This window comes from Gordonia oleivorans (genome assembly GCF_040044975.1).
GTDB lineage: Bacteria > Actinomycetota > Actinomycetes > Mycobacteriales > Mycobacteriaceae > Gordonia > Gordonia oleivorans.
This window is the reverse complement of record NZ_JBDZDI010000003.1, coordinates 230,687-288,357: the sequence shown is the minus strand read 5'-3', so window position 1 is coordinate 288,357 and position 57,671 is coordinate 230,687. Positions and strand designations below refer to the sequence as shown.

Annotated in this window: 47 protein-coding genes, 1 tRNA gene, 1 other RNA gene and 1 pseudogene (1 of these 50 cut by a window edge); 20 read left to right on the top strand and 30 right to left on the bottom strand. The window is 68.1% G+C overall.

Translation table 11 applies throughout. From position 1 onward, the window contains the following. Positions 1-57: 57 nt before the first annotated feature. Both ABLE92_RS07845 and ABLE92_RS07840 read right to left on the bottom strand, forming a co-directional pair. Positions 58-795 (bottom strand): GntR family transcriptional regulator, encoded by a 738-nt coding sequence (locus ABLE92_RS07845; protein WP_348804203.1) that lies wholly within the window; start codon positions 793-795, stop codon positions 58-60. Continuing rightward, on the bottom strand, positions 752-1,891 hold the full coding sequence (locus ABLE92_RS07840) for an acyl-CoA dehydrogenase family protein (RefSeq protein WP_348804202.1): 1,140 nt from the start codon (positions 1,889-1,891) through the stop codon (positions 752-754). Before ABLE92_RS07840 ends, ABLE92_RS07845 begins: the two co-directional genes overlap by 44 nt. Positions 1,892-2,020: 129 nt before the next feature. Between ABLE92_RS07840 and ABLE92_RS07835 the strand changes: the two genes are divergently transcribed. Further along, on the top strand, positions 2,021-2,977 hold the full coding sequence (locus tag ABLE92_RS07835; protein ID WP_348804201.1) for an Rv1363c family protein: 957 nt from the start codon (positions 2,021-2,023) through the stop codon (positions 2,975-2,977). Positions 2,978-2,990: 13 nt separating this feature from the next. Here the strand turns inward: ABLE92_RS07835 and ABLE92_RS07830 are convergent, their stop codons facing one another. Beyond that, on the bottom strand, positions 2,991-4,214 hold the full coding sequence (locus tag ABLE92_RS07830) for a TetR/AcrR family transcriptional regulator (RefSeq protein WP_348804200.1): 1,224 nt from the start codon (positions 4,212-4,214) through the stop codon (positions 2,991-2,993). A gap of 187 nt (positions 4,215-4,401) precedes the next feature. Between ABLE92_RS07830 and ABLE92_RS07825 the strand changes: the two genes are divergently transcribed. From ABLE92_RS07825 to ABLE92_RS07805, 5 genes and pseudogenes are all read left to right on the top strand, one after another. Then, on the top strand, positions 4,402-5,211 hold the full coding sequence (locus ABLE92_RS07825) for an enoyl-CoA hydratase-related protein (RefSeq protein ID WP_449743885.1): 810 nt from the start codon (positions 4,402-4,404) through the stop codon (positions 5,209-5,211). A 96-nt stretch (positions 5,212-5,307) separates the two neighbouring features. Then, positions 5,308-6,911, top strand: a pseudogene (fadD5, locus tag ABLE92_RS07820) (fatty-acid--CoA ligase FadD5). A gap of 208 nt (positions 6,912-7,119) precedes the next feature. Next, entirely contained in the window at positions 7,120-8,250 is a 1,131-nt protein-coding gene (locus ABLE92_RS07815) for an NDMA-dependent alcohol dehydrogenase (protein ID WP_348804198.1), read from the top strand. Positions 8,251-8,274: 24 nt separating this feature from the next. Continuing rightward, positions 8,275-9,093: a serine hydrolase domain-containing protein gene (locus ABLE92_RS07810; protein ID WP_348804197.1), complete on the top strand. Its 819-nt coding sequence runs from the start codon at positions 8,275-8,277 to the stop codon at positions 9,091-9,093. Positions 9,094-9,234: 141 nt separating this feature from the next. After that, positions 9,235-9,753: a DUF3145 domain-containing protein gene (locus ABLE92_RS07805; protein ID WP_348804196.1), complete on the top strand. Its 519-nt coding sequence runs from the start codon at positions 9,235-9,237 to the stop codon at positions 9,751-9,753. Positions 9,754-9,835: 82 nt separating this feature from the next. Here the strand turns inward: ABLE92_RS07805 and ABLE92_RS07800 are convergent, their stop codons facing one another. From ABLE92_RS07800 to aceE, 7 genes are all read right to left on the bottom strand, one after another. Beyond that, positions 9,836-10,582 (bottom strand): chymotrypsin family serine protease, encoded by a 747-nt coding sequence (locus tag ABLE92_RS07800; protein ID WP_348804195.1) that lies wholly within the window; start codon positions 10,580-10,582, stop codon positions 9,836-9,838. Between the two features lie 108 nt (positions 10,583-10,690). Further along, positions 10,691-12,142 carry an acyl-CoA carboxylase subunit beta gene (locus tag ABLE92_RS07795; RefSeq protein WP_348804194.1) on the bottom strand — a complete coding sequence of 484 codons (1,452 nt, stop codon included), beginning with the start codon at positions 12,140-12,142 and terminating at the stop codon, positions 10,691-10,693. Between the two features lie 31 nt (positions 12,143-12,173). Then, on the bottom strand, positions 12,174-13,445 hold the full coding sequence (locus tag ABLE92_RS07790) for a KasA/KasB family beta-ketoacyl-ACP synthase (protein ID WP_348804193.1): 1,272 nt from the start codon (positions 13,443-13,445) through the stop codon (positions 12,174-12,176). Then, a complete protein-coding gene (acpM, locus tag ABLE92_RS07785; RefSeq protein ID WP_348804192.1) occupies positions 13,442-13,747 on the bottom strand; it encodes a meromycolate extension acyl carrier protein AcpM in 306 nt (101 codons plus the stop codon). The genes ABLE92_RS07790 and acpM overlap by 4 nt, the downstream gene beginning before the upstream one ends. A gap of 131 nt (positions 13,748-13,878) precedes the next feature. Beyond that, a complete protein-coding gene (locus tag ABLE92_RS07780; protein ID WP_348804191.1) occupies positions 13,879-14,787 on the bottom strand; it encodes an ACP S-malonyltransferase in 909 nt (302 codons plus the stop codon). Positions 14,788-14,982: 195 nt separating this feature from the next. Continuing rightward, on the bottom strand, positions 14,983-16,254 hold the full coding sequence (locus tag ABLE92_RS07775) for a PucR family transcriptional regulator (protein WP_348804190.1): 1,272 nt from the start codon (positions 16,252-16,254) through the stop codon (positions 14,983-14,985). Positions 16,255-16,580: 326 nt separating this feature from the next. Beyond that, positions 16,581-19,343, bottom strand: coding sequence for a pyruvate dehydrogenase (acetyl-transferring), homodimeric type (aceE, locus tag ABLE92_RS07770; protein WP_496560779.1), 2,763 nt, complete (start codon positions 19,341-19,343; stop codon positions 16,581-16,583). 294 nt (positions 19,344-19,637) lie between these two features. On the opposite strand from aceE, the gene ABLE92_RS07765 reads away from it, so the two are divergent. From ABLE92_RS07765 to ABLE92_RS07750, 4 genes are all read left to right on the top strand, one after another. Beyond that, a complete protein-coding gene (locus tag ABLE92_RS07765) occupies positions 19,638-20,234 on the top strand; it encodes an Rv2240c family protein (RefSeq protein WP_348804188.1) in 597 nt (198 codons plus the stop codon). A gap of 130 nt (positions 20,235-20,364) precedes the next feature. Continuing rightward, positions 20,365-20,802 (top strand): DUF3052 domain-containing protein, encoded by a 438-nt coding sequence (locus ABLE92_RS07760; protein ID WP_348804187.1) that lies wholly within the window; start codon positions 20,365-20,367, stop codon positions 20,800-20,802. Next, a complete protein-coding gene (locus tag ABLE92_RS07755) occupies positions 20,799-21,329 on the top strand; it encodes a peroxiredoxin (RefSeq protein WP_348804186.1) in 531 nt (176 codons plus the stop codon). Before ABLE92_RS07760 ends, ABLE92_RS07755 begins: the two co-directional genes overlap by 4 nt. Positions 21,330-21,446: 117 nt before the next feature. Continuing rightward, positions 21,447-22,337, top strand: a complete 891-nt coding sequence (locus tag ABLE92_RS07750; RefSeq protein WP_348804185.1) for an SGNH/GDSL hydrolase family protein — start codon at positions 21,447-21,449, stop codon at positions 22,335-22,337. A 30-nt stretch (positions 22,338-22,367) separates the two neighbouring features. Here the strand turns inward: ABLE92_RS07750 and ABLE92_RS07745 are convergent, their stop codons facing one another. The 6 genes from ABLE92_RS07745 to ABLE92_RS07720 all read right to left on the bottom strand — a co-directional run bounded on the left by ABLE92_RS07745 (position 22,368) and on the right by ABLE92_RS07720 (position 35,370). After that, entirely contained in the window at positions 22,368-25,277 is a 2,910-nt protein-coding gene (locus ABLE92_RS07745; RefSeq protein WP_348804184.1) for an acyltransferase family protein, read from the bottom strand. 182 nt (positions 25,278-25,459) lie between these two features. Further along, positions 25,460-28,435, bottom strand: coding sequence for an acyltransferase family protein (locus ABLE92_RS07740; RefSeq protein ID WP_348804183.1), 2,976 nt, complete (start codon positions 28,433-28,435; stop codon positions 25,460-25,462). 230 nt (positions 28,436-28,665) lie between these two features. Next, on the bottom strand, positions 28,666-29,484 hold the full coding sequence (locus tag ABLE92_RS07735; protein ID WP_348804182.1) for an SGNH/GDSL hydrolase family protein: 819 nt from the start codon (positions 29,482-29,484) through the stop codon (positions 28,666-28,668). Between the two features lie 154 nt (positions 29,485-29,638). Further along, on the bottom strand, positions 29,639-31,735 hold the full coding sequence (locus ABLE92_RS07730) for a protein kinase domain-containing protein (protein ID WP_348804181.1): 2,097 nt from the start codon (positions 31,733-31,735) through the stop codon (positions 29,639-29,641). 70 nt (positions 31,736-31,805) lie between these two features. Then, positions 31,806-34,313, bottom strand: coding sequence for a protein kinase domain-containing protein (locus ABLE92_RS07725; RefSeq protein ID WP_348804180.1), 2,508 nt, complete (start codon positions 34,311-34,313; stop codon positions 31,806-31,808). 142 nt (positions 34,314-34,455) lie between these two features. Then, complete coding sequence (locus ABLE92_RS07720) at positions 34,456-35,370, bottom strand: YfaP family protein (protein WP_348804179.1); 915 nt, start codon at positions 35,368-35,370, stop codon at positions 34,456-34,458. 814 nt (positions 35,371-36,184) lie between these two features. On the opposite strand from ABLE92_RS07720, the gene ABLE92_RS07715 reads away from it, so the two are divergent. Both ABLE92_RS07715 and ABLE92_RS07710 read left to right on the top strand, forming a co-directional pair. Beyond that, positions 36,185-36,571 carry a helix-turn-helix domain-containing protein gene (locus ABLE92_RS07715; protein WP_348804178.1) on the top strand — a complete coding sequence of 129 codons (387 nt, stop codon included), beginning with the start codon at positions 36,185-36,187 and terminating at the stop codon, positions 36,569-36,571. Continuing rightward, complete coding sequence (locus ABLE92_RS07710) at positions 36,571-37,089, top strand: hypothetical protein (protein WP_348804177.1); 519 nt, start codon at positions 36,571-36,573, stop codon at positions 37,087-37,089. Before ABLE92_RS07715 ends, ABLE92_RS07710 begins: the two co-directional genes overlap by 1 nt. Positions 37,090-37,304: 215 nt before the next feature. Here ABLE92_RS07710 and ABLE92_RS07705 read toward each other — a convergent pair whose 3' ends face one another. The 9 genes from ABLE92_RS07705 to ABLE92_RS07665 all read right to left on the bottom strand — a co-directional run bounded on the left by ABLE92_RS07705 (position 37,305) and on the right by ABLE92_RS07665 (position 46,680). Further along, the gene (locus ABLE92_RS07705; RefSeq protein ID WP_348804176.1) at positions 37,305-38,387 is read right to left on the bottom strand and encodes a zinc-binding dehydrogenase; all 1,083 of its coding nucleotides are present in this window, start codon (positions 38,385-38,387) and stop codon (positions 37,305-37,307) included. After that, positions 38,387-38,956: a 2,4'-dihydroxyacetophenone dioxygenase family protein gene (locus tag ABLE92_RS07700; RefSeq protein ID WP_348804175.1), complete on the bottom strand. Its 570-nt coding sequence runs from the start codon at positions 38,954-38,956 to the stop codon at positions 38,387-38,389. The genes ABLE92_RS07705 and ABLE92_RS07700 overlap by 1 nt, the downstream gene beginning before the upstream one ends. A gap of 72 nt (positions 38,957-39,028) precedes the next feature. Then, positions 39,029-40,099 carry an AraC family transcriptional regulator gene (locus tag ABLE92_RS07695; protein WP_348804174.1) on the bottom strand — a complete coding sequence of 357 codons (1,071 nt, stop codon included), beginning with the start codon at positions 40,097-40,099 and terminating at the stop codon, positions 39,029-39,031. Positions 40,100-40,747: 648 nt separating this feature from the next. After that, a tRNA-Val gene (locus tag ABLE92_RS07690) sits at positions 40,748-40,822 on the bottom strand. A 90-nt stretch (positions 40,823-40,912) separates the two neighbouring features. Beyond that, on the bottom strand, positions 40,913-41,614 hold the full coding sequence (locus ABLE92_RS07685) for a CPBP family intramembrane glutamic endopeptidase (protein ID WP_348804173.1): 702 nt from the start codon (positions 41,612-41,614) through the stop codon (positions 40,913-40,915). A 4-nt stretch (positions 41,615-41,618) separates the two neighbouring features. Further along, a complete protein-coding gene (locus ABLE92_RS07680; protein WP_348804172.1) occupies positions 41,619-42,689 on the bottom strand; it encodes an NAD(P)H-binding protein in 1,071 nt (356 codons plus the stop codon). Between the two features lie 95 nt (positions 42,690-42,784). Next, complete coding sequence (locus ABLE92_RS07675) at positions 42,785-43,768, bottom strand: helix-turn-helix transcriptional regulator (RefSeq protein WP_348804171.1); 984 nt, start codon at positions 43,766-43,768, stop codon at positions 42,785-42,787. 76 nt (positions 43,769-43,844) lie between these two features. Then, the gene (locus ABLE92_RS07670; RefSeq protein WP_348804170.1) at positions 43,845-45,698 is read right to left on the bottom strand and encodes a serine/threonine-protein kinase; all 1,854 of its coding nucleotides are present in this window, start codon (positions 45,696-45,698) and stop codon (positions 43,845-43,847) included. Between the two features lie 4 nt (positions 45,699-45,702). Next, positions 45,703-46,680: a CE1 family esterase gene (locus tag ABLE92_RS07665; RefSeq protein WP_348804169.1), complete on the bottom strand. Its 978-nt coding sequence runs from the start codon at positions 46,678-46,680 to the stop codon at positions 45,703-45,705. A gap of 177 nt (positions 46,681-46,857) precedes the next feature. On the opposite strand from ABLE92_RS07665, the gene ABLE92_RS07660 reads away from it, so the two are divergent. Continuing rightward, complete coding sequence (locus ABLE92_RS07660; protein WP_348804263.1) at positions 46,858-47,679, top strand: maleylpyruvate isomerase family mycothiol-dependent enzyme; 822 nt, start codon at positions 46,858-46,860, stop codon at positions 47,677-47,679. Positions 47,680-47,839: 160 nt separating this feature from the next. Here ABLE92_RS07660 and ABLE92_RS07655 read toward each other — a convergent pair whose 3' ends face one another. After that, positions 47,840-48,643, bottom strand: coding sequence for a spermidine synthase (locus tag ABLE92_RS07655; RefSeq protein ID WP_348804168.1), 804 nt, complete (start codon positions 48,641-48,643; stop codon positions 47,840-47,842). Between the two features lie 33 nt (positions 48,644-48,676). Between ABLE92_RS07655 and ABLE92_RS07650 the strand changes: the two genes are divergently transcribed. Beyond that, positions 48,677-49,318 carry a Type 1 glutamine amidotransferase-like domain-containing protein gene (locus ABLE92_RS07650; RefSeq protein ID WP_348804167.1) on the top strand — a complete coding sequence of 214 codons (642 nt, stop codon included), beginning with the start codon at positions 48,677-48,679 and terminating at the stop codon, positions 49,316-49,318. Continuing rightward, positions 49,318-50,280: a cobalamin biosynthesis protein gene (locus ABLE92_RS07645; RefSeq protein WP_348804166.1), complete on the top strand. Its 963-nt coding sequence runs from the start codon at positions 49,318-49,320 to the stop codon at positions 50,278-50,280. The genes ABLE92_RS07650 and ABLE92_RS07645 overlap by 1 nt, the downstream gene beginning before the upstream one ends. Here ABLE92_RS07645 and ABLE92_RS07640 read toward each other — a convergent pair. Continuing rightward, positions 50,258-51,295, bottom strand: coding sequence for an SURF1 family cytochrome oxidase biogenesis protein (locus tag ABLE92_RS07640; RefSeq protein WP_348804165.1), 1,038 nt, complete (start codon positions 51,293-51,295; stop codon positions 50,258-50,260). The two genes, ABLE92_RS07645 and ABLE92_RS07640, sit on opposite strands and share 23 nt — an antisense overlap. Before the next feature lie 72 nt (positions 51,296-51,367). Between ABLE92_RS07640 and ABLE92_RS07635 the strand changes: the two genes are divergently transcribed. Next, entirely contained in the window at positions 51,368-52,408 is a 1,041-nt protein-coding gene (locus tag ABLE92_RS07635) for a zinc-binding metallopeptidase family protein (RefSeq protein WP_348804164.1), read from the top strand. 12 nt (positions 52,409-52,420) lie between these two features. On the opposite strand, the gene ABLE92_RS07630 is transcribed toward ABLE92_RS07635, so the two are convergent. Beyond that, positions 52,421-52,897 carry a low molecular weight protein-tyrosine-phosphatase gene (locus tag ABLE92_RS07630; protein ID WP_348804163.1) on the bottom strand — a complete coding sequence of 159 codons (477 nt, stop codon included), beginning with the start codon at positions 52,895-52,897 and terminating at the stop codon, positions 52,421-52,423. After that, positions 52,890-53,675 carry an HAD hydrolase-like protein gene (locus ABLE92_RS07625; protein WP_348804162.1) on the bottom strand — a complete coding sequence of 262 codons (786 nt, stop codon included), beginning with the start codon at positions 53,673-53,675 and terminating at the stop codon, positions 52,890-52,892. The genes ABLE92_RS07630 and ABLE92_RS07625 overlap by 8 nt, the downstream gene beginning before the upstream one ends. A gap of 33 nt (positions 53,676-53,708) precedes the next feature. Here ABLE92_RS07625 and cobC point away from each other — a divergent pair, with 33 nt between their 5' ends. The 4 genes from cobC to ABLE92_RS07605 all read left to right on the top strand — a co-directional run bounded on the left by cobC (position 53,709) and on the right by ABLE92_RS07605 (position 57,459). Beyond that, positions 53,709-54,782 carry an Rv2231c family histidinol phosphate aminotransferase CobC gene (gene cobC, locus ABLE92_RS07620; RefSeq protein WP_484494644.1) on the top strand — a complete coding sequence of 358 codons (1,074 nt, stop codon included), beginning with the start codon at positions 53,709-53,711 and terminating at the stop codon, positions 54,780-54,782. Then, complete coding sequence (locus ABLE92_RS07615; RefSeq protein WP_348804160.1) at positions 54,769-55,902, top strand: Nif3-like dinuclear metal center hexameric protein; 1,134 nt, start codon at positions 54,769-54,771, stop codon at positions 55,900-55,902. Before cobC ends, ABLE92_RS07615 begins: the two co-directional genes overlap by 14 nt. Positions 55,903-56,065: 163 nt before the next feature. After that, the gene (locus ABLE92_RS07610) at positions 56,066-56,803 is read left to right on the top strand and encodes a zinc ribbon domain-containing protein (protein ID WP_348804159.1); all 738 of its coding nucleotides are present in this window, start codon (positions 56,066-56,068) and stop codon (positions 56,801-56,803) included. Between the two features lie 38 nt (positions 56,804-56,841). Next, a complete protein-coding gene (locus ABLE92_RS07605) occupies positions 56,842-57,459 on the top strand; it encodes a histidine phosphatase family protein (protein ID WP_348804262.1) in 618 nt (205 codons plus the stop codon). A 123-nt stretch (positions 57,460-57,582) separates the two neighbouring features. Here ABLE92_RS07605 and rnpB read toward each other — a convergent pair. Further along, positions 57,583-57,671: RNase P RNA component class A (gene rnpB / locus ABLE92_RS07600), an RNA gene on the bottom strand; it runs 315 nt beyond the window's last position.

Genomic DNA, 57,671 nt, shown 5'->3' with positions numbered 1-57,671 from the left:
CCATGCAGGTGGGAGTTCAGCGTGTATCTGCGCCAAGTTGGGTCGGCCGACTCGGCGTCAGTCCCAAATCCCCGTCTGCTCAAGGTGTTTGACGAGTCGCGCGGCGCCGTCGGTGAACTGGCGGCGGGTCTGGGTGATGATCTCGTCGTGGTCGCCGGAACGGTAGGCGGTCAGGAGTCGGTCGTGGCTGTCGACGGCGACCTCACCCCATTCGCGATCGGAGGCGTAGAGCTGGGTGGGGGTGTAGCGCGTCGCCGAGAGCAGGAACCAGGCGAGCTTCTTGCCGGCCGCGATCAGGTTGTGGGTGCGGTGGAACTCGAACTCGGCGTCGGTGACGGCGGCGGTGTCACCGGCGTCGACCGCCTCGCGGAGTGTGCGATTGCACCATTCGAGTTCGGCGAGTTGATCTTCGGTGATCACCTCGGCGGTGCGCAGGGCGAGTTTGACGGCGATCTCGCCCTGCAACCAGAACAGGTCGTCGACGTCGATGCGGTCGAGATCGGACACCCGGTAGCCGCGGTGCGGTTCGAGGCTGACCATCCCTTCACCCCGGAGGGTGAGCAGCGCCTCGCGGACCGGGGTGACGCTGACGCCGAGCCGTTCGGCGGTCTCGTCCAGGCGGATGAACTCGCCGGGCCGGAAGTCGGCGGTCATGATCAGATGCCGGAGATGGGCGGCCACCTCCTCCGACAACTGCGGTCGGCGCCGCAGACGGGACCGGTCGGCCCCGCCCGCGGCTGCCTTCGGGCCCTCAGAGCCCGTAGGTCTTGCCGATGATGTCGCGCTGGATTTCATTGGTGCCACCGTAGACCGTCGAGATGATTGCGCCACGCATGAGGCGTTCCGCGTCGAACTCTGTTGCGTAGCCGTAACCGCCCATCATCTGCATGGCGTCGATGGTCATCCGCTTGGACGTCTCGGTCGCCTTGAGCTTGGCCATCGATGCCTCGCGGGGCAGCAGCTTCTTCGGGTTGGCGTCGGCCTGCTCGGCCACCGAGTACACCAGGAGTTTGGTGCATTCGATCTCGGTGGCCAGATCGGCCATCCGGTGCCGCAACGCCTGGAACGTGCCGATCGGGCGGCCGAACTGCTTGCGCTCGGTGATGAAGGACAGGGTGTCGGCGAAGGACCGTTGGGCGACGCCGAGCTGCATCGCGGCCAGGATGAGGCGTTCGGTGTTGAGCCCGGCCATCAGCTGGTTCCAGCCGTTGCCGACCTGACCGACGACGGCCGAGTCCGGCACGCGGACGTTGGTGAAGTAGAGGTCGTTGACCTCGCGGCCGCCGAGGGTGTCGATGCCCTGGATCTCCAGGCCCTCGGTGCCTGCCGGGATGTGGAATTGGGTGAGGCCCTCGTGCTTCTTGCCGGTCTTGTCGGTGCGGGCGATCAACAGGATCGACTTCGCGAAGTGCGCGTTGGAGCACCAGGTCTTCTGGCCGTTGATGACCCAGCCGCCGTCGACCTTCTCGGCGCGGCACGACAGGTTGGCGACGTCGGAGCCGGCCTCGGGTTCCGACATCGAGATCGACAACGAGTCGCCGTCGGCGACGCCGCTGAGCACCTCTTTCTTCAGCTGTTCGTCGGCGAACTTCTGGTAGGCGGCCGCGGTGATCAGGGTGGGGCCGATGCCGCCGATCGGGGCGTTGCCGCGCATCGCCTCCTCGAGCAGGATGCACATCTCGACGTTGCCGGCGTCGGCGCCGCCGTACTCCTCGGGAACGAGCAGTCCGGTCCAGCCGAGCTCGGCCATCTTCTTGTACAGCTCCTGCGAATGCAGCTCGGCACCGTTATCGGTCAAGGCGTCGCGCTGCTCGCGGGTGCCGGCCTCGCGGCGGCAGAAGTCGGCGACGGCCTGTGCGAAGGCCGTCTGTTCGTCGGTGAAGGAGACCATGGCGGTCGGGACCTTTCTGGCGGGGAGTCGGGTGGCAACGGCATGGCGCCGGATGACCCATTAAATCACATATATTTGATATGAGAAGCGGTGATCGGCGCCACAGCCGAGGTCGCTACATTGGTGGCCATGCCCAAGTCCGCGCCCGCGCCCCGACGGCCGAGCCTCGCCGGTGACCCTGACGCACCGAATGACGCGATCGACCCCGGCGCCGTCGACCCCGACACGATCGACCCCGACGCGCATCCGTCGGAAATGGAGTCCCGCGACACCGAAGATCGAGCGCCGGCCACCGATACCGCCGGCGACGATGTGACCCCGCTGGACGGTCAGAGTTTTCTCGACGCCAATCGGCGCAACCGGGAGCAGATCCGTGCCGATGCCGAGCGCAAGGCCGACAAGCGACGCGGACGCACCGTCGACCTGAACAAGACCGACGCGGCGGACGAGACCGTCGGGGACGCATCCGCCGAGGCGTCCCGGGCCGCCGATCCCGATCGGATTCCCCGCAAGATGGACGGCTCGTTGTCATCCGGCCCGCGGCGTCGCCGACGGAAGCTGCAGGTCGCGGGCAGCCGGCGGCTGTTCGCGCTGGTGGCAGCTCTGGTTGCGGTGGTGATCGCGTTGGCCGTGGCCACGGGTGTCCTGGCCTATCAACTCGCCGACGCGAAACAGGCGGCCGCCGCGGGACCGTCGAACGCCGACCGCGTCGCCGTCATCGACGCGGCCAAGCGGTACGCGGCGTCGCTGAGTACCTACGACGCTGCCGATTACAACGATCTCGATCGCCGGATCCGGGAGGTGTCGACGCCCGCATTCGCCAAGAATTTCATCGCGTCGTCACAGGATGCCCGTGCCGGCAATGCCAACGCCAAGGCCGCGTCGACGGGCACCGTCGACCATGCCGGGATCGAGTCGATGAGCGATACGCATGCGGTGGTGCTGGTCTCGATCGATCAGAAGGTGACCTCACCCGAGGTGGCCAGTCAGGTGCCCGACGGGATCACCTATCAGTCACGGGCATTGGTCACCCTCACCCGTGAGGACGGTCGTTGGCTGCTCGACGGCTTCGAGGTCGACAACTAGCATCGCCACCAGTTCAGTTCTTCCCCAACAGGATTCGTACTCCGACCGCGGTGATCCGGTCGGCATCGGGCGCGGCGTTGTCGCGCACCAGGTCGGCGATGGCGGCCAGTTCCGCATGCACCAGGAAACGGGCGGCGGTGGCCGAGATGTCCGGACGCTCGCGGGTCACCCACGTCGCCCATTCCTCGACATTGAGGCGCTGGTGATGGCGCAGCGTGGTGCGGGTCGCGGTGCCGAGATGACCCACCTCCGTCTCGTATACGGCGATGAGTTGTGGATTGTTGCAACACAAATCGACGTATCGGCGCACCAGTTCGGTGATCGCCTCGCGGGGGGTGCGCGAGGCGGCGAGGGCGTCGGCGATGATGGCGGCCGTCCGGTCCTGTGCCCGTACGAACGTTGCCTCGAGGATCGCGACCTTGCTCGGGAAGTAGCGATACACACCGGACGCGCCGACACCGGACGCCTGGCCGATGTCCTCGATGGTCACATCGTGAAAACCGTTCGCCGCGAACAGGTTGATCGATTGGGAGAGGATCGTCTCGCGGCGGGCGCTCGGCGCGAGGCCGGTCGGTTGACCGGCGCTCTTCGCCGGGCGGGGCAGATCCAGATCGACCAGACTCATCGCCGCGTCGCGCAGGAGCGACGCAACCTCGCGGGCCGGCAGCGACGCGCGGTGGGTGGCGGGGCTCGCCACCACACTGGTCATCGCCGCGGTCAACAGGTCGGCATCGTGGCGGTCGAGGTCGGCGCGCACGCCGACGAGGGCGCAGCGCAGGCGGCGGTGCTGGTTGATGACCACGCTGCGGACGTACTCGCGGTCCGCGCCGAGGAGATATCGCGACTCCCAGCGGTAGAGGCCACCGGTTCGGCGATTGTCGACGGCGGTCGCCGCGATGGCGGCGAGCAACCGTGCCAGTTCGGTCGGCGGATCGTCGGTGTTCACGTCGATGCCGTCAATCGCATCGGCCAGACGCTGCGCCAACGTCGACGTCGCCTCGGCGAACAGGGCGTACTTGTTCGGGAAGTGTCGATAGAGTGCGGGCGCCGAGACGCCCGCGGCCTCGGCGATGTCGTCGAGGCGTACCGCGTGATAGCCCCCCTCGCTGAATCGGCGCGCGGCGACCTCGATCAGGTGACGTCGACGATCGGCGGGTCGGCGTACCCGCTCCCGGCGCTGCGCCGACTCGGCCCGGCGCGGGTCGTCGGGGGAGTCAACAGAGCTGCGAACGGTCACACGGGTCAGCGTAGCCGGAGACCCGCTTCACCATCGTAATGACGGGCAAAGTTGCAAAAACTGCAGGCAAACGGGCCCTAGCAATCATATATGTTAACCAATATTCTCGTGATTCAGATCTCACCATGGTGTACGGTGAGCGCTGTGTGACCCGTGTTGACGCGGGTTGGGAAACGACGTCAGGGGAGTGGTGGGCGACAACATCAACGATGGTGAGGCGACCGGTGTCGTGGTCACGCTGGACGACGACGGCGTCGGCAGACTGACGATCTCGCGCCCCGAGCGGATGAATGCACTCGACACCGCGGCGAGCACCACGATCATCGACACGTTGCACCGCTGGGCCACCGACGACGCGGTGCGCGTCGTCGTGCTCGACGGTGCCGGCGGCAGTTTCTCCACCGGTGCCGACGTGACGTCGATGGCCGAGGGCGGGGCGATCGACGGATTCAGCAAGGCTCAGGCGCGCGGCATCATCTCCAACGGTTCTGACCTGGCCCGCGCCGTGCGAGCGGTTCCGGTGCCGGTGGTGGCCGCGGTGGACGGTGCGGCCGCCGGTATCGGTGCCTCGTTGGCGCTCTCGGCCGACCTGATCTATGCCACCGCGCGCTCGTATTTCCTGCTCGCCTTCATCAACATCGGACTCATGCCCGATGGCGGGGCGTCGATGCTGGTATCCGCCGCGGTGGGGCGGGCACGGGCCAATGCCATGGCCTTGCTCGGCGAAAAGCTGCGTGCGCCTGCGGCATTCGACGCGGGACTGATCACCGATGTGGTGGCCGACCGGGACGTGCTGGACGAGACCGTCGGCGCCGTGGTCGCCAAACTCGCTGCCGCCTCGCCGACCGCCCTGCGGCTGACCAAGGCGGCGCTCGACGCACATACGATGGCCGGATTCGAAGCGGCACTCGCCCGCGAACTGGACGGCCAGGCCACCTTGCTCCAATCTCCCGAATTCTCCGCGGCGCTCGCGGCATTCGCCGCCGCGCGTCACTGACTCCCGGTTGGACGCCCACGGCGTCTGACCCCGACACGCCCCGTTCGATCGACAACCGAGCCCCGTTGCTCGCCAAGCATGAAGGAGCCATCGCCGATGACTGCCACCCTCGACAACGACCAGGACCTGACCACCGAGCCGCTGCGGTCACGTCGCAATCACTGGAACAACCAGGTCAAGCGCCATGCCGCGATGAACCCGGACGGGGCCGCGCTGAAGTTCCTCGGCAGGTCACCACCTGGAAGCAACTCGACGAGCGCTCCCGTTCCTTCGCGGCGGCGTTGAGCCGCCGCGGCGTCGGCTTCGGCGACCGCATCCTGCTGGTGCTGCTCAACCGCACCGAGTACGTCGAGGCCGTGATGGGCGCCAACCTCATCGGGGCCATCCCGGTGCCGGTCAACGTGCGGATGAGCCCGGCCGAGATCTCCTTCCTCGTCAGTGACAGCGGCGCGAAGGTCATCGTCACCGAGTCGCTGCTCGCGCCGCTGGCCGACGCCGTCGGTGCCGCGACCGGGGCCATCGAGCAGATCATCGTCGTCGGCGACACGGCCAACGACGCGCATCTGTCCTTCGAGGCGCTGGCGAACGAGGATTCCGCCGATCTCTCGGAGATCGACGTACCCGAAGAGACCATCGCGCTCATCATGTACACCTCCGGCACCACCGGAAAGCCCAAGGGCGCCATGCTGACCCACCAGAACCTGCAGGCGCAGGCGGTGACCTGTCTGCAGGCGCTGCACACCCGGACCGACGACATCGGTTCGTGCGTGGCACCGATGTTCCACATCGCCGGCCTCGGTGCGATGGCGCCGTTGATCTACATGGGTGCCCTGTCGGTCATCCACCCACTCGGCGCGTTCGACCCCAACGACATGCTCGACACCCTGGAGAAAGAGGGCACCACCTCGATCTTCCTGGTGCCCGCGCAGTGGCAGGCCGTCTGCGCCGCGCAGCAGGCACGTCCGCGTGACCTGAAGCTTCGCGTGATCAGCTGGGGTGCCGCACCCGCGTCGGACTCGGTCCTGAACGCGATGAACGAGACCTTCCCCGAGGCGCTCAACGTCGCGGTGTTCGGTCAGACCGAGATGTCGCCGATCACCTGCGTGCTCGAGGGTCGTGACGCGCTGCGCAAGCTGGGATCGATCGGCAAGGTGGTCCCGGCGGTGACAGCGCGCGTCGTCGATCCGGAGATGAACGACGTCGCCCCCGGCGAGGTCGGCGAGATCGTCTACCGCGGACCCAACATGATGAAGGGCTACTGGCAGAACCCGCAGGGGACCGCTGACGCGTTCCACGGCGGGTGGTTCCACTCCGGCGACCTGGTCCGTCAGGACGAGGAGGGCTTCCTCTACGTCGTCGACCGCGCCAAGGACATGATCATCTCCGGTGGCGAGAACATCTACTGCGCCGAGGTCGAGAACGCGCTGTTCGGCCACGACAAGATCGCCGAGGCCGCGATCATCGGTCGGGCACACGAGAAGTGGGGCGAGGTCCCGGTGGCCGTCGTGGTGCTCGCCGAAGGCGTGCACGACCTCACGCTGACCGATCTCGAGCCGTACCTGAACGAGAACCTGGCCCGGTTCAAGCATCCCAAGGACCTCGTCATCGTCGACGAGCTGCCCCGCAACGCCGGCGGAAAGGTCATCAAGCCGACCCTGCGGTCGAGTTACGGCAGCAAGGACGCCGGACTCTCCGACTGATCCGGATCGACATCCCGGCGTCGGTGGACGCGGTGCGCACGGAGAAAAACTGCAACACGTTACACACCAAAACTGAAACACGTTACAATTCTGACCGGAGGCGTGACACGGGTCACGCTGCCTGGTTCTGCTGGTGAGGAATCCGCCCCGGTCGCGTCTGACGTGGCCGGCAGTGGTGTTCCGGGCCGGTCACGAGTGGAGGTTCACGTTGAAGACCAAGGGCGCGCTGCTGCGCGAACTCAACAAGCCGTGGGAGATCGAAGAGATCGAGATCGGCGATCCGAAGGCACACGAGATCAAGATCCGGATGGAAGCGGCCGGAATGTGCCACTCCGATCATCACCTGATGACCGGCGGAATCCCGATGGCGGGGTTCCCGATCCTCGGTGGCCACGAAGGCTCCGGTGTCGTCGAGGAGATCGGTGAGGGCGTCACCGACTTCGAGGTCGGCGACCACGTGGTTCTGTCGTTCATCCCGTCCTGCGGCAAATGCCCGTCCTGTAGGTCGGGGATGGCCAACCTGTGCGACATGGGTGCCATGCTCCTGCAGGGAGAAGCGGTCTCCGACAACACCTTCCGCATCCACACGGCCCAGGGTGAGAACGTCTACCCGATGACGCTACTGGGGACGTTTGCGCCGTACATGGTGGTTCACGAGGCATCGGCGGTCAAGATCGACAAGTCGATCCCCTTCGAGGTCGCCGCGCTCGTCGGGTGCGGTATCCCGACCGGCTACGGCTCGTCGACCCGCAGTGGCGATGTGCGTCCCGGCGAGGACGTCGCCATCGTCGGCGTCGGCGGCGTCGGAACCGCGGCGTTGCAGGGTGCCGTCATCTCCGGCGCGCGCAACGTCTTCGCGATCGATCCGGTCGAGTGGAAGCGCGAACAGGCGATGAAGTTCGGTGCCACAAAGACATTCGCCTCGGTCGAGGAGGCCGCCCCGGCGATCGCCGAGATCACCTACGGCCACATGGCACACAAGGTGATCGTCACCGTCGGCGAGGTGCACGGCAAGGATGTGGACTCGTGGATGGGGATCACCGCCAAGGGTGGTACCTGCGTCCTGACCGGCATGGGCAACATGCTCGAATCCGACGTGACCCTCAACCTCGCGATGCTGACCCTGTTGCAGAAGAACCTGCAGGGCACCATCTTCGGTGGCGCGAACCCGAAGCTCGACATCCCGCAGCTGTTGTCGATGTACCGGCTGGGCAAGCTCAACATCGAGGACATGATCACCCGGCAGTACCGTCTGGATCAGATCAACCAGGGCTATCAGGACATGCTGGACGGCAAGAACATTCGTGGCGTCATCCGCTACACCGACGAGGATCGGTGAGTCGATCCGCGTACGCTGCGTGATGTGTCAGCACTCGATGCCCTCGCGCAGTGGCCGGTCGACCACGTGTCGGCGGCCTGTGTCAGCGGAAACCGGATAGTCGCCGAGTACGGCGACACGCACCGCGTCTACGAACTCGCCTCGGTCACCAAACTCCTGGTGGCCGAGGCGGTTCTCGTCGCGGTCGAAGAGGGCGCCGTCGAACTCGACGACGCCGCCGGACCACCCGGCGCCACCGTCGCACACCTGCTCGCCCACGCCTCGGGGCTGGCGTTCGACGGTCGCGAGGTGCAGGCGCCGGTGGGCACCGCCCGGATCTACTCCAGCGCCGGCTTCGAGGTGCTCGCCGAGACCGTCGAACAGGCGACCGACATCGCGTTCGCCGACTACCTCGCCGACGCGGTGTGCGCGCCGTTGGGCTTGTCGGCGACCGCGCTGGTGGGTCCGGCCGGCCACGGGGCAACCTCGACGGCGGCCGACCTCGGCGTGTTCGCCGCCGACCTGCTGTCGCCGCGACTGATCTCGACGGAAATGTCGGCCTCGGCGACGTCGGTGTGGTTCCCCGGTCTCGACGGCTTCGTCCCGGGATACGGAAAGCACCGGCCCAACGACTGGGGACTCGGGTTCGAGATCCGGTCCCACAAGTCGCCGCACTGGACCGGGACGACCAACTCGCCGTCCACGTTCGGTCATTTCGGTCAGTCGGGAACCTTCCTGTGGGTCGATCCCGACCTCGATGCGGCGTGCGTTGTGCTCACCGACCGGCCGTTCGGCACCTGGGCGAAACCGCTGTGGAGCGAGTTCAACGACGCCGTCGTCGCCGAACTACGGGCGTCTCGTTGACCACATTGAACGCACGAATTATCACCAGGAACTAGCGCAACACGTGCATCGTCAGGCACAATTGAACGCAGAACTGTGATATCCGGTGTTGCGAGGTGTGTTGGGGAAGACGTTCCTCGTCGACAACCGGAGGTGAACAAGGTGCGCAATCTGAATCAGTTTGCGGACATGACGACAGGAGTGGTGTACATCCACTCGGCGCCGGTGGCGCTGTGCCCGCATGTGGAGTGGGCTCTGTCGTCGACCCTGAATGCACGCGCGAACCTGAAGTGGTCGGCACAGGACGCCGAGCCCGGTCTGCAGCGTGCCACTGTCGACTGGGCGGGCCCGGTCGGTACCGGCGCGCGTCTGGTGACCGCGCTGCGCGAGTGGTCGGCGCTGCGCTTCGAGGTGACCGAGAACGCCAGTGAGGGCGTCGACGGCGAACGCTTCTGCTACGTGCCCGGATTGGGTCTGTGGCGCGGTTCGATGAGCGCCAACGGTGACGTGATCATCGGTGAGACCCAACTGCGCGCCATGATCGAGTCGCAACCCGACAGCGCCGGCCTGGCCGGCGAGATCGAGTCGGCGCTCGGCACCGCGTGGGACAACGCCCTGGAAAACTACCGGATGGGCGGCTACGGCGCCGAGGTCACCTGGCTGGCGCAGCGGGTGGGCTGATCTTCGAACACCGACGAGGACAACATGTTTCGGCCCCGGGATGGATTGCCCGGGGCCGAAATGTGTCGGTGGGTGCCGGTGACTACGCCCTCGGTGTGAACTGGCCGACGAGGGCGCCACTGGAGCGGGCGTGGCGGACTGCGGCGTCGATACGGGTCACCGTCGTGGTGGAGAGCATCGGTACCGACCACGGACGCGAGAGAATGCCGATCAGGGTGTGCGAAGGGTTGTACACCGGGCTGCCGGAGTCGCCGTAGATCGCGAAGGCAAAGGTGTCGAACTCGACCGCGCTGACCCGATCGATCACCCCACACCGTTCACCCGGGAAGATCACTCCGGGACCGTATTTGCAGGCGATCTCGCCGAGGTGTGGTGCACCGATCCGGGTGGGATGGATCGGTGAACCGGGGACCGGGCCCACGCGCACACCCGGATGCAGGCGGATCAGGGCGTAGTCGAGTTGATCGATCTCGGTGACCTGCGTACCGGGAACCCGCCGTGCGATCACGGTGCCGAGCTCCGCGGTCTGGTCGATGGCGCGGACGGTCGACCCCAGGCCGGCGCAGTGGCCCGCGGTGAATGCGAGTTGTTGCCCGGTGCTGTCGTGTCCGGCGCCGGCGAGGACGCAATAGACCACCTGGTCGGGCTCCGGGGTGCCGGCGATGATGAGACCGGCACCCACCAGCGGGGGAGTGGGCGAGGTGGCGTGAGCCTGCGGAGCCGGGGACAACGCGACGAGTGCCGCCGACAGGCACGCCACGATCGCCGTCAGGGTGCGAATACGGGCGGGTGTCGTCGTTGACATGTTGTTGCCTCGGGTGGTGCTCATCTGGGTCCAGTGTAGGCCCAGCGGAATCGGACGCGCGTGAAATCGGCGCCATCGCAGCGTTTTTGGGTACTTGGACCTATCTGCGTGGACCCATCTGTGTGCCGGGCGCTACAGCGGAATGTTCTTGTGCCGCCCGCGTCGTGCCGGCGCGGCCGCGAGAGCATCGGCGATGATGCTGCGGGTGCGGGCGGGGTCGATCACCTCGTCGACGACGCCGATGGACTGCGCTCGGCCGACGCCGCCGGCGAGTGCCTCGTGTTCGGTGGCGAGACGATCGTGCAGGGCGTCACGTTCGTGATCGGGTGCGGCAGCGAGGGCCTTCTTGTGCAGGATGCCGACGGCGGCCTTCGCGCCCATCACGGCGACCTCGGAGCCCGGCCAGGCGAACACCGCGGTGGCGCCGAGGGCGCGGGAGTTCATCGCGATGTAGGCGCCGCCGTAGATCTTGCGGGTCACCAGCGTGACGCGCGGGACGGTGCATTCGGCGAAGGCGTGCAACAGTTTTGCGCCGCGGCGGACCACGCCGTTCCACTCCTGCCCGACGCCGGGGAGGTAGCCGGGGACGTCGGTGATGACCACCAGCGGGACGCCGAAGGCGTCACAGAGGCGGACGAAGCGGGACGCCTTCTCGGCGCTTTCGGAGTTGAGACAGCCGCCCATGCGCAGCGGATTGTTGGCGACGACGCCGACGCTGCGCCCGGCCAGCCGGCCGAATCCGATCACGATGTTGGGTGCCCATTTGGCCTGCAGCTCTTCGAAACTCGAGATCTCGGTGCGGCCGTCGGCGGCGAGCCCGCCGTCGAGGAGTGCCTCGATGACCGGATGCACGTCGTAGGCACGCCGATTCGATTCGGGCAGAAGGGCTTTGAGGTTGGTGTCGCGGGCTTGTGCGTGGGCGGGGTCGATGCTGCCCTGGGCGGCGAAGGTGTCCACCAGGCGCCGCGCCCGCCAGTAGGCGTCGGATTCGGAGTCGGCGGTGATGTGGCTGACACCGGAGCGTTTGCCGTGAGTCAGTGGGCCGCCGAGGGTTTCCATGTCGACGTCCTCGCCGGTGACGCTGCGCACCACGTCGGGACCGGTGACGAAGACGCGGCCCTCGGGGGCCATGATGACGACATCGGTCAGCGCCGGACCATAGGCCGCACCACCCGCGGCGAAACCGACGACGACGGAGATCTGCGGGACGTATCCGGACGCGCGCACCATCGCCTCGAACACCCCGCCGACGGCGTGCAGTGCCTCGACGCCCTCGGCGAGCCGGGCGCCGCCGGAATGCCAGATGCCCACCACCGGAGCCTGTTCGGTGATCGCGGTGTCGATGGCGCCGACGATGTGGGCACATCCGACCACACCCATGGCACCGCCCATCACGGTGCCATCGGTGCAGAAGGAGACGGTGCGTACGCCGTGGACCAGACCGATGGCGGCCTGCACACCCGACTTGTCGCGGGGATGCAGCAGCGACATCGAACCCTCATCGAAGAAGGTGGTCAGCCGCAACACGGGGTCGCGGGGATCGGCAGATCCCGATTGGCCGTCGATGGGGGCCAATATGGTCAACGCGTCGTCTCCTGTCGGACAGAGGTGGGCGTCAGTATCGCCCGAAGGCGATGGCCACGTTGTGTCCACCGAACCCGAACGAGTTGTTCAACGCGTAATCGATCTGACCCTTGCGGGCCTCACCGTGCACGACGTCGATCTCGCATTCGGGGTCCTGATTCTCCAGGTTGAGCGTCGGCGGGATGATGCCCTCCTCGACGCTCTTGATCGTCAGCACCGACTCCAGTGCACCGACGGCGCCGATGGAGTGGCCCAGTGCCGACTTCGGGGCGTACACCGCGGCGTGATCGCCGATGGCCGCCTTGATGCCGACCGCTTCGGCGGTGTCGCCGATCGGGGTCGAGGTGGCGTGCGCATTGACGTGGGCGATGTCGCTCTTGGTCAACCCGGCGGTCTGGATGGCGCGTGCCATCGCCCGTGCGTTGCCCTGACCACTGGGATCGGGGGCGACGAGATGGAAACCGTCGGAGGTGATCCCGGCACCGAGGACGCGTGCGTGGATGTGCGCACCGCGCGCCTTGGCGTGCTCTTCGCGCTCGAGGACCAGCATCGCGGCGGCCTCGCCGAAGACGAAGCCGTCGCGGTCCTTGTCGAACGGACGTGACGCCGCGGCCGGGTCGTCGTTGCGGGTGCTCATCGCGCGCATCATGGAGAACGCGGCGATCGGGATCGCATCGATGTGACCTTCCACGCCACCGGTGACCACCATGTCGGCGTCACCCATGACGATGTGGCGCCACGCGTGCGCGATGGCCTCGGCACCCGACGAGCAGGCGGAGACGGGCGTGATCACGCCGGCGCGGGCACCGACGTTGAGTCCGACGACGGCAGCAGGTCCGTTGGGCATGGCCATCGAGACGGCCAGCGGGGAGACCTTGCGGTAATTGCCGGATTCCTCGATGGCCTTGACCGCGTCGACCATGGCGTCACCGCCACCCTGACCGGTGCCGAGCACGACGGCCAGGCGTTCCGGATCGACCTCGGGTTCACCGGCGTGCGCCCAGAGGCGCTTGCTCATGACGTGTGCGATGCGCTCGACGTAGGCCATGCGGCGTGCCTCGACGCGGGTGACCTCCTCGGCGGGGTCGGCCAGCAGCCGTCCACCGACGCGGCAGGGGAGTTCGCCGTACTTCGTGACGAAGTCGTCGGTCAGCTCCCGGATGCCGGTCTTGCCGTCGAGGAGACCCTGCCAGGTCGAGTCGAGGTCGACGCCGAGGGAGGTGGTGGCCACCATCGAGGTGACCACCACACTCGGGAAGTTCCCGCCCAGCGTGGAGTACTCGCGGAGGGAAGGCGAGCTCACGAGTTCTGTTCTGCCTCGATCTGGGCCTGGATGGCAGCAGCGGCTTCGGGGTTCTCGGCCTCGAGCTTCTGGATGTAGCCGACGGCGTCGCCGACGGTGCGCAGGCCCGCGAGGTCCTCATCGGGGATCTTCACGCCGTACTTGTCCTCGGTCTGCACGGCGATCTCGACCATCGACAGCGAGTCGATGTCCAGGTCATCGACGAACGACTTGTCCATCGTCACCTCGGACGGCTCGATGCCGGTCACTTCCTCGATGATTTCGGCGATGCCGGCGATGAGTTGTTCCTGGGTGGCAGCCACGTGGGTGGATCCCTTCTGAATTCGAAAGTGATGTGTAACTCCGGAGCACCATGCGTGCACGACGCACTCACACGTTGCTTGGACATCCGGCACGAAGCCGGATTTCCGGGGGTCGCGGTCAGCCGCGACCGCTATCCAAGTTCGATGACCTTCTCGATGTCCTCGGGTGCCTTCCACGCGACGGTGGGAGTGCCCTTCAGTTCACGCTTGGCGATGCCGGCGAGCGCGCCGGCGGGCGGTAGTTCGACGAGGGCGGACACGCCGTTCTCGCGCAGGTACGCCGAGCACAGATCCCACCGCACCGGGCGGGTGACCTGCGCGACCAGCTTGGCCAGGGCGTCGGCGCCGTCGGTGACCGGGCGGCCGTCGGAGTTCGACAGCAGGGTCCGGTCGGGGTCGGCGGGAGTGATGGCGGCGGCCGCCTCGGCGACTGCGTCCTGGGCGGGTGCCATGAAGTGTGTGTGGAAGGCGCCGGCGACCGCGAGCTTGCGGGTACGGGCCTTCTCCGGTGGGGCGGCGATCAACTCGTCGATCGCGGCGGCCTGCCCAGCGGCCACGATCTGTCCGGCCGCATTCCGGTTGGCCGGGACCAGCGAGAGCTCATCGAGGCGGGCGAGCACCACCTGCTCGTCACCACCGAGCACCGCAGCCATGGTGGTGTCCTCGAGAGCGCATGCCTTGGCCATCTCGCCGCCGCGGATGGCGGCCAGCTTCACGGCCTCGTCGGGACTGATGACGCCGGTGATGGCCGCGGCCGCCAGTTCACCGACCGAGTGGCCGGCGATGACGGCGTCGGCGGGGAGTTCACCGCGCTTGCGGTACTCCTCGTAGGCGAGCAGCGCCGCGGTGACCACCAGTGGTTGCGTCACCGCGGTGTCGGTGATCTCCTCCGCGGTGGCCGTGGTGCCGAGGCGAAGCAGGTCCAGACGGATCAGCTTCGACCAGATGGCGAGCTGGTCGCGCACACCGGGGAGCTCGACCCAAGGAGTCAGCATGCCGGGAGTCTGAGAGCCCTGACCGGGCGCAAGCATCGTGAGCACGTGACCAGAGAACACTGTTTGACCGCCCGATGGCGGTGTAGAGGTTTATGAACCTCAGAACAAGGATTTGTAGGGTTCCCACAAAGGTGACCGGTGCGCCACCCGCATCGTCATCACTCTGAGATTCGTTACACGAACGTGTCCTTTGGGCGTCTGCCAGCAGAAATGTGGAAACAGGGGTGTGGCAAATGTTTCTCAAGTGGCTGCAGACGATGATTCGTTCCTGAAGTGTGTCAAACGACCCACCGTTGCGGCGACACGTAAGACGTACCCGTCGCGAGGGTTAGTTGGATCACGTCCTGTGACTTCTGCAATTTTCTTCAGTCGGTACCGAACAGTATTTGGATGGATGTACAGTTCGCGCGCGCAGGCCTCGACCGACCCCCCGGAGTCGAGGTACGCCTCGAGGGTGGTGTTGAGGACGGCGCCGCCGTGGGCGAGCGGGCGAACCAGGGTGTCGATGAGCGTGGCAGTGGCCGACGCGTCGCCGTTGAGGGCCCGCTCGGGAAGCAATTCGAGACTGTGCACCGGTCGCGGGGCGCCCGGCCATCCGACGACTGCGGCGATGCCGGCCATCGCCTCGGTGGCGCTGGTGTGGGCCGTTCCGAGATTGGGCATGGTGGGACCGATGACGACGGGACTGTCGGCGAAATGCCCGAGCAGAGCGGTCGTGAACGGGTCCGTCGGCCGGATCGCGCCGCTCACGATGGTCACCAGGGTACTGCCCTGAACCACCGAAAGTGCCGCTCGCTCATGGGCTTTGGCGGTGTTGTGAATGGCCAGCGGCACCGAGACGTTCTGTTCGGGTGGCGGCGCGCCGATGATCACCGTCGCCGGCGCGTCCGAATCCCAGTTGAGTGCCGCGGCCCGCGACATCAACTGTGGACCGGTGTCGCCGCGGATCACCGCGTCGACGACGAGGGCCTCGAGGCGAGAATCCCAGGCACCGCGTGACTCGGCCGCCGAGGCGTAGATGGCGGCCGCGGCGAAGCCGATCTCGCGCCCGTAGCGCAACACCGACTCGGTCAGGGCGCGCAGCTGGGCGTCGTTGCGGGCCAGCAACGGGAGCCATTTCTCGAAGAACTCCATCGCCACACGGACCATCTCGACGGTCTGCAGCAGCGTGATCCGGCGGGCGAGGTCCTGCGGGACCACCTGAAAGGCCTGCACGGTGAACTTGACGTTGCCCTCGGGATCTTGAATCCACTCGACGAAGTTGACCACCGCGGTCTGCACCACGAGCTGCACGCTGGCGCGTTGTGCGGCGTCGAGATCGGCGAAATACGGGAGCTGATCCTGCATCGAGTGCACGGCCTCGGTCGCGAGGCGACCGCTGTACTGCTTGACCCGACGCAGCAGGGTGTCGGGCAGTGCGTCGTGCACGGTCGCCGGTGCCGGAACGTGGGCGCCACGCTCACCGAAGACGTCGGTGGGTGGGGGCGTCTGGTTGGCGCGCGCGTCGGACATCTCTTCAATGTAGGCGGTGCCATACGTCCGACCGACCAGTCGCGGTGATCGTCATACTCGTCACCCGCCGTGAGCATCGACATCGACATGCATTCGGCCGGGAGTTCACCGCCGAGACCATGATCGCCGAACGACTCGACTACCTCGGCGAGGACCCCGACGATCTGGACGATCTCGACCCGATCACGCAGCGGATGATCGACGAGCTCACCACCGCCTTCGCGGCGAACCCACCGCTACCTGACCACCTGACGACGACCGCGGTGAGGGCGGTCATGACTGCCCTCACCGCGACGCATCGGCCTGCCGAGAACTCGGAGTGGCAGCTACGCGCTGCCGGTGTCGGCGAAGGACACCTGCGCGGCGGTCACGTCGGTGATCTTGTACTTCTCGGCGGCCTGCGCGGCCACCGAGGTGTCGATGTGGCCGTCGCGGGCCAACGCGACCAGCACGCCGACCACGATCGACTCGGCGTCGACGTTGAACACACGCCGGGCGGCCGGGCGGGTGTCGGAGAAGCCGAAGCCGTCGGTGCCCAGCGTCAGATAGGTGCCCGGGACGTAGGCGCGGATCTGGTCCTGGACTCCCCGCATGTAGTCGCTGACCGCGACGAACGGGCCGTCGGACTGCCCGAGGACCTTGGTGACGTAGGCCTGTCCGGGGTCGTCGGCGGGGTTGCGGACCGCGGCCTTGTCGACCTTGACACCGTCGCGGGCGAGTTCGGACCACGACGTCACCGAGTACACCGCGGCACCGACGTTCCAGTCCTCGGCGAGCATTCCCTGCGCCTTGAGGGCGTCGGGCATCGTCACGCCGGAGACCAGGATGTTGGCCGGGTACTGCTTACCCTCCGGTGCCGAGGCGAACTTGTAGATGCCCCTGAGGACACCCTCGACGTCGAGATCCTCCGGTTGCGCCGGCTGACTGATCGGCTCGTTGTAGACGGTGATGTAGTAGAAGATGTTCTCCGGCTGCTCGCCGTACATCCGCTTCAGACCGTCGGCGATGATGTGGCCGAGTTCGAACGCGAACGCCGGATCGTAGGCGACGACCGCCGGGTTGGTGGCCGCCAGCAGCGGCGAATGGCCGTCGGCGTGCTGCAGTCCCTCACCGGTCAGGGTGGTCCGCCCCGCGGTGGCACCGATGACGAAACCGCGGGCCATCTGATCCCCGGCCGCCCAGAAGCTGTCGCCGGTCCGCTGGAACCCGAACATCGAATAGAAGATGTAGAGCGGGATCATCGGCTCGTCGTGGGTGGCATACGACGTGCCGACCGCGGTGAACGATCCGGCCGATCCGGCCTCGTTGATGCCCTCGTGCAGGATCTGACCCTCCGAGCTCTCCTTGTAGGCGAGCATCAGTTCGGCGTCGACCGAGGTGTAGAGCTGGCCGTTGCGGTTGTAGATCTTGAGCGTCGGGAACCAGGAGTCCATCCCGAAGGTGCGGGCCTCGTCGGGGATGATCGGTACGATCCGCTTGCCGATCTCCTTGTCGCGCAACAACTCCTTGAAGATGCGGACCAGTGCCATGGTCGTCGCCACCTGCTGCTTGCCCGAACCCTTGCCCGCGGTCTTCAGTGCGCCGCTGACGTCGGGTTTCAGCGCCTTGGCCTTGGTGCGGCGCACCGGCAGGAAACCGCCGAGCTGCTTGCGTCGGTCGAGCATGTACTCGATCTCCGGGGCGTCCATCCCGGGGTGGTAGTACGGCGGCAGGTAGGGATCTTTTTCGAGCTCGGCGTCGCTGATCGGGATGCGGGTCGAGTCGCGGAAGGCCTTGAGGTCGTCGAGGGTCAGCTTCTTCATCTGGTGGGTCGCGTTGCGGCCCTCGAAGTGCTTGCCGAGCGTGTAGCCCTTGATGGTGTGGGCCAGGATCACCGTCGGCTGCCCCTTGTGGGCCATCGCCGCGGCGTAGGCGGCGTGGATCTTGCGGTAGTCGTGACCGCCGCGCTTGAGCTTCCAGATGTCGGCGTCGCTCATGTTCTTGACGAGTTCCTTCGTGCGCGGATCGCGGTTGAAGAAATGCTCACGGACGAACGCGCCGTCGTTGGCCTTGTAGCCCTGGAAGTCGCCGTCGGGGGTGGTGTTCATCAAGTTGACCAGGGCGCCGTCGCGGTCGGCGTGCAGCAGCGCGTCCCACTCGCGACCCCAGATGACCTTGATGACGTTCCAGCCGGCGCCACGGAAGAAGGACTCGAGTTCCTGGATGATCTTGCCGTTGCCGCGGACCGGTCCGTCGAGGCGCTGCAGGTTGCAGTTGATGACGAAGGTGAGGTTGTCCAGGCCCTCGGTGGCCGCGAAGCTGGCGAAGCCGCGCGATTCGGTCTCGTCCATCTCGCCGTCGCCGAGGAACGCCCAGACATGCTGGTCGGCGGTGTCCTTGATGCCGCGGTCGTGCAGGTAGTGGTTGAAGCGCGCCTGGTAGATCGCGTTCATCGGGCCCAGGCCCATCGAGACCGTCGGGAACTGCCAGAAGTCGGGCATCAGCCGGGGGTGTGGATACGACGGCAGTCCGCCGCCCTCGCCGGCGTGGCTGTGCTCCTGGCGGAAACCGTCCATCCGCTCGGGGCCGATGCGGCCCTCGAGGAAGGCCCGCGCGTAGATGCCGGGGGAGGCGTGTCCCTGGATGAAGATCTGATCGCCACCGCCGGCGTGATCGATCCCGCGGAAGAAGTGGTTGAAACCGACCTCGTAGAGGGCGGCCGACGACGCGTACGTCGAGATGTGGCCGCCGACGCCGACACCCGGACGCTGGGCGCGATGGACCATGATCGCGGCGTTCCAGCGCAGGAAATTGCGGAAGCTGCGTTCCACCTGCTCGTCGCCGGGGAACCACGGCTCGCTCTCGGTCGGGATGGAGTTGACGTAGTCGGTGGAGGTCAGCGACGGGATCGCCACACGGCTCTCGCCGGCGCGCTCGAGGAGGCGCAGCATCAGATAGCGGGCGCGGGCCGGGCCCTGTTCTTCGACGAGCTTGTCGAAGGACTCCAGCCATTCACTGGTCTCGTCGGGGTCGATGTCGGGCAGATACGAGGCGACACCCTCGCGGATGACACGCACGCGGGGTCCCTGCGGCCCTCCGGAGGCCGCCACGCCATTGGTCGCACTGACGTCCGTGGTCGCCTGCTCGGTCGTCGCTGCACGCTCGGTCGTCTCTGCCTGTTCGGTCACGGTGATGCCTACTCCTCGATCGGGGCCGGGACGGGGTGGTGCCCGGCAGTCGATGACACGCGGGCTCCGCGCGGCGAATGGTTGTCGACGCTGACGGAATCCGTTTCCCATCGTGCCCCATGACGGTTCGGTTGGCACCGGCTGCGTGGGTTTCGGCATGAACCCACTGACCTGCGGTAGCGTTCGACTTCGATTACCGACGAGTAAGGAGAGGCTGTGCGCCATCAACGGGTTCACCCGGGTGCGTCGCGGCGGGTGCGTCTGGTCGTGGCGTGCGTCTGCTCGGGTGCTCTGCTGATGGTGGGTGCCTGTGCGACGACGGTCCCGGGCTCGCCGGGCGCCGACTCCGACGAGGTCTCCCTGTATTCGTCGGAGCAGTCCGCGTCGGCGGCGGCCGCGCAACGCGAGTCGACGGTGGCGCTGTGCCGTCAGGCGATGTCGTCGATGGTGGTGATGGTCCGCGGCTACAACACCTTCGTCGACAAGCTCAACGACGTGCAGTCCTACGATCGTGTCGGCGATCTCGACGACCGGGCGCGGGCCAGTCTCATCGCCGGTGCCGATCAGATCCGGGCGGAGGTCGCGGCGTCGATTCCGGCGACGGTGACCGACCCCGTCAACGCCTTCCTCGCCAGTTCGGATCGACTCGGCCAGGCGATCGCCCGTCGGGAGTTGGTGGGCCTCAACCCGATTGCCGATACCTGGACGCGTGACAAGCAGTCCGTGCTGACGGTGTGCGCCGAGTATCTGCCCACGCCGCCGGGCTTGTCCGGCGCGCCGAGCGCCGCCGCGACGCCGACGCCGACCCGCTGACCCGGACGCGTGGCGGGCGCGAGGAAATCGCCGTGTCCGCGAATTCATCTCGGTGAACCACCCCTTGGTGCACTACGCTGTTTCCAAACAGCCGACAGGCACACACTCACACCTCAGGAGGTCTCGCGCGGTGGTAGCCGCCTCAGGGAGCACTGGCTCCGACGGCAGCAGTGCACAGAAGCTGGGGTTCGACCCCGGCATGGTGGTCCAGGAACTGGGTTGGGACACCGACACCGACGACGACCTGCGGGCCGACATCGAGGACGCCATCGACGCCGAGATGCTCGATGAGGACGCCGACGACGTCATCGACGTGGTGGTGTTGTGGTGGCGTGACGATGACGGTGACCTGGTGGACCGGTTGATGGATGCCATCACCCCACTCGCCGACGACGGGTACGTCTGGGTGTTCTCGCCGAAGACCGGCAATACCGGTTACGTCGACCCGAGCGAGATCGCCGAGGCCGCCCCGACTGCCGGACTGACGCAGACCAACGTGGTGAGTCTGGGTGACTGGTCGGGTTCTCGTCTGGTACAGCCGAAGTCGCGGGCCGGCAAGCGGCAATGAGCGATCCGGCCGTCCACGACGCCGACAGCCTGGCCTCCGACGTCGCGGTCGGAGACCGGCGTGTTCCCCTGGAGGTCGGTGATCTCGCACCGGACTTCGAACTGCGTGATCAGAACAATCAGCGGGTGTCGCTGTCGCGACTGCTCGGTGAGGGTCGCTCGGTGCTGATCGTGTTCTTCCCGTTGGCGTTCACCGGGACCTGCCAGGGCGAACTCGGCTACATCCGCGACCATCTCCCGCAGTTCAGCAATGACGACCTCACCACGGTTGCCGTGTCGGTCGGGCCGCCACCGACACACAAGGTGTGGTCGTCCACGCAGGGATTTCTCTTCCCGATCCTCTCGGACTTCTGGCCGCACGGTGCCGTCGCGCGGGCCTACGGGGTGTTCAGCGCCGAGCGTGGATACGCCGATCGCGGCACCTTCGTGGTCGACGCGGACGGACGGATCGTGTTCGCCGACGTCGTCGGGCCGGGGGAGGCGCGCACCGAGGCGGTCTGGGACCGCGCCCTCGCGACGCTGGGTTGATCCCGGGCTCGGGCGTCCCGGTTCCGTCCGGTCCGGATCTCCTCGGTTCTTGACCAACTCGTAGCCAGCCAGGTGTTGCGACAGAAGTGACTGGTGTAGTTCAGTGTGACTGTTGTGATGAAATTTTTCCGTTCTCAGTTCACTCGTCACCGGATCATCGCCAGGGGTGGTCTCGGTGCGATCGGTGCCGGCGTCGCGCTGGCCGTGCTCGGCACCGGACCTGCCGGCGCCGCGCCGCTCGATGACCTCTCCGGGATTCTCACCCAGCTGCCGAGCGGGTCGTCGACGACGGATCTGCCGGGTCTGCAGGATCTGCCGGGCGTGGTCGACGGGCTCCTCGGGACCCTGCAGGGAACCACGCCGGAGGGAATCACACAGCGGGGCGAGGGCACCTCACGGTGTACGACGGTGATCCAGATCGGTGACTCGACATCGGTGGCCGCCGACAATGCGGCGATGCTGCCCACCGCCGGGGACACCGCGACCGCGCAATACCGCCGGATCGGTGCCACCAAGGTCACGGTCGACGCGGTGAGCGGCCGGGCCGTCGTGGGCGGACCGTCACCCGACGCCGAACACGCCGTCGCATCGCGTCTCGCCGCCGGTGAGCGCGGATGCTGGGTCATCGCGATGGGTGTCAACGATGCCGGTGCCATCGCCGGTGGCGGGATCGGGGCCGCCGAACGGATCGATCGCATCATGACGCAACTGCAGGGCCAGCCGGTGCTGTGGCCGACGGTGACCTCATCCCACCCGAGCAACCAGGCCTTCGGTGCGGCCGCGATGGCCACCTTCAACACCGCGCTGCGCGATGCGACCACCCGATACGGCAATCTCGCCGTCTACGACTGGGCCGGACACGCCGGTGCCGACGACTTCGGTGGCGACGGTATCCACTACACCGCGGCCGGAACCGCCGAGCGCAACCGCGGGTTCGCCGATGCCTTGTCGGTCGCTTATCCACCCGGTGCGGGCGCCACCCCGTCGACCCGGTGGGTGACCGGCTGACCGGTCGGCGGGTCCGGGCGTCGACCGGACTCAGATCGGGCAGGAGATCGAGCGATCCCGCTGCCCGGTGACCGCCTGACGTAGACCGGCGGTCACGGCGTCGGCATACATCCAGGTGCCCGGCCCGATCGGGTGGACGTCGTCGGGCCCGAGATTCTCCGGGTGCGCGGCGGCCGCCTGGCACCACGGCGCGAGGAAGACGTCGGCGTGTCGCGGTGCGTAGCGCAGGACCTGTTGCGCCGCCTGGGGGATGCCGTCGACGGGACCGAACGGAACCAGCAGGATGATCTTGTGGCCGGGCCCGATCTCTTTCAGGATGCGGTCGAGTTGACCGTCGAACGCCTGCCCGTTGGTGCCGAATCCGAGGACCACGTACTTGCGTAGCGCTCGGGTGGCGGCGAGATTCTGGATGACGCCCTCGCCGCCGGAATAGTGGCGGGAGACCTGCGCGTCGATGTAGATCCCGGGGAATCGGGCGATCAGGGCCTGCGACGAGGCGAGCATCACCGAGTCGCCGATGCCGGTGATGTCCCGACCGGCCGGCAGGGTCGGGGCGACAGGCGTCGGACGCGGTGGAGGTTGTTGCTGTGCAACAAGATTCGCTTGTTGCTGGAGTCGGGCGAGCTCTTCGAGTTGGGTCTCCAACTGCGACTTGGCCGGGCTGGTCCCCAGGGACACGCCGGCGAAGAGCACCACGGCCATCGACGCGGCCATCGCGGCGGCGAGGGACGGAACGCGTTCCGACGAACCGAGGCCGGCAAGCACGCCACGGAAACCGCGGCGTCGGAACGGTGTCTCGATCCAGCGGTAGGACATCTCGGACAGGACCAGGGTGACCACGCCGGCGAGGATGCCGATCGCCCAGTCGGGCCACGCCTCGTGGGCGCGGGCGTTGCCGCCGTCGAGCCATTGCCGCAGGAACACCACGACCGGCCAATGCCACAGGTACAGGCTGAACGACCGCTCGCCCAGCCACCGCAGGACCCGGATGCGCAGCAACGCCGCCACCGGTCCGGTGTCGCGGATGGCGTTGTGGACGACACAGGCGGTGAGGATGCTCGCCGCCACCAGGCCGCCGCGATAGGTGACCGGCGCCGTGTCGGGAAGCGTGAACAACAGGACGACGAGTCCGACAAAGGCCAACGGTGCGAGGGTCCACCCGATCACGGTCGCCGCACGGGCACCGACCCGTCGCGGCCACGAGTCGTGGGCGTCGGCGTCGGGTGTGGTGACCAGCAGCGCCAGCACCACGCCGATGAGCAGCCCGAAGGAGTGGGTGTCGCTGCCGAAGTAGACGCGGCTCGGGTCGGTGCTCGGGTCGTAGAGCAGCACCATCGCCGCCACCGACGCCGACGCGAGGCCGGCCGCGACCACCGCCATGGTGCGCAGCCGTGTCCGCAGTCGAGCGCGCCGGAGCAGCCACAGCATCGCGATGAACGCCAACGGCCAGACGAGGTAGAACTGCTCCTCGATTGCCAGCGACCAATAGTGCATGAAGATCTGCGGTGAGGTGTCGGCGAAGTAGCTGTGCGACTGGGCGATCTGTACCCAGTTGTTGACGAAGAACGCCGACCCGAGGAACTGATTGACCAGTGCGACGGCGACGTCACCGCCCATCAGGCCGGCGACCGCCGTGCAGATCACCAGGACGGTGATCGCCGCGGGCAGGATGCGTCGCGCTCGCCGTTGCCAGAACCGCGACAGGGAGGTGGCGTGGGTGGCGCCGCGCTCGCGCACCAACAGCGAGGTGATGAGGAACCCGGACAGGACGAAGAAGATGTCGACGCCGAGATATCCACCGGGCATCGCGGGTCCGTAGAAGTGATACACGGCCACCGACAGCACCGCGATACCCCGCAGACCGTCGAGGGCGAGCGCATGCCGGATGCGACCCGGCGCCACGGGGGTGGGCGGGGCCGGCTCGGTCTCGGCGGCGACGGCCGCGGCGGGTGTGGCCGGCTCGTCGACGTGGACGGGGAAGGGTTCGGTGGCGGCGTCGGCTTCCACGGCGGTGGCGGCGAGCGGCGAGTCCGGGACGGGCGTGTCCGGTCGGGCACCGAGGGGCGGCATCAACTCTCGGCGTCGCTGTCGCATCATCGGGATCGGCGCCGGGATCGGGGCCAGGTCGTCGGCTGGTTCGGCGACGTTTCCGACCCGGGAATCCGAGGCGTCGACCTCGGCCTCGTCGGCGGCCTCGTCGGCCTCGTTGGCGGTGATGTCGTCGGTGATGTGGTCGGCGGTGATGTGGTCGTCGTCGGTGGCCTCGGCGGCGACTGCGAGCATCGGGACTTCCACCCGAGCATCCGTCTCGGGGCCGGTGTCGTCGGCCGGGGTTTCATCCGAGTCGGCGTCGGCGTCGGCGTCGGCGTCGGTGTGAGTGTCGGCGTGGTCGTCGGCGACGTCGCTCCCGGGCGTGGACAGCTCGCCCTGAGAATCATCGTGGGCGCAACGATCGGCCGGATCACTCGCAGGCGTTGCCGCGTCCGGATCGCCTACCGACGGCGCTGTGTCGGGGACCCCGATGGCGTCGTCGCGTTCGAGCGTCGGTGCTGATTCCGCGTCGGTGGTGGGCGACGCGGTGGTGTCCGGCTCGGTGGTGTCAGGTTCGGTGGCGTCCGGCTCGGTGGTGGGCGCCGGATCGTCGGCAGTCGTGAAATCGACTGCCGGGTCCGACTCATCGTCGTCGACGAGCGACGTCGATGGGACCGGCGGCGGGGGATATCCGCTGATGGCGGGTCCGACACCGGCTCCGACGAGCTCATGGGCCTGTTCGGCGGCGGGAGCGGTGACGACCGGCTCCGAGGTGCCGGTGACCGTGGCGGCCTCGGTGCGCCGGGCCAGATGACGTGCCTGTACGCCGGTCAACCAGGACACGAGACGATTGACCACGGTGAGCAGGGCGAGCAGGAAATCGTTGATGGGTGTGGCCCCCGGGGACACGTCGGCGTTGGGTGGTTCGAGACGAGGGTTGGTTCGCGGCAGCGGCCGGTCAAAGTGTAGACCGCTGCGACCTTCGCGACATCATCGGCTTCCGGCCCTGTCGATCACGCGGGGGACAGGCCCCGTTCATGGGTGATCCTAATGGGGGACAGTGGGTTTCGCTCGCGACGCAACCCGGTGGGTCAGCCCTGGCGGGGCGGCGTTGCGGTCTGCGGGCTGGTCGGTGCGGGACGCGGTGTCGGCGACGGCGGGATCGTCTGCACGCCCGACGACTCGAGTAGGCATCCCTGAGGCGGTGCGTCGGTGGCCGGGAACACCGACGCCAAGGCGATCGAGAATCGGTAGGCGCGCTGGATGTAGCCGGCCGGGGTGTAGTGGATGCCGTCGCTGAACCAGTCGGGACGCGCCTCGGCGGCCCAGTTGTACAGACGCAGGTTCGGGTAGCGCTTGCAGGCGCGGAGCAGCGCCTTGTTGAACCGCTGCATGGCGGCATTGTTGTACGCCGGATTCTGGTTCAACGGGCTGGTGATCACCGTCGGCCAGAGCACCTGCTCGTCTTTCAGGGGGCCGAGCAGCCGGTCGATGCGCATGTCGACCGGTCCCTGGCCGCCGACCTCCACATTGGCGGTGTCGTTGATTCCCATCGCCATCACCCAGCAGCCACGTTCGCCGCGCGCCAGGTGACCCTGGATCGCGGTCACCGCGTTCGGCTCGCCGTTGACCAGTTCGAGGCTCGACCGGGCGCCCTGGATGTCGGTGATGACGTTCTTCGCACCGACTGCCCGGTACCGTCCGGCGATCCGGTCGGCGGGGTTGGGCAGGTTGTCGGGGTCGTTCATACCGATCGATGTCGAGTCACCGATGTGGATCACCGTCGTGCAGCTGGTGCGGCGTTGGGTGACCGGCAGCAGTGGCCCGGCCGGTCGGGTCGACGGCGTCGTCGGGAGATCCTCGGCCAGGGACGCATTGTCCAGCGAATCCGGGGTGTCGGCATGCAGTCCGCCGAGCGCGACGAGTCCGCCGACCGCCAGCGCGGCGACCACGACGATCGAGATGATCAGATGCGACTGCCGGCGACGTCGCCGCAGACTCGGTGTCGACGGAGCCGGGCCGTGCGGACCATGCGGCGGCTGACCGGGTCGGGGTGGCGCGACCGGGATGCGGGCGGTCTCGGCGTCGGCCGGGGAGGCCGGGCTTTCGTGAACCGGGCTCTCGTGAACCGGGCTTTCGAGAACGGGGGCGTCGTTCACCGGCTGCTCGTTCGCCACGAAATCGGTGGCGTCCAGCGCGGCCTCCACGTCGATGGCGACCGGGATCTGGACCGTGTCGGCGTCGGTCGGTCCGACCGCGGGTGTCGGTTCGGAACCGCCGAGGGTTTCGCCGGTGTCAGACGGGGCGTGATCGGCCGCGCTGCTCGGCTCACTGCTCATCGAGTCCGGGGTGTCGACAACCCGCATGATGGGAATCTCGATCGTGGCATCGTCATCGACGGCTGCGTCATCGACGGTCGCGGTCTCCTCGAGGTCCGCATCGGCGGCGGCGCGGGCCACCGGAATCTCGGCGGTGGCGTCGTCGTCCGTTGGTGCTTCGTCTGCCGGTGCGTCGGGTTCGGCCTTGGTGAGCGAGACGGCCGGGGTTTCGACGGTCTCGGTGGCCGAGAGGTAGCCCTCGTCGAGTGCGGCTTCGACGTCGATGGGCATGTCCGCGGACGAGAGCGTTTCGACCTCCATCGGATCGGGTGCCTCGGCCGGTGTGGGGTCTCCTGTGGGTGAGTTCTCGCCGGTGCTGACGTCGGCCGGTTCGGGCGCGGTGTCGCCGGGCACGCCGAGTTGCCAGCCCGACGTCGCCGGGACCGTCTCCGGTGCGGTCGACGACGTGGCCTGCGCGAGGGGACCGGCGGTGTCCGGGGTCAGGGTGTCCGGGGTCACGATCTCCGGTGTCGCGGTCTGCGCCGCGCGGGCTTCGACGCGCTGCTGGAGGGCGTCCAGCCATCCGGTGAAGCGGGTGGTGAGGGCGATCAACCAGGCCAGGAAGTGGTTCATGAGTGTGTCTTCTGGATCGCGGGGAGTGGTGAAGGCCTTGCGGAAACCCTGACGTCGGATCGGGTCCTCGACGTACCGCCAGGACAGTGACGACAGGATCAGCGTCGTGACGACGACGATGATGCCGGTGGTCACGGGTTTCTCGGACCGGAAGGTCGCCGGCATGAACGCGATGATCGGCATGTGCCAGAGGTAGATGCCGTAGGAGCGTTCACCGATCCATCGCAGTGGTGGGATCGCCAGCACCGTCGCGACCAGCGATTCCGGTACCACCGTGGCGATGAGGACCGCGACCGTTGCGATCGACAGGAGCGCGATGACGTTCTGATACAGCGACAGCGATCCGTCGGGGGTGGTCGCGATCAGGTAGACCATCAGACCCAGTCCGGCCAGTGCGAACACGTCGATGGTGCAGCGCTGATTGTGGCTGACCGTCCGGGCGCGGGCCGGCCACCAGAACGCCAACGCCGCTCCGAGGAGGAGTCCGCCGGCGCGGGTGTCGGTGCCCTCGTAGGCGCGGGTGTTGTCGAAGCCGGCGTGCGCCACGCCGTTGAGCAGCAGGAACGAGACCAGCGCCAGGGCGAGGATCACCAGGGTGACCCAGATCCGCTTCTTGAAGACCAGCAGGAGCAGCCCCAGGAGCAGCGGCCAGAACAGGTAGAACTGCTCCTCGATCGACAGCGACCAGAGGTGATCGAACGGGCCCGGTCCGCTGAACCTGTCGAAGTAGGAGTCCGACGATCCGATGTTGTACCAGTTGTTGACGTAGAACAGGGCCGAGAGCGCCTGCCAGGAGAACTTCGCGAGTTTGTCGGGCATCGCGATCGCGGCCGCGATCAGCGAGGTGCCCAGGACGAGCAACACCGCCGGGATGAGTCGGCGCGCACGTGCGAGCCAGAAACGTTTGAGTTCGAAGCCGCCGGTGCGTGCCCGCGTCGCCAGCAACAGCGACGTGATCAGGAATCCACTGAGGGTGAAGAACACCCCGACGCCCAGCAGTCCGCTGGAGAATCCCGGGACGTGGAGGTGGTAGAGCACGACGAAGCCGACCGCGAGCGCGCGGAGGCCGTCGAGTGCGGGGAGGTACGTGGACCCCTTGTGGGTGGGACGTGGCATACGGGCAGACTGCGGCTTCGTTCTGGAGGCGGGCGGGGGTGACAACTGTGTCCAGGTGCGCCGAAAGGGTGCACCAGCCGATCAGTGTAGCCATGTCCGCCGACAATTCCACAGCGCCGTCACGGGACTGTCGTCCGGACGGGTGAAGGTCTGTCCGATTCGCGAAATCAGAGTGTGTCACAAAGGTTTTCGATGCGGAGGTCCTTTGCATCCGCAAGGGTCTCGAGGACTCAGCCCGCGACCCATTTCACCGTCGGTGTGGCACCTGTTCCGGGAGGGAAAGCGGTGGCCAGCGCGTCGGCGAAGCGACGGTTGCGTTCGGCGGTACCGGCGGCGGTGTAGTGGATGCCGTCGGCGAACCAGCCCGGCTGGGCGACCGCCGCCCAGTCGTAGACGGCCAGGTTCGCATACCGCACCGACGCCCGACGCAACGCATTGTTGAACGACGTCATCGCCGCGGCGTCGTAGGCCTGATTGCTCGGGTCGGAGGTGGCGACCGTCGGCCACAGCACCGGCCGGCCCTGGAGCTGACCCATGATGCGGTCGATTCGTGCATCGGCGTCCACCGAACTGCCGACCGCGATGTTGGCGGCGTCATTGACACCCATCGCGATCACCCAGCAGCCCTGCTGTCCCTTGGCCAGATGGGCGGCCACGGCGTCGTCGGCGTTCGGGCGTCCGTTGAGCTTCTCCACGATCGAGCGGCCACCGTCGGCGTCGAGCTCGACCGTCGTCGCACCCACGCGCTTGTACTGTGCCGAGAGGGTGTCGGCGGCGGTGGGGACGTGGGAGGTGTCATCGACGCCGACCGAGGTGGAGTCACCGATCTGGATGACCGAGGTGCAACGTGTGGTTCCGGGTGCGCCGTCGGGGCGCAGCAGATCGCCCAGCCCGGGGATCGCGGGGAGCAGATCCTGAAGCCCACCGAGCTCCGACGACGAGTTGGGCAGTTGCCCGGCGATAGCGCCGGCGATGTCGTCGATCGGGTCGGCCGAGGCCGTTCCCGCTCCGAGGAAGGCGATGGCCGCCGACGCGCCGAGCGTGGCCACGCCGATACGACGCAGGGTCCGGCGGCGACGATAGCCGCCGACTGTGGGGCGAGGTCTGAAAACTTTAGTCACAATAGTCCCACTGAACTACATCAGTCACTTCTGTTGCAATTCGAGGGGGGCTACAGGTTGATCACGAATGGATGATCCCGCGTCAGGAGAAGGTGACCTTCGTCGGCGTCCGTACGGAGTCGGTGGTTCCGTTGCCGATCTCGCCGTAGCTGTTGAGTCCCCAGCAGTAGATGTCGTCGTCGGCGATGGCGCAGGAGGTTCCGCTGGTGATCGACACCGCTGTCACATTCTTCAGACCCGGGACATCGGCGGGGGTCAGCTGATCGTCGAAGCCTCGCGGCCCGCGGGAGTCTCCCCAGCACTTGAGGGTTCGTGCGGTGGTGATCGCGCAGGTCGCCCCGTAGCCGGTCACGACCGACAAGGTGTCCGGCAACACCGTCACCGGGGTGAGCCGAGTGGTCGTCGTGCCGTCGCCGATGGCCCCGGACGTGTTGTCCCCCCAGCAATACGCGGCATCGTCGGATCGGCGCGCACAGGTCGTCCCGTCGTCGAAGGTGTCGCCGGACGATATCGCCGCCGGATAGGTGAAATCCTTCACCGGGGTCGGGGTGAGCCTGTTGACCCGCGTGCCGTCGCCGATCTGTCCCTGCTCGTTGTGTCCGAAGCAGTACGCGTCGCTGTCGGCGATGGCGCACGTCGTCTCGTCGCCCACGGACACATCGGTGACCGATTGCAGTGACTCGACCTTGGTGGGTGCGGTGCGCGCGGTCGTGGTGCCGTCGCCGAGTTGCCCCTCGGTGTTGGTGCCCCAGCAGTACAGGAAGCTGCCGGCGATGGCGCAGAAACTCGACCCGTTGGTGGAGATGTCGGTGACGTCGCTGATGCCCGGGACCTTGGTGGGGGTCCGGATGTTGTCCAGGGTTCCCCAGCAATACGCCTCACCGGAGGCCACCGCGCAGACGCTGCTGCCGCTGGCCGAGATGTCGGTGACATCGGTGATGCCGACCACCTTGGTGGGCGTCGTCTGGTTGCTGTTGGAGCCGTCGCCCAACTGGCCGTGATCGTTCTGTCCCCAGCAGTACGCCTCCCGGTCCCGGATGGCGCAGGACACGAAGACCCCGACGGAGATGTCGGTGAACGACGGAGCGGCCACCGCGTCCACCGGCGACGAATCGGACCGGTGCGTCGCCCACACGGTGGCGGCCACGGCGAGGACGGCCACCACGATCAGGGCGGCCGCCGCCAGGAGCCAGTTGCGTCGACGATGCGGCGACCGGTCACGCGATTCGACGGTCGGGGCGTTGCCGTCGATCAGACCGGGTGCGGGTGCATCGGGTACGGGCGACGCGGCCACCGATGCGCCGAAGGTGCCCGAGGTGAGTGGGACGGAGTCGGCTGCGGGACCCTGACCGGACGAGGCGGCCAGGACCGTGGTGAGTTCGCCGGCGAGGGCGGCGCAGTCGGGGTAGCGCTGCGTCGGGTCTTTGGCCAGGGCCCGCTCGAAGATCGGGTCGAGGGCCGCGAGGTCCGGACGCAGGGTCGAGATCGGCGGCGCGGGTTTGGCGAGCAGGGCAGCCATCATGGCCGACGGGGTGGGCGCGTCGAAAGGCGCACGGCCGGTGAGGAGTTCGTAGATGGTGCAGGCCAGCGAGTACTGATCGGATGCCGGTCCGGCGGGGTGGCCGTCGATGATCTCGGGCGCGGCGTAGGCGAGTGTGCCGATGAACGCGTGGGTGGCGGTCATCCGGGTAGAGTCGGCGAGTTTGGCGATGCCGAAATCGAGCAGGACGACCTGGTCGATGCTGCCGTCGGGTTCGCGGGTGCAGATGATGTTGGCGGGTTTGATGTCGCGATGGATGACCTGGTGGCGGTGGGCGTAATCCAGCGCGGCCGACGCCCGGGTGGCGATGGTGGCGACATCGGTGTCGGGTAGCCCGCCGTGGGTCAGGTCGGTGCCGTCGACGTAGGTCATGGTGAACCACGGGGCGTCGTCGGTGACGCCGTAGTGGTGGATGGCGACGATCCCGGGATGGTTCAGCATCGCCACCGTGCGGGCCTCGTTGACGAAGCGCTGGTGGAACTCGGTGTTGTCGCTGACGGACAGGGAGATGATCTTGAGGGCTTCGCGGCGCAGCAGGTGCGGGTGCTCGACGAGATACACCGCCCCCATGCCGCCGGAACCCAGTTTGTCCAGGACGTGGTAGCCCGCGAAGGAGCTGCCGATCTCCAGTTGCGCCATCTCTACCGGATCCCCTCAGTCCGCACCACCGGCGAGGGCCGCACCACCGAGCGCAGCGTGTCGGCCCGCATCAGAACGCGACCTCGGTCGGCGACTCGATGTAGTCGGCGGAACCGATACCGGCCTCACCGTCCTGGTTGTAGCCCCAGCAGTACACCGACTCCTCGGTGGCGGCGCAGGTCGTCGCGGCCGCCGTCGTCACCGCTGTCGCCGTTCCGGTGATGCCGGTGACCTTGGTCGGTGTCAGCAGGTACCCGCGCGGGTCCTTCACCGCCGCGTTGCTGTTGTTGTTGCCCCAGCAATACGGTGCGTCGTCGGTGGTGGCGCAGATGGTCTGGCCTCCCAGGGCGACGCTGCGGACATTCGATATCCCGGCCACCTGTGTCGGCACGCGCGTGAGTCGTCGTGTCCCGTCGCCGATCTGGCCGTAGGTGTTGTTGCCCCAGCACCACAGGGCGGCGTCGCTGACCGCGCACGTGGTGCCGACCGCCGTGGCGACGTCGGTCGCCGACGACACGTTCGGAATACGGACCGGGGACCGCTGATCGGTCATCGTGCCGTCGCCCAACTGGCCCTGCCGATTGTCGCCCCAGCAGTACACGTCCCCCGGGCGGGTCAACGCGCAGGTCTGGGCGGAATCGGTGGTCATCGCGGTGACATCGGAGATGCCCCGGACCTTGGTCGGGACATTGCTGGGGTCGGTGGTGCCGTTGCCGATCTGGCCATGGGTGTTGGCGCCCCAGCAGTACGCGCCGCCGTCGGCGACCGCGCAGACCGTCGACGTCGTGGCAATGTCGTTGCCCGACAGGCTGACGTCGGAGCCGACCGTGACCGATGTGACGTGGGTCAGACCCCGGACCTTGGTCGGGGTCGGGTGGTCGGTAACGCTGCCGTCACCGAGTTGGCCGTCGGCGTTGCCGCCCCAGCAGTACAGTGAACCGTCGAGCACCGCGCACACCGACGTCCAGCCCACCGCGATGGCGGTGACGTTGGTCAGTCCCTCGACCTTCACCGGCGTCATCGCCGGTGAGGTGGCACCGGTCCCGAGTTTGCCGTCCGCCGCATCACCCCAGCAGTAGGCCTGCTTGTCGCGGATGGTGCACGTGGTGCCGTGTCCGGTCGACAGCGTCGTGGCCGTCACCTGGGTCAGGTCACCGGAGCCGTCGCCGACGACCAGCAGGGTGGCGCCCACGGCGATGGCCGCGACGAGCACCGCGGCCAGGACGCCGAGGCCGATCGCCAGTGCGCGTCGCGGCCGACGGCGCGGCGTGGGTGTGGCGGCGTCGGGGTTCGGTGCCGTCGGGGCTGCGCTGCCGGGATAGGTGTGGCCGAGACGCTCCGGGCCGGGTGAGCGGTCGGCGGGCGGGGGTAGCGCCTCGGGCGAGGTCGTCCCCGATGGTGTCGCCGCAGCGGCGAAGAGGGCTTGCGACGACGCGGAGGTCGGCGGCGGTTCGCTCGCCGGCGGCGCGGTCGCGGGCGTACGCGGAGGTTCGGTGAACGCCGACGGCACCGGTGGTGGAGGCGTCGTGTCGGTGGGCACCAGCGTGGGAGGCGACGCGGCAGGACCGGTCGGCGGAGTGATGGTTGCCCCTGATACGGCGCCCGGCGCCGTGGAGGCCGGCTCCGTGATGTGTCTCGGTGCGGGCGCGGATGGCGGTGGCACGAGTGCCGCCTCCGGCGTGGGCGCGGGTGCGGGCGTCGATGACTGGCCGCGTCCACGCAGAGACGGTGCCGCCTCGGGTGCAACGGAAGGCGCCGCCGCGCCGGAACCGCCGAGTACCGCAGCGACACTGGCGACGAACGACCGGCAGTCCGGATAGCGGCGGGTGGGTGCCTTGTCGAGGGCGTGCCCGAACACCCGGTCGGCGGCAGCGAGGTCGGGCCGGTGGGTGCTCAGCGGCGGTGCCGGCCGATGGAGGTGGCCGTCGATCACCTCCGCATCCGATGATCCGATGAAAGGTGCTGTACCCGTGAGCAATTGGTAGAGGATGCAGGCGAGTGAGTACTGGTCGGAGGCCGGGCCGGCGGTCTGCCCGCCGATGACCTCCGGTGCCGTGTAGATCGCGGTTCCCGCCAGCGGATCGAGTGTGGGACGTCCGGTGAGGCCGATCACGCCGAGGTCGAGCAGGACGGCGCTGCCGGGCGACCCGGCCGCGACGTCGGAGGCGAGCAGGATCTGATTCGGCGCGAGGTCCCCGTGGACCAGGTGACGACGGTGGGCATGGTCGAGGGCGTCGGCGATCAGGTCTGCGATCGCGAGCGCCTGCGCGTCGGTCCGTCGGTCGCCGGTGAGGAGATGGCCGTCGACGTAACGGCTGGTCAGCCACGCCCGGCCGGCGTCGACGCCGAACTGCAGGACTCCGGCCAGGCCGGGATGGATGACACCCTGCATCGCTCGTGCCCGGTGGGCGAACTGCGACGGCGCCTCCGGGGTGCGGGTGTCGATTGCGAGAATCCGCAAGACCTCACGCCGCGGCGGTGCGGAGTGGTCGGCGATGAACACCTGGCCGAGGGCGTCGGCGCGGATGGGCGCGACGAGTCGGTAGCCGCCGACAGTCCCGCCCGTGCTCGCGTTCAACCAGACCCCCTTTGGTGCGCCATCCGCGATGTCGACGTCACGATACCCAACCGATGTCGCGGATTTCCCGGGTGGTCATTCGACCGCACTGTCGCAGACGGCACGTCCGCGCGTCGACGCGGCGTGCGGGACGGAGTGTGGTTCAGCCGACCTGGAAGGTGGTGACCTCGTGGATCTCGGAGGTGTCGGCGGTCCGGTTCGGGGTCGAGAGATTGCCCGTATAGGTCTGCGGTGCCTGCCCACCCACGCTGACCGTCACCACGTAGTTCGTCGAGGACGTGCCGCACGACGCGTACAGGTTGACGTACACCGTGTAGGTGCCCGACGCGGCCTGCGGGTAGGTGATGTTCTCGTTGCGCTTGCCGTCGATATCGCAGTCGGCGTTGGAGTCGAGATCGAGTTCACCGCCGCTCGACGAGGTCTTCTCGTTGAAGTAGATCTTGCTGCCCGACGGCTCGACGAGGATCAGGTCCAGGTCGCTGTCGACGTCCCAGGACGCGGTCACCTGCACGGCACCGGTGCCCACCTTGATGGCCTTGACCTCCTGGCGTACCAACGGTCCCTGATTGCCGGATGCGTCGACGCCGGCGAAGTAGAAGGCGAAGTCCTCCGACGGCAAAGTCTGTGCCAAGGTCATCACCACCGACGCGTTGGAGGTGGCCGACCCCAGTTTCACCTCGGTGTATCCCGGTGCCGGCGCTCCGGTGGGCTGCCCGTTGCGCTTGGCCTCCAGAGCGATGCGCATCGACTGGATCGGCGCCGTCGAGGTGGTGTCCTGCAGCAACGAACCACCGTTGACGGCGGTGACGTTGTCCCGGAGCGTCAGCTTGGGGCCCGCGTCGTCGCCGCCGCTCAGGGTGCCGGTGACCGTCGACGAACTCGCCCCGGAATCGTTGATCGCGGTGACGCCGGTGACGAAGCCGTCGATGGCGGGCCCGGCCGCGACGGGCGTACCACTCACCGAGCATGCGGTCGTCAGGCCGACGATGACGGAAAGAACTGCGACCACGATCCGGGCGTGGCGACCCCGGCCACGACGTGTCTGTGCGGACTCCATGCAGATGATTAAAGACACCTGAGACCGATTTCGCGAGGGTAATGGTCCGACGTGGCGTGTTTGCCGTGGCTTCGGGCTCGCGCCGGTTCATTCGGGCGGGGGACGTGGGGATCGCCAGGACACGGGACGTCGGCCGACTGTCACACCTCGGCGTTACCGTGCGACTGTGACGAGGACGCGCGGAACTCGGTGGGCTCTTCGGTGGTCGGATCGCCCCGGTGGTGAGCGAGTGATGTCGTGATTCGTCGAGGGGCACCCTCGCGAGCGGAAGCTGGGTACTGCGAATGGCGCACCACTGACCCGTACGAGGCGGTCAGAGCGACCCTCGAGGCGGAGCGGAACCCCGCCGATCCCGACGACGAAACTCCATTCGAAGTCGACGCGCTCGAGTTGCTCGATGCGTTGATGGAGGCCGCGACCGTAGACGGTCTCGGGGAGGCGGACTACGACGCTCCGATCGGGGAACGGATCCATCGACTCAACAAACCGTGGCTGGGCGAACTCAGGCGACCGGGATCGCGCGGCGAAGCGAGCGCGGCAGCCGCGAGTACCGCCTCTATTTCGCTGAGCCGGAGATCGACAGAGTCTTGCTTGCGGCCTTTCTGGGGTTCAAGACGGCACGTGAGATGCGCGAGCGCGTCGGCCGTGGTGCGACACCGAGGTCCAGCGACAAGCAGACCAAACATGTGCGTCAGGCGATGGACGTCGTCGTGAGATGGTGCCGGGACCGTGACCTGCTATTTCGCACCCTCTGACGGACACATGGTGCACACTGTGCAACACTGGCGACATCGAACGGATCAAAGGAGTGCGCATGATCTTGTCGGTCAAGCGGCTTGCAGCACGGCGCTCTGCTCGGGCCGAGGTCCAGTTCAAGCGCGAGTTGGTGGAAGCTCGTGAGGCAGCCGGACTCAGCCAGCGCCGACTGGCCGCATTGATGGGCGTCGACCACAGCACCGTGTCCAGGATGGAACGCCTGGACAGTAACCCGCGGCTGTCCGATATCCGCCAGTACCTCACACAGTGCAAAGCGGCTCTCGATATGCGGGTGGTGCATTGCAGTGAGATCGAGGCGGAGTACGAGCAGAGTCTGGTGCGCGGATTCATGCCCTCGAACCGGCTGCTCTACGACGCGGAGGACGGGTTTGTCGACGAATCGTCAGACGTCGTGCGCCCGCGACGAGTGGGCAAGTTCGCGTGATGGGTTCTCTCCAGGATCGGGTAACCGGCGCGAATATTCGTTGGCATTGCCGTTCGGTCATTCGTCGGTGGGCCGACGACAACACCCCCGCGCCCTTCGGCACGGAGTTCATCGTGGTCACTGCCGAGGATGACCAGCCGGACGGAGTCAGCGTCGCACTGTCTGTCAAGACCTCCGACAAGGGCGACGGTCGGGACCATCCGACTGTGCGAGTTCGGGGTGCTGTTCAGGTCGTCGACGATCAGATGGTGTCACTGCAGGACTGTGAGGTGCGATTCCATCTGGGCAACGACAGCAGTGCGCCCGCCGAGCACGAATTACGCGACATGCTGACCGGCTGGGGAGCCGAGTATCTCTTCGGGTACCTACGGGGAGCGGTCGCCGACTCGGCGCGTTCGGTCGGGCTCGCTGCGCCGGTACTGCCGACAATGGCCTACATGAACCTGGACGAACAGCAGATCGACGCCCTGATCGTCGGAGCGTGGGAGCGTACAGACGGCGAGGTCGACACGCTGTAGTAGTCACGGCCCGCTTGGCTTGTCACTTTCGGTGCGATGCCAGGGTCAAGGCACCCGGCGCGAAGAGTGTGATCGCTTTGCTGTGCAGACTCGCATTCGGTCGGCAGACCTCAGATCACCGTTCGCCTCCACCCGCCGCATGTGTGCAGGGGCGCAAAGCGTGTCCGTACCGTCGCCTGAGTCGCGACGGTACGGACACGACTGGCCCGATGTGCTCAGCGGGTCGGATCGACGAGAATCTTCGCGTCGTGCGGGTTGGTTCGCAGACGTTCGAAGGCATCGGCGACGCCGTCGAGCCCGACGGTGTCGCTCAGCAGCGGCGCGACGTCGAAGTCGCCGGCCGCGAGATGGGCGAAGGTCTCGGCGAACTCCACCGGGCTGTAGTACAGCGAGAACTGAATGTCGAGTTCCTTCAGGATCCCGTGGCCGGGTTCGAAGCTGTCGGAGCCCATCGCGATCCCGACGACCACGATGCGCGAGCCGGCCGGAATGCCGGAGATGATCTGCTGGATCAGTCCCGGCGCGCCGACGCACTCGAAGGCAACGGTGGGACGCAGCGGCAGTTGCCCGAGGACTGCGGTCGGAGCGGCCATCCGGGCCTGGTCATCGGTGGCCGCCGCAGCGTGCAGCGCTTCGTACGGAGACTGCTCGGCCGGGTCGACGACGATGTCGGCACCGAGGCGGGTTGCCAGTGCACGTCGCTCCGGCGAGAAGTCGGCCGCGACGATCGGGCCGATGCCCTTCATCTTCAGAACCGCGATCACGGTGAGGCCGATGGGGCCGCAACCGACGACGAGCGGCACCGTGTTCTCGGTGACGCCGGCGTGGTTCACCGCGCGATAGGCGACCGCCAGCGGTTCGGTCAGAGCGGCGATGTCGGTGTCGACGTGGTCGGGGACCTGGATCAGCAGCGGCTCGCTGAGCACCATCTTTTCCGCATAGGCCCCGGGGGCCTCGGCTCCGGCGAAGCCCAGCATGACCGGCTGCTCGCGCCGCAGGATCGGCATCGACACGACGCGCGCTCCGACGGGGATGTTCTGCTGGGTGTCGGGACCGTAGGCGGACACCCGGGCGACGAACTCGTGACCGAACACCACCGGCCTGGACAAATCGAGCAGTTCGACGCCCGCCGCGCCGTGGGTGGCCTTGTTGAATTCGGGGCCGTGAGCCGCGCAGTGCAGGTCACTGCCGCAGATACCGCAGGCCAGCACGTCGACGAGCACCTCACCCGGGCCGGGTGTGGGTTCAGCGATCTCGGTGACCGTCAGTCGGGAATCCTGCATACCCACCGCGCGCATCAGACCTCCTCGACGGTGTAGCCGGCGAAGCCACCGGTGATGTAGTTGATCGGGCCGAGATCCTGGGCTTCGGACAGGGCGCCGGTGAGGTGCGCGATGAGGGCGGCGTCGAGGACGGAGTGGAAGCTGCCGTCCTCGTTGAAGTTGACGTTGGCGCCGGTGATGGAGAAGAGCACGACGGTGTCTTCGGTGTTGGTCGCCGGGCAGGTCAGGCTGTGGGCGGAGGCGCCGGGCTCGTACAGGTAGGACCCGGCGGTCTGCGGCTGGTCGGGGTACTCGGAGTAGTACCAGCAGCCCGAAAGGGTGTATCCGTCGACGGTGCCGGTGTGATAGTGCAGCGGGATCGAGGTACCGGGCGCGAAAGTGGCCAGCACGACCCACTCGCCGCGTTCGAGATCCAGGCGCAGTGGCTTGAAGTGCACGCCCGGTCCGAGGGAGTCGCGGATCAGCGGGCTCTGCTCGGTGTTGACGGTCAGCAGTTCACCCTGGGGCAAAGGCATGACGGGCAGCAGGGCGCCGGACATGGTGGTGGCGGGCCCGGGAACCGGGCGGGTGGTGGGAGCAGTCATTGTGGTGTTCCTTTCACTGCGTGTTGGGCTGTGATGAACACCATGCCGGTCATTCGCGGCGATCTCTTGACCTCAGACGACAGATTCTTGACCGGAGAGGACAGGCTTGTGACCTGGGGCACGGTTCATTGCGCTCTTGGGGTCGAGTCGGTGCCCGGCGCGGAACTCGGCCGGGCCCATCCCGAACCATCGGCGGCAGGATCGTGACAGGACGCTCTGTTCGGAATAACCCAATTCGTGAGCGAGATGCGTCAGCGTCATGTCGGTGTCCCGGAGCCAACGTTCGGCGAGTTCGCGACGGACGCCGTCGACGATGCCGGCAAAGGTGTGGCCTTCGGTGGCCAGGCGTCGCTGCAGTGTCTTGGGATGCAGATGGAACTGTCGTGCGGTGACCTCGAGGGTGGCCGCACCGGTGGGGAGGAGTTGCCGGACGAGATCGCGGACCGCGGAACTCACGTGGCGGTCCTGTCGGCCGATCACGGTGGTCAGGTATCCCAACATGGCCAGGTGGGCCGTCTCGTCGGCGACCAGAGGGCGTGCCAGGTCCGCGGACTGCAGGGTGAAGCCCGCCTTGGTCTCGGAAAATCTTGGCGTGCAACCGAACTCGCGCAAATAGTCCGAACGGGAACCCAGTGGCTCGTGCGGGATGTGCACGCTCAGTGGGGAATACGTCGACCCCAGCAGGAATCGGAGCACGCGTAGGGCCACACCGAGAGACATCTCCATGGCCTGCCGGTGCGGCGGGGGATCGGGAATGAGTAGCCGGAACTCCATGAACGTGGTCTCGGTGGACGGATGTGCGGTGACCTCGATGGTGATCGCGGGGCTGTAGGCGGCCAGGTAGTTCTCGAATACGTGCAATGCCTCGGCCACGGTGCGGGTGGTGCGTGCCGCGACACCGACCGGGCCGAGGATCTCGATGCCCTGGCGGTGTGCCATTCGCCGTCCGAAGTCGGCGGCGCCCGTTGTCTGTGCGGCCGCCTCGAGTACCTGGATCATCGCGACATAGGTGATGAACGAGTCGAAATCACCGACCGCACCGGGCGGGATGCCCGCGCTGCGGAGCAGCGTCTGCCCGTCTGCGCCGAGGGCGGTGGCTTCCTCGAGGAAGCCGGTCAGGCATGTGCCCCGTATCACAAACATGTCCGCAAGTGTCAAACACCGGGTCTCCTGGGTCAAGGTCCGGCCACCGGACACCACCATGGACTCGCCGACGGGTGCGGTGTCCCGGGAGGGGTGTGTCGTCGCGCCGGCCCTCGTCGATCCGAGAACGGATGCTGTCGCCGATTGCTGACGAGTTCCAGAGACCACCAGAGTGCACCGACATGGGCCTTCGCCACGTCCGCCCCGGCCATTCGAACACCCCGCGATAGCGGTTCTCCCCGTCGTGGGCGAGCCACAGCTCCGACATGAAGACCCTCGGAACCCACGAATAGTGGTGTGTTGAGCAGACTCTCGATGCGGAATGCGGCGTGCGCCCACCGGTTGGACCCGACCCGCCGCAACCGTGAGCCGACGATCAGGTGGCGGGATCGGCGACGGTGGCGACCCGGGGGCGTCGACGGTTGCGGTTCACGCGTCTGACGGTGCCGCCGGCGAAGGCGGTCGCCTCGTCGATGCGTCCGGTGGGTAGGTGCGGCGCTACACCAGCAGCCGCATGGTGGTTGGCATGTAGGAGGCCCGTCGGCTCATTGCCACGGTGAACGGCAGCGGTCGGAGGTTATCGGTGGGGTTCGGCGTCGTGGCGATCCTCGGCCCCTGTCCGTGATCGGCCCGGGCTTGTGTCGATCGTGGTGCGCGCAAAGGGATTCGAACCCCTGACCGCTGGTGTGTAAGACCAGAGCTCTACCGCTGAGCTATACGCGCGGGTCGGTCGGCGAGTGCCGTACCAACACATGAATGTAGCCGGTGAGGTGCGTGACACCCAAACCCGCGGTCGGCGGCATCGGATAGGTGTCACCCGACGATCGGCGGCAGCGCGAACAGCACGATCGTCGACCACACGACGTGTGTGCACACGGGGGCGAGAACGCCACCGGTGGCGCGTCGCAGGACCGCGCACACGGTCCCCAGGATGATGGCGGCGAACCCGAGCATCACGTTGCCGCTGGCCAGGGTGGCCGCCACGTAGATCACCGTCGAGGTGATGATCGGTCGATGGGGGATGGCGGCGGTGAACACCGCGCCCCGGAAGAACAGTTCCTCGGCGACCCCGTTGCCCAGGGTGATGACCGCGACGAGGGCGAGGTTGCCGCTGTCAGCGAAGGCCAGCACCTGCCCGATCAGGTCGTTGAGCGGGGGGATGAGGCGGGTGAAGAAGGCGCCGGCGACGAAGCACACGCCGACCGCGACACCGACGAGGACGCCGAGACCGGCGGCGGTGCGTATGTCGGCGGTTCCGTTGACGGCGAATCGGCCGGCCCGTAGCGGGCCGCCGAGGACACCACCGATCACCCACACCACGCCCAACGCGATGGTCAGTGGGTAGAACGAGGCGTCGCCCGGCGTTGCCGACAGCGAGAACCCCAGCAGCACGGCGCCGACCACGAGTACGCCGGCGACGATCCGGCGTCGTCGGCGTTGATGTGTCGGTGCGGTCGTCTCGCCGTCGGCGGTGAGCGCGCGGTAGGCGGCGGTGAGTCGGGCGTGTGAGTCCACGTCGTCAGACTGGCAGCAGAGTGCGTCCGAGTCGACCCGCGGTGCCGGCAGCCGAGGTGATCGCCCCGGCGATGCGTCGACGCAACCGGGGCACGTCGCCGCCGGCCCAGGACGGGTCGGTGGTCGCCAGATGGTGCGGATCGCGCAGGGCGCACACCGATCGCGGGGCCGGCGACGAGACCGCCGCACGCACGGCGTCGCGCATCGGCGTCAGGCCACCGGCGGGATCGGGTACCAGGTCGCGAATGCGATGTTCGGCGGCACGCATCGGGTGATCGAGCGAGGTGATGAGTTCCTCGGTGAGCGACGACGGGATGGGCACCAGCACGCCGGCCACCTTCCCGACGAGTCGCGTGCCCACGAACGGCACCGAGAAGCGCACGCGCGGCATCCGGATGGAGTCGAGGTAGGCGTCGAGCACCGACCGGTACTGGCAGGAGTCGGGCCCGGCGATGTCGTAGTCGCCGGGTGGCAGGCCCGGGTCGCAGGCCGCCGACAGGTAGTGCAGCACATCGCGAATCGAGATGGGGTCCATGGGGTTTCGGGTCCACGAGGGTTCCGGGATGACCGCCAGACGATCGCCGACGTACCGGATGATCTCGAACGACGTGGAACCCGCGCCGACGATGACCGCGGCCCGTAACCAGACGAGGTCGGCGCCGCCGTCGACGCGCAGCGCCTCGCCGGCGTCGGCGCGGCTGCGCAGGTGCGCCGAGAGCTTCTCGCCGTCGGGGACGAAACCGCCCAGATAGATGATGCGACCCACGCCCGCGTCCCGGGCGGCCGCGGCGACGTGGGAGGCCGCCCGACGGTCGGCGTCGGCGAAGTCGGAGCGACCGATGCCGTGCACCAGGTAGTAGATCGCGTCGAGGTCACCTGCCCTGCTCAGGGCACGCGACACCGAGTCGGCGTCGTCGGCATCCATCGACACCGCGGTGACGTCGTCGAACCAGTCGAATCGCGCCAGCCGATCGGTGTTCCGCGAGGTCACGACGACGTCGTGCCCGGCCGCGAGCAGCGTGCACACGAGTCGTGATCCGACGTAACCGGTTGCGCCGGTGACCAAGAGCCTCATGAGGCCAACGTAGGTGCGATGTGCGGGCTGCGGAATCGGCCGACGCGACTCGTGGCGTAGTCGCAACGGGTCCGCCGGCGTCGGTCACGAAAAGGTCACGACGACCCTCCGCACGCGCGACGGTATCGTGCCGCCAGCTTCTCGTGATGGTCGGCGACGGCACCCAACTCGACCCGCAGCGCATCGGGCTCGATCACCGAGAAGTCGGCGTCGAAGGCATGCATCCAGCGTGCGATGGAGGCCAGTGACGTGGAGAAGACCCGGAGTTCGCACGTCGTCTCGTCGGCGGACTCGAGGGTGCCCCACGCTTCCGACATCATCGGTGCCACCTCGGCGAGTGGGGCGTGGATGCGGACCCGGGCCGAGGCCTTCCGGTACACCGACCCGATGCTGCGTTCCAAGAACTCCGCGGCGCCGCCGTCGGGGAGTTCACGAGGCGAAAACCGGGGTCCGGTCGGCGTCTTGGGTTCCATCCGATCCACCCGGAAGGACCGCCAGTCGTCACGGTCGGGATCGAAGGCCACCAGATACCAGCGCATCCCGTTGCGCACCAACCGGTAGGGCTCCACATCGCGCCGGGACTCGGTGCCGTCGCCACGGCGATAATCGAAGCGCAGCCGCTCGCGCCGATGGCAGGTGGTGGCGATGTCGGTCAGTGTCTCGGCCGTCACCGCGCCCGGACCGGGTTGGCGCGGAACGGCTTCCAACGACAACGCGTCCAGCCGGTGACGCAGGCGCGACGGCATCACCTGCCGGAGTTTGCTCAACGCGCCCGCCGAGGCCTCGGCCATGTCGGCCACCGGTCCGGTGGTCACCGCGTCGAGACCGAGCGCGACGGCGAGGACCTCCTGATCGTCGAGCAGCAGCGGTGGCATCTCCGCCCCGGCACCCAGCCGGTAGCCGCCGCCGACGCCGACCGTCGCATCGACCGGATAGCCGAGTTCACGGAGTTTGTCGACGTCGCGGCGGACGGTGCGGGTGGTGATGTCGAGGCGGTCGGCGAGCTCCTGCCCCGACCATTCCTGCCGCATCTGCAGTAGGGACAGCAGGTGCAGCAATCGGGCCGAGGTTTCCAACATGGAATCCATGGTGCCCCAGATCGCGGACGATCACTGTCCGCATTCGGCCTCTGCGATCACCGTCGGTGCCGACCCGTCAGCCGCCGCACTGGGCCGCGGGGATGTTGGTGGTCGGGTCGGTGGTGTTGTCGAGCCACTTGCCGTAGGACTGTCCGCCGAGCTGGTTGCGCAGTCGGCAGATGTCGTCGATCGTCCGGCCGGCCACCTGATAGACGGCGTAGATGACGTTGCCGTTGTCGTCGCGACGACGCAGCGACGAGCACGACTGGTCGGTGCGCAGGTAACTCGAGCCGGGATAGGCGTCCAGGTAACCCTGCACCTCGCTGGCCCACGTCGCCTCGTTGACGGCGTTGCCGACGACGACGATGCCGGTGCCGTCGCAGGCGGGGGTGCTGATCGGCGTCGACAACCCGAGATCGAAGGCGGCCCGTCCGGTGGGGGCCGCGGTCGTGGGGGTGGCGGTGGTGGGAGCGATCGTCGTCGGTGCGGTGGTCGCGGCCGGCGTCGTGGGTGCCACGGTGGTGATCGCCGGTTGCGTCGTCGTCCCGGCCGCGCCGGGCACCTGGGTGTCGGCGCCGCCCCCGGAATCCGATCCTCGTACCAGCGCCCACGCGCCGATCCCGATTCCGGCCACGAGCAGCAGCGCGATGATGATCAGGATGATCAGCACCGGTGAGGTGCGGCGTGGTGGGGCGGCCGGCGCCGGATAGGTGTAGTGCCCGGTCGGAGCGTATGGGGCCGATTGGGTGGCGAAGTGTCCGCTCGGGGTCGGCTGTGGTTGCGGCGCAAACGGCTGCGACGGGAAGGGTTGGGACGGGGCGGCCTGCGGTGGGGCGGTCGGGGGTGCCGACGCGTAGGCGCCTGCGACGGGTGTGCTCGGTTTGTTGAGTTGAACCGGGCCGGGCGCCTGGCCGCCCTGAGCGGGACGCCCGGCCGGTGACGGTGCCGGACCGCGGGTCGACGGTGCCGAGCGGCCGGACGGGGTCTTTCCCGGCGAGTCCGGTCCGGACGGGGTCATGCCGAACGGGGTCATGCCGGTGCCGCCGCCGACAACGGGACCGGCGGGCAGGATCGTCGGCCGGGAGATCCGGTGATGCCCGGTGGCACCCTCGTAGGCGGCGCGCGCGGCGTCGATCAGCGCCCCGGCGGTCGGGAAGCGGGCACCCGGTTCCTTGGCCATGCCGCGCGCGATGACCGGGTCGATCGGTGATCCCAACTGTGGTGGGTCCTGGTTCAGGTGTGCGGCGATGAGCTGTTCGAAGGTGGTCGCCGACGCGAAAGGCTGTGAGCCGGAGAGCGTTTCGTAGAGGACACAGGCCAGGGCGTACACGTCGCCGGCGGCGCCGACCTCGCCCGGGCCGAACCGTTCGGGTGCCATGTAGGCGAACGACCCGATCGCGGCGCCGGCAGTTGTCAGTCGGGTGTCGGTATCGGCTTGTGCCAGACCGAAATCGGCGAGGTAGGCGAAGTCGCGGGTGTCGACGAGGATGTTGTCGGGTTTGACGTCACGATGCACGAGGCCATCGGCGTGGGCGGCATCGAGGGCCTCGGCGGCCTGGGCGAGGATGGCCACCGCGCGGGTCGGTGGCAGTGCCCCTTCACGATTGAGGATGCCGCGCAGATCGGTTCCGTTGACCAACCGCATGTCGATGTAGAGCAGTCCGTCGATCTCGCCCCAGTCGTGGATGGGGACGACATGCGGATCGTTGAGCTTGGCCGCGACGCGTGACTCGCGTTCGAATCGGTCACGAAAGGTGTCGTTGTCGACGAGATCCGGATTGAGGAGTTTGAGGGCGACGACCCGGCCCTTGCGGTTGTCGGTGGCCCGATACACCTGCCCCATGCCGCCACGCCCGAGCAGTTCCCCGATGGAGTAGGGCCCCAGGGTGGTCCCGGATCGATCCGAGATGGCTCGGTCGTCGGTGCTCATCGGCTCATGCCGTCCGCGGGTGCCGGCCAAAGAACTGCCAGATCAGCTGGGTGGCAGCGACTTTCGTTCCCGGTCCGGTGGCGGTGGCCAGTCGTGCGCCGGGCCAGCCGTGGCCGGCCCCGGTGATCCGGTAGTGCACGATCTCGTGGCCGAGGGCGGCGCAGAGCGGGTAGTCGACGATCGTGGTGGTCGCACTGAGGGGGGCCTGCACCGGAGCCGGTAGACACGCGTTTCGCCGGGACCACGCGGTGAGGACGTCGGGGATCGGTGTGTAGCGCTCACCGAAGCGGACGCCACCGTCGTAGTGGATGATCGGGTCGGAGGTTCCGTGAAAGTCGATGACCGACAACGGAGGTGCGCCGGCGCCGGTGCGTCCACCCGGGCAGGCCCGCCAGGTCTGGTCGTAGTAGGCGCCGTTGACGATCGCGTAGGCGGCGAATTCCCCGGACAGTCGGCACGTCAGCATGGACACCAGTCCGCCGCCGTTGGACCGCCCGACCGCGAAGGTCCGGTTGCGGTCGACGCAGAAGCTCGCGCGGATCTCGCGCAGCATCGTCGAGGTGAAGGCCACGTCGTCGGCCTTGGGCGAGGAATACGGGGCACCCTGCCACGACGTGGTGGAGTCGGTACCGATGGTGGCGTCCGGATAGATGACGATCGCGGGCAGATCCGAAAGCCCGGTGTAGCGCTCGAACTTCGGTGACTTCTCGCCGTGACCGTAGAAGGCGAGGACCAACGGGAAGGAACTGCGTCCGGTGTATCCGCGGGGCACATGCACCCGATAGGTCCGCGTCACACCACCCACCCGGGTGGTGTGTGTGGTGTCCGCGCTGGGGACGCGGTTGCCGCCACATCCGGGCGTCACCGCGGATGCCGGCGAGGCGACACCGAGCAGTCCGAGCACGACACCGAGAATGAGCGTGACGGCCGTGAGGGCACGCAGCATGGCGATTCGCGGCAACCCTCGGTGACTCCCGTACACGCGTCTCAGACTAGGGCATGACCGGCAGTCGGACCGCGAGTAGTCCCAGGTCACCCGAATGGGGGACAGGGCTGCGGGACCGGGTGATCCGCGCGACGGCCTGCATCGGCCACGCCGTGGGGCGTAGCGTCACATCGTCAGCCCGACATTCCCACCAGCCCCATGAGCGGAGACATGATGCCCACCACCACACTGCCGGCCACCGACCTCGTCCCGGCGCTGATCGGTGAGTGGGCGGCACTGCGAGCACTCGCCGCCGACCTCGACGACGCGCAGTGGTCGGCGCCGTCGATTCTTCCGGGCTGGACCAACGCCGACATCATCGCTCACATCGTCGGCACCGAGAGCATGCTCGACGGCCGCGATGTGACCGCGCCGGACGGGCTCGCCGACCGCGATCACGTTCGCAATCCGATCGGCGAACTGAACGAGAAGTGGGTCGAGCACTTCCGCACGCAGTCACGCGCACAGGTACTCGAGGCATTCGACGAGGTGATCGCCGCCCGCACCGCGGCGCTGACGGCGATGACCCAGGCGGAGTTCGACGCCGACGCGCTCACCCCGGCAGGCCCCGACACCTACGGCCGATTCATGCGCATCCGGGTGTTCGACTGCTGGATTCACGAAGTGGACCTGCGCGACGCGACGATCGGTGGGGCGCCCGACGAGGCGGCGACGGCCTGGGTGCTCGACGAGATCTCCGCGTCGCTGCCCTTCGTCGTCGGCAAACGTGCCGGCGCACCCGACGGTACGACGGTGGTCTTCGACATCACCGGGCCGGCCGCGCGCACGATCCGGGTCGCGGTGAACGGGCGTGCGGGGCTGGTGGATTCGTTCGACGGTGGTGACGATTCCGCCGACGTCACGCTGCGCCTGGAGGCCGCGGATCTGGCGCGCCTGGCCGGGGGACGCACCTCGGCCGACCGGGAACGGGTCACCGTGATCGGCGATCAGAACCTCGGGACGGCGATCCTCGACCGCATGGACTACGTGATCTGAGCCCACTCGACGGGATAGAGCGCCCACTCGACGGGATAGAGCGCCCACTCGACGGGATAGAGCGCCCACTCGACGGGATAGGGCGCCCAGTCGACGGGATAGAGCGCCCACTCGACGGGATAGAGCGCCCACTCGACGGGATAGGGCGCCCAGTCGACGGTTATGGGTCGTGCCGGGCGCCGCGGCCGAACGCGCGGGCCTGTTCGCCCGCGATCACCCGGGCCGGAAGGGGATCGCTGAGCAGCCGGCGAACCAGGGCCGCCGACGGCTCCACCGGGGTACGGGAGCCGACCACCACGACGTTGCCGGTGCGTCGGCCCTTGAGCATGGCGGGGTCGCCGACGAGCATCACGTGGCCGAATACCTCCGCGACCGCCGCGACGTCGGCGCGGACGAGCGTCAGGTCACGACCGTCACCGCAGTTGGCCAGGTAGAGCCCATCCGGGGTGAGGACCTCGGCGACCGCGGCCACGAACTCGACGGTGGCCAGATGGGCCGGGGTGCGGTCGCCGGCAAAGGCATCGCGGACGACGACGTCGCGGGTCCGCGGCTGCAGCGACTCGGTGACCGCACGGGCGTCACCGACCCGGATGCGCAGCCGCGGCGCCCTCGGCAGCTCGAACCATTCGCGGACCAGCCGGGCCAGTTCGGCGTCGACCTCCACGGCGACGTGCCGGGACTCCGGATACCGGTCGGCGAGGTAACGCGCCAGGGCACACGCCGCGCCACCGAGATGAAGCACGCGCACGCGGTCCCCGGTGTCGAACCGATCGTCGATGACCGCGGCCATCTGCCGCAGATACTCGAAGTCGAGCACCGTCGGATCGTCGGGATCGATGTGTGAGGAATGCGCGCCGTTGATCTGCAGCAGCCATCCGCCGGAGATCGGGTCCGGCGCCAACTCGGCGGTGCCGGTGTCGATCGGGTAGGTGCCGGCGATCGGGACCGGACGTGCGTGTGCCATGAGAATCCGAAGTGTATCCGCTGGCGTAGTAGCGTGGCGCAGGTGAATCTGCTGCTGCTGTCCTGGGGCTTCGGTGCGGTCCCCGGGTTTCTCGCCGACACCACGGGAAAGTCTCTGTCGCAGTTGACGATCGGCTACATCGACGACGCCAAGATCCCCTACGCCGACCCCTCCTGGGCGAAACCGGAACGCGACCGACTTGTCCGGCTGGGCGCGACGGTCGTCGATCTGTCCGGGGCGAAGCAGGAGCAGGCCGAATTCGCCGCGACGATCGAGCGGACCGACGCGGTGTACGTGGCCGGCGGCAACACCTTCGCGCTGCTGTGGGCGCTGCGGCGGGCGGGTGCCGAACAGATCCTGGACGGCCGTGTGCGCGAGGGACTTCCGTACATCGGCTGCAGCGCGGGGTCGGTGATCGCGGGACCCGACATCTCCCCGGTGGAGCGGATGGACGATCCGGGCGAGTCGCCGGGACCGGTGGACCCGCACGCGTTGGGGTGGATCGACACCGTCCCCATTCCGCACGCCGACGGGCAGATACCGATCTATCCACCCTCGATGATCGAGTCCGTGCGGCGCGATTACGGAACCGACCACGACCTCACCATGATCGCCGACAGCGAGGCGCTGCTGGTACGCGGTGCCACGCGCACACTCGTCGCCTCCGCCGACTGATGCGGGCGTTCCGGCCGTCGCCGAGCGGCCTGGTGCTCGGTTATCTCCTCGATCGTGCCGTCGGCGATCCCCGTGGGTTCCATCCCGTCGCCGGACTCGGCGGTCTGGCGGCCTCCCTGGAATCGGCGACCTACGCCGACACCCGCACCGCCGGGGTGGTGCACTGCGCACTGTGCGTCGGCGCGGCCGTGGCGGCAGGCGCCGGTGCGGGTGTGCTGGTGGCCGACCGCCCGGTGGTGCGGGTCGTGCTCACCGCGACGGCCACCTGGGCGGCGCTCGGCGGAACCACCCTGACCCGCGTCGGCACGCAGGTGGTCGACGCGCTCGACGACGACGACCTCGCCGGTGCCCGCGGCCTGGTCCCGAGTCTGTGTGCGCGTGACCCCGACGCGCTCGACGCGGCCGGGATCTGCCGGGCCGCCACCGAATCGGTCGCCGAGAACACCTCGGATGCGACGGTCGGCCCGTTGGTGTGGGGAGCGCTCGCCGGTGTTCCGGGCATCGTCGGGTACCGCACCGCGAACACCCTCGACGCAATGGTCGGCTACCGCAACGATCGATACCGGCGGTTCGGGTGGTGTTCGGCCCGCGTCGACGATGCGCTGAACCTGCTACCGGCGCGCGTGTCGGGGATGCTCGTCGCGCTCATCGGTCCCGATCGTGCGGGCGCGGTGCGAACCTGGCGGCGTGACGCGTCGGCGCATCCGAGTCCCAATGCCGGGGTGGTGGAGGCGGCGTTCGCGGGGGCGCTGGGTCTGCGGCTCGGCGGGCGTACCGTCTACCCGCACCGCGTCGAGCAGCGGCCGGTGCTCGGCGACGGACACCCGCCGACGACCGCCGATCTGGCTGCGGCGGTGCGGCTGTCGCGTCGGGTGCAGGTGGGTGCGGTGATCGTCGCCGCGGCGCTCGCGTGGACCCGGGTGCGAGCAGCAGAGTCGCTCAGCCGCCGTAGCGTTCGGTGAGTTTGTCGCGGACGGTCCCGGTGGCGTGTTCGGTGTCGGGTCCGGCGCCGATACCGACCGGAGCGGTGTCGTCGAAGGGTGCGGGGTCCGCTGCCGGTGCGCCTGCGGCGGAACGCAACTCGGCGCGCAACTGTTTGCGACGTTCGGAGCGCGACAGGGGTGGCGGCGTGAGCGGTGCAGCCGGCTGCGGCCGATCGCCGAGTGGTGTCGGCGTCGCGTCGGGACGGTCGGGGTCGGGGCCCGCTGCCGGCGGCTGGGCGGCAGCCGCCTGCGCCGCCGCGGCCCGGCGCCGCTGCCGGATCTCGGAGAAGATGAAGTAGCCGGCGCCCAGCGGTGCCATGATTCCGAACGCCAGCCACTGCAGGCCGTAGGAGAGGTACGGACCCGAATCGAGCTGCGGCAGTCCGATATCACCGAGCGCGCCCGGCTGACCGGGCGACAACATCAGATAGAACGGGTCCATGGCGGTCCCGGTCGCCGCCGACAGCTGCGCCGGATCGATCGTGTACACCGTCAGCGCGCCGCCCTCGACCCGGGCGCCCCGCCCGTCGGAGGTGCCCTCGGCGGCGCGGATACGCGCGGTGATCGTCGTCTCGCCGGCCGGCGGCGGCGGGATGACCGGGGTGGAACTCTGGTCGGGTCGGACATATCCGCGGTCGACGACGAGGACACGATCACTCCCGGCGACGCGGAAGGGTGTCAGCACCTCGATGGCCGGCCGCTCCTCCACCGACCGCAGCCGGACCAGTGCCTGCTTGTCGGTCAGAAATGACCCGGTGACGGTGACTTCGCGCCACTCGGTCTTCGGGGCGAACGGCGCACCGGGCGGGGCGAGCTCGCTGATCGGCACCGGATCGATGGCCACCGCGGACTTGATCAGGTCATTGCGTTCCGAGGTCGCCGTGTTCTTGCCGAGCTGCCAGGGTGCCAGCAGCATGAAACAGGCCGCCGCAAACGCCACCACGACGATCGACAGGGCGATCCACCCCGGCCGAATGCTACGTAGTGCGCGCATGGTTCAACGGTACCGAGAAGCGGTCCGCGCGTTGTGCCCGGATTCGTGCGACGCCGCTACTAAGCTGTTCCAATGCGTGACTTTCTCTGCCGGCGGTGCGGCCAGCGCCTGACGTTCGAGAACAGTCTGTGTCTGCACTGCGGGAGCGCGCTGGGATTCTGGCCGGCCGCCGGCACGATGGTGCTGCTCGATGGTTCCGGGCACGCCGTCATCGCTGGGACGAGTGTTCGTCGATGCGCCAACAGTGTTCGTGCGCAATGCAATTGGTTGGTGCCGAAGGATCATCGCAGCGCCTTGTGCGCGTCCTGTCGGCTCACCCGGACCCGCCCCCGCGACGAGGACATCCGCGCGGTGGCGGTCTTCGGGCAGGTCGAAACCGCCAAGCGCCGAGTCATCTGGGAACTGTCCGAACTGGGCCTGCCGATCGTCGCGCGCGCCGACGATCCGCGTTCCGGACTCGCCTTCGACCTCCTGTCGAGCCGAGATGTGTCGGTGATCACCGGGCACTGCGCCGGTGTGATCACCCTCGATCTGGCCGAAGGGTATCCGGTGCATCGGGAACGTCAGCGCGTCGAACTGGCCGAGCGCTACCGCACGGTGATCGGACACTTTCGCCACGAGCTGGGGCACTACTACCAGATGGTGCTCGTCGACGAGGCCCCCGATCCGGCCCGGGCGGCCGAGTTCCGGCGGCTGTTCGGTGATCCCGATGCCGACTACGACGCCGCGCTGCGTCGTCACCACTCCCGAGGTGCTCCGCGCGACTGGTCGGCGAGTCACGTGTCCGGGTACGCGACGATGCATCCGCGGGAGGATTTCGCCGAGACATTCGCGCATTACCTGCACATCCGCGACACCCTCGACACCGCGGCGCGCTTCGCGATGGCGCCGTCGGAGGCAGCACTCGACGAGACGCCCGCCGACGTCGCGGATTTCGACCGGCTCATCGCATGCTGGTTACCGACGATCTGGGCGTTCAACCAGATCAATCGATCGATGGGGCACAGTGGCCTGTATCCGTTCGTGCTGGCCGAACCGGTCGTCGAGAAGATGCGGTTCGTGCACGACCTCACCCTCTCGGAACGGGTCGCCGAGCACGCACGAACGGCCTGATCGCCGGGCGCCTCAGTCGCCCAGGCGGTCCCGGACCCAGTCGAGGAGTCCGGGCATCGCCGCCTCGATCTGGCTGCGGGTGACCGCGAAATCCTCCGGTGTGCCGTAGTACGGATCGGACAGATCGAGATCGTCGGCGGGTGCCGCCGGGTCGAAACTTCGCAGCAGTCGGGTCCGATCGCCGAGCCGTTTACGTTCGAGTTCCTTCACGTGCCCGGCGTCGGCGGCGACGAACAGGTCCGCATCGATGTGCTCCGGGCCCAGCTGGGCGGCGACGTGACCGTCGGGGTAGCCGTGGGCGAGCAGTTCGGTCCGGGCACGGTTGTCGGCGGCCTCGCCGACATGCCAGCCGCTGGTTCCGCAGCTGCTCACCTCGACGCGGTCGGACAGGCCGGCGTCGAGTAGCGACTGGGCGAAAATATTCTGTCCCATCGGGGAACGGCAGATGTTGCCGGTACAGACGAAACAGACGTGGAGTAGGTCAGACACCGAGTACCTCGCGCAGATCTTCCATCGACTCGACGCTCCAAGAGGCAGCGTCGCGCTCGCCGGGCAGGGCATACCCCCAGCCCACGATGACGGTCGGGATGCCGAATCCGGCAGCACCTTCCACATCGTGGGATCTGTCGCCGATCATCACCGCCGGTTGCTGCGGTCGGTGTGTCTGCGGGTCGAGCGGTATGCCCAATTGTGCCAGCGCATGGGCGATCACGTCGGACTTGTGACGCCGGGTGCCGTCATCGCTGGCACCGGCGATCACCCGGAAGTTGGCGGAGAGCCCGAAGTGATCCAGGATGGCCCGCGCGGTGTTCTGGTTCTTCGACGTCGCGACGGCCAGTGTGCGTCCGGCGGCGTACAGGTCGGCCAACAGTTGCGCCATACCGTCGAAGACCGCATTCTCCAGCCAGCCGACGTCGGTGTAGCGCGCACGATAGGCGCGCATCGCCGCATCGGCGGTCTCCTCGTCGAGACCGAGCGCCATCAGTGTGTCGATCATCGGGGGGCCGGCCACGCCGGCGACCACACTCTCGGGTGGCGGTGGCGCACCGACCTCGGCGAGTGCATGTCGGAAGCTGTTGGCGATCCCGGTGAAACTGTCGGTGATCGTGCCGTCGAGGTCGACGAGCAGGACGGTACCCGGGTCGGCAGGGTTCGGTGACCCCGCAGCGCTCGGAGACCCTGCAGCGCTCGGTGGTTCTGCGGCATGGCAGGGCTCGGTGGTCGTGGGTCGCTCGGTGGTGGACGACTCTGGGTCTGGCCGGGACATCACCCGTCCATGGTGCACGTAGTCTCTGACGGTATGACATCGGGGCTGCACGCACTCGACCGCCACGGCGATCAGGAGGCCGGCGACGGCATGCTCGACTTCGCCGTCAACGTCCGCGGCCCGGCGCCGTCGTTCGTGCGGTCGGCGATCGGGGTCACCCTCGATGACCTGGCCCGATACCCGTCGCACGCGGCGAGCGCGCGGACCTGCGCGGCGATCGCGAATGTGCACGGACGTGCCACCGACGAGGTGATGCTGCTGGCCGGTGCCGCCGACGGCTTCGAGCTGTTGCCGAAACTCGGCGTGCGCCACGCCGCACTCCTGCAGCCGTCGTTCACCGAACCCGAATTGGTGCTGCGTGCCGCGGGGATCGCGGTGACGCAGGTCGTGATCGACCCGGCGCAACCGATCGATGCCGACGTCGCGTCCCGCATTCCCCCCGATGCGGACCTGGTGGTCGTCGGCAATCCGACCAACCCGACGTCGATGCTGCACGACGCCGACGGGCTGGCGGGGCTGCGTCGTCCGGGTCGGGTGCTCGTCGTCGACGAGGCCTTCGCCGACCTGACCATCGACCCGGTCAGCGGGCGCACCGAACCCCAGTCCCTGGCGCATCGTCGGTTCGACGACGTGATCGTCGTCCGCAGTGTCACCAAGACCTTCGGGCTGGCGGGGCTGCGGGCCGGTTATCTGCTGGGTGCGCCGGACCTGCTGGCCCGCCTGCAATCGGGGCGGCGGGCCTGGCCGTTGTCATCGCCGGCGCTGGCCGCGTTGGCCGCGTGTGTGTCCGAGCAGGGGGTGCGGTTCTGCGCCGAGCAGGCCATCGCGGTTCGCGCCGAGCGTGACCATCTGGTGCGGCGGCTCGACGAGATCGGGGTGTCGGTGAGTGCCCCGCCGTCGGCGCCCTTCGTCCTGATCGAGCTACCGCACGCATTCGCCATCCGGGAGTCGTTGCGCAACAACGGTATTGCGGTGCGAAGCGCTGCGAATTTCGTCGGTCTCGGCGACGACCATGTGCGGTTGGCGGTGCGGCCGGCCGACCAGGTCGACCGTCTCGTCACGGCGTTGGAGCGGGCGCGAGAGGAGATCTCCGTTGGCCATTCATGAGGATGTGCCGGTGACGGTCGGTGCGGTCGTCGAGGTGCTCGAGGCGGCCTATCCACCACATCTGGCCGAGACATGGGACGCCGTCGGTCTGGTGTGCGGGGACCGCGCCGAATCAGCGGGTCGGATCCTGGTATGCGTCGACGTCACCGACGACGTCGTCGATGCGGCGGTCGTCGGCGGATACGACATGATTCTCGCGCACCATCCGCTGCTGCTGCGCGGCGTCGAATCGGTGGCTGCCGACACCGCCAAGGGCCGCATCGTGCACCGCCTGATCCGAGCCGGGATCGCGCTGTTCACCGCCCACACCAACGCCGACAAGGCTCGCCCCGGTGTCTCCGACGCGCTCGCCGACGCCCTGGGTCTCCTCGACACCCGGCCCGTCGACGCCGAACCCGTTGCTCGCCTCGACAAGTGGGTGGTGATGGTGCCCGAGGGCAATGCCGAACAGGTCAGCGAGGCGATGTTCGCCGCCGGCGCCGGACAGATCGGCGATTACCGCGACTGCGCGTGGACGGTGGTCGGCGTCGGGCAGTTCGAGGCGCGCGACGGGGCGAATCCGACGATCGGTGAGATCGGGGTGCGCGAGCGTGTCGACGAGGCACGGGTGGAGATGGTGGCGCGCCGGGGTCTGCGGGCCGCGGTGCTCACCGCCCTGCGTGCGGCGCACCCGTACGAGGAACCCGCCTTCGACGTCATCGAAATGGCGTCACTGCCTTCTGAACTCGGACTCGGACGGATCGGGCGACTACCGAAGCCGACGACGGTCGGGGAGTTCGCCGCCGACGCCGCCCGGGTGTTGGGCACGCCGTGGGGTGTGCGGGCCACCGGTGACCCCGACCGCCGGATCGAGACCGTCGCGGTGTGCGGTGGCGCCGGCGACTCCTTGCTCGACGCGGTGCGCCGCGCGGGCGTCGATGCGTATCTCACCGGCGATCTCCGGCACCATCCTGTCGACGAGTCGCTGCGCGCCGGTGGGCCGGTGCTCATCGACGCAGGACACTGGGCCACCGAATTCCCGTGGTGTGCTCAGGCCGCCACACTGATCGCCGCGGCCACCGGATCGGCGGTCGAGGTGTACACCACTCCCACGGATCCGTTCACCGTTTGCGCACCGTGACGTCGCGGCGCGTAGCGTGAACGTTCACCCAGACAGACGAGGGCGGCCCGGGGAGGCTGCCACGTCCATGACACGCCGCATCCATGACACACCGCACCCATGACACACCGCACCCATGACACAACGTCCATGACACAACTTCCATGACACAAGGAGACACCCGATGAAGGTCGATGCCGCCCGGCAACGACTCCTGCTCGAGTTGGCCGATGTCGACGCCGGACTGGCGCGGCTCGACCACCGCGCCCGCAATCTGCCCGAGGATGCCGAGATCGCCGAGGCGACTCGCGGCATCGACGCCGCCCGCGACGATCTGGTGCGCGCGGAGATCTCCGCCGAGGACCTCGATCGGGACTATCGCAAGATGGACAGCGAGATCACCGGTATGCGGGATCGGGAGCAGAAGGATTCGGCGTTGTTGACCGCCGGAGGCCTCGCCCCCAAGGCGCTCTCGGAGTTGCAACACGAGCTGACCGGGCTCGGACGTCGCCGGCAGGTGCTCGAGGACGATCTGCTGGAGCTGATGGAACGGCAGGAGGCCGTGGTCGCGGAGCAGGAGCGCGCCTCGGCGACCGTGGCGCATCTCGAGACCGAGCTCGCGGCCCTGCAGGGTCGGCGCGAGGAGGCGCTCGCCACGGTGACCGCCGATCGGGAGGCCCTCGACGCCCGGCGCGCCGACATCGGTGCCGAGGTGCCCACCGAACTGATGCCGATCTATGACCGCCAGCGGGCCGCGGGCAAGGTCGGTGCCGGTCTGCTGCGGGCGCGGCGCTGTGGTGCCTGTCGGATGGAGCTCGACCGCGGCACGTTGTCGGCGATCGGTGCCGCCGATCCCGACGAGGTGATCCGGTGTGAGGAGTGCGGTGCGATCCTCATCCGTACCCACGAATCCGGTCTGTGAGCACCCGGCCGGTGAGCGCTCCCTCCTGGCAGGGACAGATGGCCGCACCCACCCGCCTGGTGCTGGTGCGGCATGGACAGACGCCGTTGTCGGTTGAGCGCCGCTACTCGGGGCGGGGTAATCCGGCACTGACCGGGCTGGGCGTCGCCCAGGCCGCCGGTGCCGCCGAACGCATCGCGCTGGAATCCGAGGTGGCCGCTGTCATCAGTTCGCCGCTGGAGCGGACGCGGGCGACCGCGCAGGCCATCGTCGATCGCGTCGGCGGTGAGGTCATCGTCGACGAGGGCTTCGTCGAGAACGACTTCGGCACGTGGGAGGGCCTGACGTTCTCCGAGGCCAAGGCCCGTGACCCGGAGATCCACGCGCGGTGGCTCGGCGATTCGTCGGTGCCCGCACCGGGAGGCGAGAGTTTCACCCAGACCGCCGAGCGTGTCATCGCCGCCAAAGAACGGCTACTCGGACAGTTCCCCGGTCAGACCGTGGTGGTGGTGTCGCACGTGACGCCGATCAAGTCACTGCTGCGGCATGCGCTCGACGTCGGCCCACAGTTGCTCTTCCGATTGCACCTCGACCTCGCGTCGGTGTCGGTGACGGAGTTCTTCCCGGACGGTGGTGCGGTTGTGCGGTCGGTCAACGAGACCGCCCATCTGCGCTGACGGCGCTCGGTTCTGCACTCACGGCGCTCGGTTCTGCACTGACGGCGCTCGCCATGTTGTCGACGGCGCTCGCCATGTCGTTGACGGCGCCCAGAATCGGCGCAGCGGCGGCTCGGGGAAGGGCGAACGAGTCGGCGTGTAAGCCGGATCCTGTTCCGACCATAGGTCGGCGGCGACCATCCATCTGGGCACTCCGTCGCCGGGTACCTCAA

Coding starts and splice junctions, on each gene's coding strand:
- ABLE92_RS07675 (WP_348804171.1), bottom strand. CDS start 43,768: ATGTTGGAAACCTCGGCCCGATTGCTGCACCTGCTGTCCCTACTGCAG.
- ABLE92_RS07660 (WP_348804263.1), top strand. CDS start 46,858: ATGCCCACCACCACACTGCCGGCCACCGACCTCGTCCCGGCGCTGATC.
- ABLE92_RS07715 (WP_348804178.1), top strand. CDS start 36,185: ATGATCTTGTCGGTCAAGCGGCTTGCAGCACGGCGCTCTGCTCGGGCC.
- ABLE92_RS07845 (WP_348804203.1), bottom strand. CDS start 795: ATGAAATCCAGCGCGACATCATCGGCAAGACCTACGGGCTCTGAGGGC.
- ABLE92_RS07730 (WP_348804181.1), bottom strand. CDS start 31,735: ATGGCGCAACTGGAGATCGGCAGCTCCTTCGCGGGCTACCACGTCCTG.
- ABLE92_RS07840 (WP_348804202.1), bottom strand. CDS start 1,891: ATGGTCTCCTTCACCGACGAACAGACGGCCTTCGCACAGGCCGTCGCC.
- ABLE92_RS07605 (WP_348804262.1), top strand. CDS start 56,842: ATGGCCGCACCCACCCGCCTGGTGCTGGTGCGGCATGGACAGACGCCG.
- ABLE92_RS07705 (WP_348804176.1), bottom strand. CDS start 38,387: ATGCGCGCGGTGGGTATGCAGGATTCCCGACTGACGGTCACCGAGATC.
- ABLE92_RS07775 (WP_348804190.1), bottom strand. CDS start 16,254: ATGTCCGACGCGCGCGCCAACCAGACGCCCCCACCCACCGACGTCTTC.
- ABLE92_RS07710 (WP_348804177.1), top strand. CDS start 36,571: ATGGGTTCTCTCCAGGATCGGGTAACCGGCGCGAATATTCGTTGGCAT.
- ABLE92_RS07740 (WP_348804183.1), bottom strand. CDS start 28,435: ATGCCACGTCCCACCCACAAGGGGTCCACGTACCTCCCCGCACTCGAC.
- ABLE92_RS07640 (WP_348804165.1), bottom strand. CDS start 51,295: ATGCGCGCACTACGTAGCATTCGGCCGGGGTGGATCGCCCTGTCGATC.
- ABLE92_RS07800 (WP_348804195.1), bottom strand. CDS start 10,582: ATGAGCACCACCCGAGGCAACAACATGTCAACGACGACACCCGCCCGT.
- ABLE92_RS07680 (WP_348804172.1), bottom strand. CDS start 42,689: ATGAGGCTCTTGGTCACCGGCGCAACCGGTTACGTCGGATCACGACTC.
- ABLE92_RS07655 (WP_348804168.1), bottom strand. CDS start 48,643: ATGGCACACGCACGTCCGGTCCCGATCGCCGGCACCTACCCGATCGAC.
- ABLE92_RS07755 (WP_348804186.1), top strand. CDS start 20,799: ATGAGCGATCCGGCCGTCCACGACGCCGACAGCCTGGCCTCCGACGTC.
- ABLE92_RS07635 (WP_348804164.1), top strand. CDS start 51,368: ATGCGTGACTTTCTCTGCCGGCGGTGCGGCCAGCGCCTGACGTTCGAG.
- cobC (WP_484494644.1), top strand. CDS start 53,709: ATGACATCGGGGCTGCACGCACTCGACCGCCACGGCGATCAGGAGGCC.
- ABLE92_RS07750 (WP_348804185.1), top strand. CDS start 21,447: ATGAAATTTTTCCGTTCTCAGTTCACTCGTCACCGGATCATCGCCAGG.
- ABLE92_RS07720 (WP_348804179.1), bottom strand. CDS start 35,370: ATGGAGTCCGCACAGACACGTCGTGGCCGGGGTCGCCACGCCCGGATC.
- ABLE92_RS07645 (WP_348804166.1), top strand. CDS start 49,318: ATGCGGGCGTTCCGGCCGTCGCCGAGCGGCCTGGTGCTCGGTTATCTC.
- ABLE92_RS07625 (WP_348804162.1), bottom strand. CDS start 53,675: ATGTCCCGGCCAGACCCAGAGTCGTCCACCACCGAGCGACCCACGACC.
- ABLE92_RS07835 (WP_348804201.1), top strand. CDS start 2,021: ATGCCCAAGTCCGCGCCCGCGCCCCGACGGCCGAGCCTCGCCGGTGAC.
- ABLE92_RS07610 (WP_348804159.1), top strand. CDS start 56,066: ATGAAGGTCGATGCCGCCCGGCAACGACTCCTGCTCGAGTTGGCCGAT.
- ABLE92_RS07670 (WP_348804170.1), bottom strand. CDS start 45,698: ATGAGCACCGACGACCGAGCCATCTCGGATCGATCCGGGACCACCCTG.
- ABLE92_RS07700 (WP_348804175.1), bottom strand. CDS start 38,956: ATGACTGCTCCCACCACCCGCCCGGTTCCCGGGCCCGCCACCACCATG.
- ABLE92_RS07695 (WP_348804174.1), bottom strand. CDS start 40,099: ATGTTTGTGATACGGGGCACATGCCTGACCGGCTTCCTCGAGGAAGCC.